The organism is Micromonospora sp. NPDC049523, from assembly GCF_040676775.1.
Taxonomy (GTDB): domain Bacteria; phylum Actinomycetota; class Actinomycetes; order Mycobacteriales; family Micromonosporaceae; genus Micromonospora_G.
Map to the genome: position 1 here is coordinate 345623 of NZ_JBFAPP010000003.1, position 55450 is coordinate 401072.

Genomic DNA, 55450 nt, shown 5'->3' on the forward strand with positions numbered 1-55450 from the left:
TGTCGATCAGCTCCTCCAGGCTGGGGGCCAGCTCCACCGGGCCGCTCCGGGTCCAGGTCCAGGTGCCGAACTCGCTCTGTACCAGCTCGTTGCTGGTCATCGAGGCGATCACCAACTCGCGCAGCATGAGCGCGTTGCCCTGGGAGTACTTGTACAGCCGGTCGGCGGAGATGCCGTCGAGTTGGCCGCCGAGCATCTCGTTGAGCAGCTTGTGCGCCTCGGGCAGGCCCATCGGGCTCAGCTCCGAGTGCTCGACCAGGTCGTCCCTCCACAGTGCCCGGATCGACAGCGGGATCTCCTCGCCGCTGCGTACGGTGCAGAGCACCTTGGCGTTCTCGGCGTGTGCGATCAGGTAGACCAGCGCGGCCGAGGACTGGTCGAGCAGATGGGCGTCGTCGATGGCGAGCACGATGGTCCGGCCGGCGGCCTGCTGGTGCAGCGCGTCGAGCGCCCAGCGCAGCACGCCCGCGGCGGAGAGGCCGACCGGTTGGTCGGCCGGCAGCACCTGGGCCAGGCCGCCGAACGGCAGCCCACCGGTGGCGACGTTCCCGGACGCGTGCCAGACTGCGAACCGGTCCGGTGGCAGCCGTTTGACGGCCTCCCGCAGGAGTCTGCTCTTGCCGATCCCGGCGTCACCACTGAAAATGAGGCCGCGACCGCGTGAACTGGTCGCGGCGGCGGTCAGTCGGTCGATCTCAGCCGCGCGGCCGACGAAGTTCCACAGAGGGATCGCCATCCACGCAGCATATCGATCCGACTCATTCCAGGTGCTACCCGCGACGCGCCGGAGATGAGTATGGCTACGGTTCCCGATGAGTAACAACGCTGCTCGCAGCGTGCGGGCATCGACACGTAGCGTTCTCTTTGTTCGGTGTTAATGCCGGACTCGTACCTGTCCGGCGTGATCCGTCGGACCCGCCAGTTGGTTCAGGGAGGGCGCCGCATGGAGTCCGGACCTCGGTACAGCAGCACCGGTTCCGGCCCGGCCGACACCGCCGGTACGGGTGGCGACCGACCGGACCCCGGTCCGATCCGTACGTTCGCCGGTTCCGACGGCGACCGTCCCGGTGAGGCGCCGGACCCGACGACCGTACGCGCGCAGCCCGGCCCCGCCCCGACCGGCGCCGAACGGCCCCGCGTCGACGCCGCGCTGGTCGACCCCGCGCCCGACGAACCGCTCGCCGTGGTAGCCGTCGGACCTGCCGGAGCGGGTCGCGCCGCCGTGCTCGCCGCCCTGCTCGACACCGACGAGTCCGGGCTGCGCGCACCGGAGGGCAGCTACCTGGTGGTACGGCACGGCAGGCAGGTCACCGGCGCCGCGTACGTGCCCGGTTACCGGGAAGCGCACGGGTACGCCACCGAGGCGAACACCGCCGGTCCGGCCCTGGCCCGCCCGCCCCGCCGGGTCGAACTGACCCACCCCGAGCCGTTGCTGCGCCGCTTCGACCTGGTCGACGCGCCGGACACCGGGAGTCTCGGTCTGGCCGGCACCCGGGTCCTGCTCGACGTGGTCGAGCGGTCCGGCGCGCTGCTGTTCGTGATCTCCGCCGACCAGGCGTTGGGCCTGGCCGACCTGGACCTGCTGACCCAGGTCGCGCGGGGCGAGGCGAAGGTCTTCTTCGCGGTCACCCCGGGCCCGGACGGCTGGCCGGAGGCCGACGCCGGCCTCGGCCCGCTGCGTACGGAGGACGACCTCGGCCCGGAGATCGGTTACCTGCTCGATCCGCGCGATCCCGGCCCTGTCCGGGTGATCCTCGCCGCTCATCGGGCCGCCCTGCTGGCCGCGGTGCCGGCCCTGGCCGAGGCGGACTGGTTCGCCGTCGACCCGGAGTACGGGGACACCGGCCCGCTCCGCGGCCAGCTGATCGACTGGGCGGACCGGGAGGCGATGCGACGGGTCGCCGCGAATCCCCCGGTGCCGCCGAACGCCACCCGTACCGTGCCGGTGGCCGAGGACGCGCACGAGTCGGACTGGGCCGACTGGCTCGACCGCGAGGTGCACACCCGGGCCCACCGGCTACGCCAGCACCTCGCCCTCGAACTCGCCCACATCCACCTGCGCTGCGTGCAGGAACTCGTGTTCGGTGGCGGCTGCCGGGCACTGCCCGGGGCGTTGGACCGCGAACTGCACGCCCTGTCGCTGCGCGCGGTCGCCGAATCCGACCTGGGCGTGGAGGAGATCCTGACCGAAACCCTCACCCGGGTCTTCGGCGAGCCGCCGGACGAGGCGGTACGTCGACGGGTGGCGGTCGCCGTACGGTGGGGGTTCGCCGAGGAGCGCGGCGGACGCGAACTGGCCCGGGTGCTGCTCGTCACGAGCACCGGTGGGGTGGCCACGGTCACCGGTGCGCGGGCGGTGTCGGCGCTGGCGGCGTACCCCGGTGAACTGGGCGGGGTGGTGCTGCCGCCGATCGGCGCCGGCCTGTCCGGCGGCTGCTACCAGCACTGGCGCAACCCGGCGAACGCCGACATACCCAAGGGCCGGTCCTGGCTCCAGCGGGCGCTGCGGGAGGTCGAGCTGGAGCTGGCCCGCGAGCTGACCAGACGGTTCGAGGCGGTCCAGCTCTCCCTGGGTACGGTGCTGAACGACGCCGTCGACCACGGCATCCTGCTCGCCTAGGCATGCGCCCGCGCCAACTGCCGGAGATCTTCCCGGGCCAACTTCCGGACATCGGCGGCGTTCCGGTTCAACAGTTCCCGTGGGGCAGTGGCACGATGGAGGGCATGGCGGCTCCCCAGATCGCACCAGTCGAGACGCCGGACACCGAGGAGGTGCCGGTTTCCGACCGGGCCTGGGTCACCATCGTCTGGGACGATCCGGTGAATCTGATGTCCTACGTCACCTGGGTGCTGCAGAAACTCTTCGGCTACAGCCACGAGAAGGCCGAGCAGCTCATGCTCGACGTACACCACAAGGGTCGCGCGGTGGTGTCCAGCGGCGCCCGTGAGCGGATGGAGCACGACGCGGCACAGTTGCACGGCTACGGACTCTGGGCGACAGTCGACCGGTCGTGAATAGTGGGCACCGGGCGAACCGGGCCGGTCGGGCGCACGAGGGCAGCGGGGAATCGGAGTGAGCATGTTCCGTCGGTACGGCGAACACTGCGTGGCCACCTTCGCCGCGGACGAGGTACGGGTGCTGCGCAAGGTCGCCGGTGAGGTGGTCGGCCTGCTGACCGACGGCTTCGATCATGACGATCCAGTGGTCGGTCGGCTCTTTCCGGACATCTACCCCGAAGACCCGACCAACTCGGCCGAGTTCCGCCGTTACACCGAGGGCGACCTGAAGACCGGCAAGATCGACCAGGCCGGGGCGATCCTGGCCGGGCTGCCGCCGGAGACCGGTGGTGAGGTACGTCTCGATCCCGAGGCGGCCGAGGCGTGGCTGCGCGCCCTCAACGACGCCCGGCTGGCGATGGGCGTACGGCTGGAGATCAAGGACGGCACCGACCTGGGTGACGAGCTCGACCAGGCGATCCTGCAGGACCCGACGTCGAGCCGGGTGTTCCAGCTCTCCGTCTACGCCTACCTCGGCTACCTCCAGGAGTCCCTGCTCAACGCCCTGGTCGACTAGACCACACGTACGCCGAAGGGCCCCGGGTGCGAACCCGGGGCCCTTCGCCGTGACCGTGGCTCAGCCGAAGGTGAGGGTGGCCAGTTCGTCGTCGTCCAGGGTCAGCGCGGTGGCGGCCACCGAGTCGAGGATCGACTCCGGCCGGCTCGCGCCGGGGATCGGGATGACCACCGGCGACTGGGCCAGGTGCCAGGCCAGGCAGATCTGCTGCGGGCTGACGCCCCGGGCGGCGGCGACGTCGGCGAACGGCTGGAACCGGCTGCCCAGTTCGCTCGCCTGGGCGATCCCGCCCAGCGGGGACCAGGGCAGGAACGCGATCCCCAGCTCGTCGCAGAGCAGCAGCTCCGGCTCGGAACTGCGGAACGCGGGCGAGAACTGGTTCTGCACCGAGACCAGTCGACCGCCGAGGATCTCCTGCGCCTGCCGGATCTGGTCCGGGTTGGCGTTGGAGATGCCGGCCATCTGGATCTTGCCCTCGTCGAGCAGGTCACGTACGGCACCGATCGAGTCGGCGTACGGGACCGAGGGGTCGGGGCGGTGGTGCTGGTAGAGGCCGATCGAGTCGACGCCCAGCCGCTTGAGCGACGCCTCACAGGCCGCCCGGATGTGCTCCGGCCGGCCGTCGGTCAGCCAGGTGCCGTCGCCGGGACGGAACATCCCGCCCTTCGTGGCGACCAGTACGTCCGAGGTGTCGCCGCCGTAGCTGCCCAGGGCGCGGGCGATCAGCGACTCGTTGTGGCCGACCTCGTCGGCGTACTGGTGGTAGGCGTCGGCGGTGTCGATCAGGGTGACACCGGCGTCGAGCGCGGCGTGGATGGTCCGGATCGACCGGTCCTCGTCCTCCGGGCGGCCCTCGATCGACATCGGCATGCCACCGAGGCCGATCGCGCTCACCTCGACGGCGCCGATACGGCGGTTCTTCATTACGGAGCCCTCCTTGGATCACATCTCGACTTAACAGCTTCCCTCCCCGTGACCGGCTTAACCCGCCTGGGGGTGCACGGGTGAGGTGGCCCCCGCCGGGGCGCCGAAACAGGCGGTAAGCTGGTGCCGTGCTGAGCATCGACCGGGCGATCCGCGACGCGATCGTCGCGCATGCCCGTCGGGACCACCCCGACGAGGCCTGCGGTGTGGTCGCCGGGCCGGTCGGCAGCGACCGGCCGACCCGTCATATCCCGATGGACAACGCCGCCCGTTCGATGACCTTCTACGAGTTCGACTCGATGGAGCACCTGCGGGTGTGGCGGGAGATGGACGACCGGGACGAGGAGCCGGTGGTGATCTACCACTCGCACACCGCGACCGAGGCCTACCCGTCCCGCACCGACGTCTCCTTCGCCGGTGAACCGGGCGCGCACTACCTGCTGGTCTCCACCCGTGACCCGGACGACGAGGAGATCCGCTCGTTCCGCATCGTGGACGGCGTGGTCACCGAGGAGCCGGTCGAGATCGTCGAGGCCGCGGTGGATCCGCACGCCGTGCAGTCCTACATGTTCGGGCAGAGCCCGACGACGGTCGACTACGAGTGTTCCGGCCGCTGACCCGCTCGCGGGTGGCGCCCTGTCCGTAGTCCCTTTTTCCCCCGAAACCGTCGCATCTTTAGGAGTAACACCATGGCCATCGAGGTTCGCATCCCCACCATCCTGCGCAGCTACACCGGCGGCGCGAAGATCGTCGAAGGCGCCGGGGACACCCTCGCCGAGCTGCTGTCCAACCTGGACTCGAACCACGCCGGCCTGCGCGGCCGGCTGGTCACCGACGAGGGCGCGCTGCACCGGTTCGTCAACGTCTACGTCAACGACGAGGACGTACGTTTCCTCGGCGCCCTGGACGCGAAGGTCTCCGACGGTGACACCGTGACCATCCTGCCGGCCGTGGCCGGCGGCGCGTTCGGCTTCGCGGCGGCCGCGGCGATCATCTCGCACAGCGCGGCGGCTGGTCGCCGCGCACCGGTCACCACTCGCTGAGGCGGCCGCCGTGGCGCGGTACGACAACCTGCTCGACGCCTGCGGCGGCACGCCGCTGGTGGGTCTGCCGCGCCTCTCGCCGACGGTGCCCGAAGGGGCACCGCCGGTGCGGCTGTGGGCCAAGCTCGAGGACCGCAACCCGACCGGCAGCATCAAGGACCGGCCGGCCCTGCACATGGTCCGGGCGGCCGAGGAAGCCGGCCGGCTCCGGCCGGGCGACACGATCCTGGAACCGACCAGTGGCAATACCGGCATCTCGCTGGCCATGGTGGCGAAGCTGCACGGCTACCGGCTGGTCTGCGTGATGCCGGAGAACGTCTCCACCGAACGGGTGCAACTGCTCCGGATGTACGGCGCGGAGATCATTTTCTCGCCGGCCGCGGGCGGCTCCAACCAGGCGGTGGCGACGGCGAAGCAGATCGCGGCCGAGCACCCGGACTGGGTGATGCTGTTCCAGTACGGCAACGAGGCCAACGCGCGGGCGCACTACGAGACCACCGGCCCCGAACTGCTCCAGGACCTGCCGACGATCACGCACTTCGTGGCCGGGCTGGGTACCACCGGCACCCTGATGGGCACCGGCCGCTACCTGCGGGAGAAGGTCGAGGAGATCGAGATCGTCGCCGCCGAGCCCCGGTACGGCGAACTGGTCTACGGGCTGCGCAACATCGACGAGGGCTACGTGCCCGAGTTGTACGACGCGACCGTACTGAGTCGGCGGTTCTCCGTCGGCACCCGCGACGCGGTGCTGCGTACCCGGCAACTGGTCGAGGTGGAGGGCATCTTCGCCGGATTCTCCACCGGTGCGATCCTGCACGCCGCGCTGGCGGTGGCGCACGAGGCCGTACGCGCCGGTCGTCGGGCCGACGTCGCGTTCGTGGTCGCCGACGGCGGCTGGAAGTACCTCTCCACCGGCGCCTACGGCGGCACGCTCAGCGATGCCGAGGAAGCCCTGGAGGGTCAACTCTGGGCCTGAGACCCTCGCCGCGTTACAGCGCGGTGAGGGTCAGTGCCAGGTTGACCGCGAGCGGCAGCGTGGCCAGACTCAGCATGATCCAGGGCAGTCGAGGGTGCCGGACGGAGAGGAACGCGACCATGGTCAGCGCGACGCCGCCCAGCCCGACGCCGGCCATCGTCGACTCGTACCAGTCCGGTGCCGCTCCCGCCACGATCGCGACCAGTCCCCGCAGCCCGGTGGCGAGCCCGATCAGACCCAGCGCGGTGGCCCAGCCGCAGACGCCGAGGATCTGCCGGCTGGTGCCTCGGGGCCCCGCCCGCCGGGTGCAGATCGGATGGTCCGCCGTCGGCGCCGCCCAGGGCACCAGGGGCGGCTGCGGCGCCAGGGTCGCGCCGTCGTCCGGTGCGGCGTACGCGGGGCGTACCTGTGCCGCGGCCCGTGCCACGGGCGGTGCGGCGGCGTACGCCGTCTCCGGCGGGTCGGTGGCCGCCGGATGACCGGTGGGCGTCGCCGGCCGGATCGCGCCGGTCGCCACCAGCGGTACGGTGCCCAGAGCGACCGCCGCCGTGGCCGTCTCCCGCTGCGGGGCGCCAGTCGTCATGTCAGCCTCGGTGGGCACGGTGCACCGTCCTGGTCCAGATCGTCGCCCGCCACCGTCGGCGGGACTTGTCACCTGATGCAACGCTCAGGCGTGACAGGGCGTAACGGCGAGGTACGTGAAGTCGTTCGGCCCAAGTGGGAGGCGGAGGGTGGAGCGGGTGTCACCTTGGCGACAACAAGCACCAGTTTTTTCTTTGCTCCCGGTGTCGAAGCGTAGGCTGCGCACCGTGACAGAGGCGCCGGCAAAGATCGTCTACTCATTGGTCGGCGGGCTGTCCGTGACCATCGGTAACTTCAGGACGACCGGATGCGACTGACTGTTCTGGGCTGTGCCGGGAGCTTCCCGGGTCCCGAGGCGGCCTGTTCGGCCTACCTGATCGAGGCTGACGGATTCCGCCTGCTGGTCGACTTCGGTTCCGGGTCCCTGACCGCCCTGCAGCGCTACGCCGGGCTGCACGCGGTCGACGCGATCCTCCTCACCCACCTGCACTGCGACCACATCCTCGACGCGGTCACCTACGTCGTCGTGCGCCGGTACGCCCCCGACGGGCCGTACCCGCCACTGCCGGTGTACGCACCGGCCGGCGCGCCGGACCGGCTCGCCGCCGCGTACAGCCAGGAGGAGACCGGCGTCGACGACGTCTACACCTTCTACGGCCTACAGCCGGGCAGCTTCCCGATCGGCCCGTTCACGGTCACCGTCGACCGGGTCAACCACCCCGTCGAAACCTACGGCGTACGCCTGGAGCACAACGGCCGGTCGCTCGCGTACTCCTCCGACACCGCGCCCTGCGAGGCGCTGCTGCGGCTGGCCCAGGGCGCCGACCTGTTCCTCTGCGAGGCGAGCTACCTCGACGGCGTGGACAACCCTCCGGACCTGCACCTGACCGGGCGCGAGGCCGGCGAGATCGCCACCAAGTCGGAGGTCGGACGGCTGGTGCTGACCCACCTGGTCAGCGCCTGGGGGAGCGAGGCGCTGACCCACGAGGCCGCCGCGTCGGCCTTCGCCGGGCCGGTGGAAATCGCCCGACCAGGTGCCCGCTACGACATCTGACAACGGGTCGGACATCGACGGCGACATCTTGTGCGGCACTGTTTGCCAACCGGTCAGCTAGCCGTCGCCCGCCGCACCAGCACGGGTTCCACGGTGAGCGCATGCGCATCGCGATCGTCACGGAGTCCTTCCCGCCGGATGTCAATGGTGTGGCGCATTCCGTCGTCCGCGTCGCCGAGCACCTGGTCCACCGGGGGCACACCCCGATCGTGATCGCTCCGGCGCCGTCGTCAGCCACCCGTGGTGTACCCGGCGACCACCCGTACCCGGTGATTCGGGTGCCGAGCGTGGCCGTGCCCCGCTACCGCAGCTTCCGGCTCGGGCTGCCGTCCGCCCGACTCGCCGACGCGCTGAACCAGCACGCCCCGGACGTCGTCCACCTGGCCAGCCCGTTCGTGCTCGGTGCCCGGGGCATGGCCGTGGCCGGTCAACTCGACCTGCCGACCCTGGCGGTCTACCAGACCGACCTGGCCGCGTACGCCCGCCATTACCGGCTCGGCTGGGGCGAGGCCGCCGCCTGGCGCTGGCTGCGCAACATCCACAACGCCGCCGACCGTACCCTCGCCCCGTCCACCCGGTCCGCCGCGGACCTGGTCACGCACGGCGTACAGCGGGTGTGGTTGTGGCGCCGAGGTGTCGACAGCGTCCGCTTCGACCCGGCGCTGCGCAGCGACGAGGTACGCGCGACGCTCGCCCCGAACGGCGAACTGCTGGTCGGCTACGTCGGCCGGCTCGCGGTGGAGAAGCGGGTGGAACTGCTCGCGGCCGCCTCCCGGCTGCCCGGCGTACGGCTGGTCGTCGTCGGGGACGGTCCGGCCCGGCGGGACCTGGAACGGGCCCTGCCCGACGCACTCTTCCTCGGCGCCCGGCAGGGGTCGGAACTCGCCCGGCTCTACGCGAGCCTGGACATCTTCGTGCACAGCGGCCCGTACGAGACCTTCGGGCAGACCGTCCAGGAGGCGCTGGCCAGCGGCCTGCCGGTGGTCGCGCCGGCCGCCGGCGGCCCGCTCGACCTGGTCGAGACCGGAGTGACCGGAACCCTGGTGGCGCCGGAGGACGGTGCCGCGCTCGCCGACGCGGTCGCCGACCTGGCCGGTGACGCCGAGCGCCGCCGGGCGTACGGCCTCGCGGCCCGGACCTGGGTGGCCAACCGCACCTGGGCGGCGGTCGGTGACGAACTGATCGGGCACTACCGGGCGGTGCTGTCCGGCGCCGGAGTCGCGGCCCCACGCCGGATCGCCGCGTGACGGCGCTGCGCATCGTCCGGCTGGCGAACTTCGTCACGCCCCGCTCCGGCGGGCTGCGCACCGCGCTGCGCTGCCTCGGCGCCGGCTACCGGGCGGCCGGACACGAACCCGTGCTGATCGTTCCCGGCGAGCGCGCCGCGGACGAGATGATCGGCCCGGACCGGGTCGTCACCCTGCCCGGACCGGTGCTGCCCGGCACCGGCGGCTACCGGGTGCTCGCCGGCCGCCGCCGGTTGCGCCGGCTGCTGGAGGAACTGGAGCCGGACCGGCTGGAGGTCTCGGACCGCTCGACCCTGCGCTGGACCGGCGCCTGGGCGAGGGCCAACGGGATCCCGTCGCTGATGGTGTCGCACGAGAGCCTGACCGGGCTGCTCGGTGTCTGGGGTGCCCCGGCGGCGATCGGGCAGCGGCTGGCCGACCGGCTCAACGGGCGCAGCGCGGCCACGTACGACCGGGTGGTCTGCACCACCGACTGGGCGGCGGCGGAGTTCCGCCGGATCGGCGCACCGAACCTGACCCAGGTGCCGCTCGGGGTCGACCTCGACGCCTTCCACCCCGACCGGCACAACCCGGCCCTACGTGCCGAGTACGCCGCCGACGGCGAGGTGCTGCTGGTGCACTGCAGCCGGCTGTCGCCGGAGAAGCGGCCCGACCTGGCGATCGACGCGCTGGCGGCGCTGCGGGCCGGTGGCGTGCCGGCGACGCTGGTGGTGGTCGGTGACGGGCCCCGCCGGACCGCGCTCGGTCAACGGGCCGCCGGGCTGCCGGTGCACTTCACCGGCTTCCTGCCCGACCGCGACCGGGTCGCCGGCCTGCTGGCCAGTGCGGACGTGGTGGTGGCGCCGGGGCCGGTGGAGACGTTCGGGCTCGCCGGTCTGGAGGCGCTCGCCTGCGGTACGCCGGTAGTGGTGAACGCCGCCAGCGCGTTGCCGGAGGTGGTCGGGGCGGCAGGGCTCGGTGCCGACGGCACCGGTGAGGCGTTCGCCGAGGCGATCGTGACCCTGCTGGGCCGGCCGGAGCCGGAACGCCGGGCCACCGCCCGCGCCCGCGCGGAGCAGTTCGGCTGGGCCGCATCGGTCGAGGGATTTCTCCGCGCCCACGACGCCCCGGTCGGACTCGCCGTCCCGGCCTGACCCGTGCCGCCGGCCCGGCCAGCCCGCCGGGCTCACGAGTCTGTTCCGGCGGACCGGGGTGCCCCAGGGCGGCGGGCTGCGGTGTAACACATAGGCTGCCCCCATGGCACGACCTGATGGGCGGCAGCCCGATGAACTCCGGCCGGTGACACTGACCCGGCAGTGGAGCGTGCACCCGGAAGGGTCCGTGCTCGTCGAGTTCGGCCAGACCCGGGTGCTCTGCACGGCGAGCGTCACCGAGGGGGTGCCCCGCTGGCGCAAGGGCTCCGGTCTCGGCTGGGTCACCGCCGAATACTCGATGCTGCCCCGGGCCACCACCACCCGCTCCGACCGGGAGAGCGTCAAGGGCCGCATCGGCGGCCGGACGCAGGAGATCTCCCGGCTGATCGGCCGCAGCCTGCGGGCCTGCATCGACCTGAAGGCGCTGGGCGAGAACTCGATAGTGCTCGACTGTGACGTACTGCAGGCCGACGGGGGGACCCGTACCGCCTCGGTCACCGGCGCGTACGTCGCCCTGCACGACGCGGTCGGCTGGCTGGCCGCACGCAAGGCACTGGCCGGTAAGCCGGCCACGGTGATGCACCGTTCGGTCGCCGCGGTCAGCGTCGGCATCGTCGACGGTGAGCCCCGGCTCGACCTGAACTACCTGGAGGACGTGGCGGCCGAGGTGGACATGAACATCGTCTGCACCGGCTCCGGGGACTTCGTCGAGGTGCAGGGGACCGGTGAGGCCAATGTCTTCGCCCGCGACCAGCTCGACGCCCTGCTCGACCTCGGGGTGCTCGGCTGCGCGGAGCTGGCCGACGCCCAACGCAAGGCCCTGGCCGGCTGAGAGTGGAACGAGGAGAGCAGATGACCCGGGTGCTGCTGGCGACCCGCAACAAGAAGAAGCTGGTCGAACTGCAGCGCATCCTGGACGGGGCGCTCGGTCCACAACGGATCGAGCTGGTCGGCCTGGCCGACCTGCCCACGTACCAGGAGGTGCCGGAGACCGGGCTCACGTTCGGCGAGAACGCCCTGCTGAAGGCGCGCGAGGGGGTCAAGCACACCGGCCTGCCGACGGTGGCCGACGACTCCGGCCTGGCCGTGGACGCGCTCAACGGCATGCCCGGCGTGTTCAGCGCCCGCTGGTCCGGTCGGCACGGCGACGACCGGGCCAACCTGGAACTGCTGCTCGGGCAGACCGGTGACGTACCGGACGAGCACCGGGGCGCCGCCTTCGTCTGCGCGGTGGCGCTGGTGCTGCCCGGCGGCAAGGAACACCTGGTCGACGGCAGGCAGACCGGACGGCTGCTGCGCGCTCCGCGGGGCGAGGGCGGCTTCGGCTACGACCCGATCTTCCTCGGTGACGGCCAGGACCGTACGAACGCCGAACTCTCCCCGACCGAGAAGGACGCGGTCAGCCACCGGGGCAAGGCGCTGCGCGCCCTGGCGAAGGTGATCGCCAAGGTGCTGCTACCCGGCTGACCCCACCGGCATCGACAAGTGCCCCTTCCCGCGCGAGAAGCGACGGGAAGGGGCACTTTCGTGTGCCAGCGGGCCGACGGTCACGCCAGCGGGCCGATCGCGGACTCGATCGCGGTGCGCAGGTCCGGGCCGGAAACCACCGCGCGGGCGGACTCCAGGGCCGGGGCCAGGAAGATGTCCGGGCCGGGTTCCCCGGCGAACCGGGCCACCGCGTTCACCGCGGCCCGACCGGCCGGTGACGGGGTCAGCGGGGCGCGCAGTTGCAGTCCGCGTACGGCGGCCAGCAGTTCCACCGCGAGCAGGCTGGTCAGGTTGTCCAGCACCGTACGGAGTTTGCGGGTGGCCGCCCAGCCCATCGAGACGTGGTCCTCCTGCATGCCGCTGGTGGGCAGCGAGTCCACCGAGGCCGGGGCGGCGAGCCGGCGGTTCTCCGCCACGATCCCGGCCGCGGTGTACTGGGCGATCATCAGCCCGGAGTTGACCCCGGCGTCCGGGGTGAGGAACGCCGGCAGGTCCCGGTTGCGGGTGATGTCGAGCAGCCGGTCCACCCGGCGTTCCGAGATCGCGCCCACCTCGGCGGCGGCGATGGCGAGGAAGTCGGCGGCGAAGCCGAGCGGGGCGCCGTGGAAGTTACCGGTCGACTCGACCCGACCGTCCGGCAGCACCACCGGGTTGTCCACCACGGAGAGGAGTTCCCGACCGGCGACCGAGGTGACGAAACCGAGGGTGTCCCGGGCGGCGCCGGCCACCTGCGGGGCGCAGCGCATCGAGTACGCGTCCTGGACGGCGTGTACCAGGTCGTTGCGGTGCGAGTCCATGATGCCGGAGCCCTGGAGCAGTCGGTGGATGTTCGCCGCCGAGACGGCCTGCCCCGGATGCGGGCGGATGCTGTGCAACTCGGGCTGGAACGGCCGGTCGGTGCCGAGCATCGCCTCGATCGCCAGGGCGGCGGTGACGTCGGCCATCGCGAACAGGTGTTCCGCGTCGCCGGTCGCGAGCAGCAGCATGCCGAGCATGCCGTCGGTGCCGTTGATCAGCGCCAGCCCCTCCTTCGCGGCCAGCTCGATCGGGGCCAGCCCGGCCCGGTGCAGGGCCACCGATGCGTCCTCGCGGGTGCCGCCGCCCTTGCCGAGGATCCAGCCCTCGCCGAGCAGCGCCAGCGCGCAGTGCGCCAGCGGGGCCAGGTCACCGGAGGCGCCGAGCGAGCCGTGTTCGGGCACCCACGGGGTGATGTCGTGGTTGAGCAGGTCGACCAGGGACTGCGCGACCAGTGGCCGTACCCCGGAGTGGCCGAGCGCGAGGGAGCGTACGCGCAGCAGCATCATGGCCCGGACCACCTCGCGGGGCATCGGGGCACCGATCCCGGCGGCGTGGGAACGGATCAGCGCGTGCTGCAACTCGGCCCGGCGCTCGGGCGCGACGAACGTGTTGGCGAGCGCGCCGAAGCCGGTGGAAACCCCGTAGACCGGGCGGCCGTCCTGTTCGATCCGGTCCACGATCGCCCGGCTGGTCTCCATCGCCGCGATGGTGGCGGGGGCGAGCACGACCGTGGCCGAGCCGCGGGCGACGGCGACGACGTCGGCGGGGGTGACGCCTGCGGGGGTGACGGTGACTACTGACATTGGGGTACTCCGTTGTGCAGGACCTGGCGGATCAGCGGTACCCCTGGCCGGTAGGCCAGGTGCAGATACGAGGGCGCGTCGAGGATGGTCAGGTCGGCCCGCGCGCCCCGGCGCAGCACGCCGACGTCGTCGCGGCGCAGCGCCCGCGCCCCTCCGGCGGTCGCGGCCCAGACCGCCTCCGCCGGGGTCATCCCCATTTCGCGTACGGCGAGAGCGATGCAGAACGGCATCGACGAGGTGTACGACGAGCCGGGGTTGCAGTCCGTGGCGAGCGCGACCGTGACCCGTGCGTCCAGCAGGCGCCGCGCGTCCGGGTACGGCGACCGGGTGGAGAACTCCGCCCCCGGCAGCAGGGTCGCGACGGTGGTGGTTTCCGAACCGGAGGTCCAGTCGACGGTGGTGGAGGCGAGCGCGTCCACGTCGGCGTCGGTCAGGTGGGTGCAGTGGTCGGCGCTGGCGGCGCCGAGTTCCACGGCGAGCTGTACCCCCGGGCCGGGGCCGAGCTGGTTGGCGTGCAGTCGTAGACCGAGACCGGCGGCCTGGCCGACGGTGAGGATCGCGCGGGCGTGGTCGGCGTCGAACGCGCCCCGTTCGCAGAACACGTCGATCCAGCGGGCGTACGGCAGGGCGGCGCGCAGCATCGGCCCGCAGACCAGGCTGACGTAGTCGTCGGGCCGGTCGGCGTACTCGGGTGGGACTACGTGCGCGCCGAGGAAGGTGGTCTCGGTGCTGAACTCACCGGCGATCCGCAGCGAGCGGGCCTCGTCAGTGACGCTGAGCCCGTACCCGCTCTTGATCTCGATCGTGGTGGTGCCCTGGCGCAGCGCCTCGATCCGCAGCCGGGAGACGTTGGCCCGCAGCGTGTCGTCGCTGGCGGCGCGGGTTGCCCCGACCGTGGTCCGGATCCCGCCGCCGGTGTACGGCTGACCGGCCATCCGGGCCGCGAACTCCGGTGCCCGGTCACCGGCGAAGACCAGGTGCGAGTGGCTGTCCACGAATCCGGGCAGCACCGCCGCACCGTCGGCGTCGATCCGCCCGTCGGCGGCCGGGGCGTACTTCGCCGGGCCGAGCCAGGCGATCCGGCCGTCCTCGACCAGCAGCGCCGCCCGGCGCCGGATGCCGAGCGGCCCGGCCTCGCCGTACGGCTCGTTGGTGACCAGCTCACCGATGTTGTCGACCAGCAGGCTCGGCCCCGGGTGGACGCTCACCGCCACACCTGCGCGATCGACCGGCGAAGCTCCGCGGGCACGTCGATCGACACATGCCGGCCGTCGCGGACCACCACCCGACCGTCGACCAGCACGTCGGTGACGTCGGCGGCGGTGGCCGCGAAGAAAACCCCGGCCGGCGGCACCGCGGCGGTCCGTACGCTGTCCAGCCGGACCGTGACCAGGTCGGCCCGGAAGCCGGCGGCGATCGTGCCGGCGTCGGCCCAGCCCAGCGCGGTGTGCCCGGCGGCGGTGGCGGCGTGGGTGAGTTCGGCCGGGCCGAAGTGCCCGCGCCGCTCGGTACGCAGCCGCTCGTCGAGTTCGACCGCACGCGCCTCCTCGAACAGGTCGATCACGGCGTGGCTGTCCGAACCGAGGCTCAGCGGGCTGCCGGCGTCGGCGAGGGCGCGGGCCGGTCCGATCCCGTCGGCCAGGTCCCGTTCGGTGGTCGGGCAGAGGCAGGTGCCGGTGCCGGTCTCGCCGAGCAGGGCCACCCCGTCCTCGCTCAGGTGGGTGGCGTGCACCGCGGTCGCGGTCGGCCCGAGTACGCCCATGTCGGCCAGGAGCTGGACCGGGGTGCAGCCGTGGGTGGCGAGGCAGGCGTCGTTCTCGGCCCGCTGCTCGGACAGGTGGAAGTGCAGCGGCCCGCCGCTGTTGCGGTAGGCGAAGCTGGACAGCGCACCGAGCGGGACCGCCCGTACCGAGTGCAGCGCGGCACCGAGCCGCAGATGCGGCGCGGACGGCAGTTTGCCGTGCCGGTCCGACCAGGCGTCCACGTCCCGGTCGCCGAACCGCCGTTGCACCCCGTGCAGCGGCTCACCGTCCACGGTGGAGGTCAGGTAGAGCGTGTCCAGCAGGGTGAGCCGGACACCGGCCTGGGCGGCGGCCTCGACCAGCGCGGCACCCATCACGTTCGGTTCGGCGTACGGGCTGCCGTCGGGCTGGTGGTGCAGGTAGTGGAACTCGCCCACGCAGGTGATCCCGGCCAGCGCCATCTCGGCGTACGTGGCTCTGGCCAGGGCGAGGTAGGTGTCCGGGTCGAGTCGTCCGGCGACCTCGTACATCCGGTCCCGCCAGCTCCAGAACGTACCGCCGCCGGTGTGGGTGTGACCGCGTAACGCCCGGTGGAACGCGTGCGAGTGGGTGTTCGCCAGCCCCGGCAGGGTGACCCCCGGCAGCCGGTGCACGCCTGGCGGCACCTGCACCCCGGCGGTCACACCGCTGAACCTGCCGTCGTCGACCTCGATCAGCACGTCGGGCGTCGGCGCCTCGTCGCCGGGCAGCCAGGCGTACTCGGCGTGGAACCGTCGTGTGCTCATGCGTCCTCCACCGGTTCGAAGTCCGTGTCGCCCCCGCCGCCGCTGCCCCCGCCGCCGCTGCCCCCGCCGCCGCTGCTTCGGGCGGCGGTCGGTTCCGCAGCGGGTCCGCAGGCCAGGGCGGCCAGCACGTCGGCGAGCCGGGTCACCCCGGCGGCGCAGTCGTCGTCACCGGCGGTCTCGGCCGGCGAGTGCGACACCCCGGTGGGGTTGCGGACGAACAGCATCGCCGTGGGCAGCAGCGGGGCGAGCACCCCGGCGTCGTGCCCGGCGGCGGTCGGCAGCACCGGTACGCCGTCGTCCAGCACCCGCCGGAACAGCTCGATCAGGCCGCCGTCGAACTCGACCAGCGGGGTGACCGACTCGGCTGTCAGCCGTACGCCGGTCCCGTCCCGGACCGCCCGCTCGGACGCCTTCTGCCCGACGGCCTCGACCAGGGCATCGAGCGTGGCGACCTCGGCCGCGCGGGCGTCCAACCAGCCGCGGACCAGCGACGGCACCGCGTTGGTGGCGTTCGGTTCGACCTCGACCCGCCCGACGGTGGCCTGCGCGCCGCAGCGCCGGGCCTCCTTGTTCGCGGCGAGGACCGTGAACGCGTACGTCAGCATCGGGTCGCGCCGGTCGCTCATCCTGGTCGTGCCGGCATGGTTCGCCTCGCCGGTGAAGTCCATCCGCCAGCGCCCGTGCGGCCAGATCCCGCTGGCCACACCGACCGGTGCGCCCAGGTCGACCAGGGCCCGGCCCTGTTCGATGTGCAACTCGACGAAGGCGCCGATCCGGCCGAGCAGGTCCGGTCGGGCACCCGCCGGCCGGGCACCGAGCGCCTCGGCCAGGGTGGTCCCGTCCCGGTCGGTGAGCGCCGCCGCCCGTTCCACCGGCAGTTCGCCGGTGAGCAGCCGGGACCCGAGGCACGGTACGCCGAACCGCCCGCCTTCCTCCTCGGCGAACGCGACCACCCCGATCGGCCGGTGCGGCACCCGCCCCTGTACGCGCAGCCGGTCGAGCGCGAGGAAGGCGCTGACGATGCCGAGCGGACCGTCGTAGCCGCCGCCGTGCGGTACCGAGTCGAAGTGGCTGCCGACCAGCACCGCGTCGCCCCGACCGGGGTCGCCCCACCAGGCGAACAGGTTGCCGTTGCCGTCCTGCTCGACCGGCAGGCCCCGGTCGGCGGCCTGCCGCCGGAACCAGTCCCGTAACCACAGTTCCGCCTCACCGAACGCGTACCGCAGGTAGCCGCCGCTGACCGGATCACGGCCGATCGGCGCGATCTCGTCCCACAGCGCCCGGAACGCCGTTACCCCGTCGGATCCCTCGGTCACCGTCGTCGACAACGCGTACCCCTCCCTACGCCCGGTCCATCGGCACCGGCAGCCCGGTACGGGTGGCCACCTCGGCGGCGCTGGGGTAACCCGCGTCGACGTGGCGGAGCACCCCCATCGCCGGGTCGTTGGTGAGTACGCGTTCGATCTTCTGGCCGGCGAGCGCGGTGCCGTCGGCGACGCAGACCTGCCCGGCGTGGATCGACCGGCCGATGCCCACCCCGCCACCGTGGTGGATGGACACCCATGATGCCCCGCTGGCGGTGTTGACCAGCGCATTCAGCAGCGGCCAGTCGGCGATCGCATCCGATCCGTCGGCCATCGCCTCGGTCTCCCGGTACGGCGAGGCGACCGACCCGGCGTCCAGGTGGTCCCGCCCGATCACCACCGGGGCCGACAACTCGCCGGAGGCGACCATCTCGTTGAACCGGACCCCGGCCCGGTCCCGCTCGCCGTAACCGAGCCAGCAGATCCGCGCCGGCAGCCCCTGGAACGCGACCCGTTCCCCAGCGAGCCGGATCCACCGGGCCAGTGACTCGTTCTCCGGGAACAGTTCCAGTACGGCCCGGTCGGTGGCGGCGATGTCGGCCGGGTCGCCGGAGAGCGCCGCCCAGCGGAACGGCCCCCGGCCCTCGGTGAACAGCGGCCGGATGTACGCCGGCACAAAACCGGGGAAGTCGAAGGCGCGCTCGTACCCGGCGAGTTGGGCCTCGCCGCGGATCGAGTTGCCGTAGTCGAAGACCTCGGCACCGGCGTCCAGGAAGCCGACCATCGCGGCCACGTGCCGGGCCATCGAGGCCCGCGCCCGGTCGGTGAACTCGGCTGGCTTGGCGGCGGCGTACTCGGCCGCGTCGGCGAGTTCGACACCCACCGGCAGGTAGGAGAGCGGGTCGTGGGCGCTGGTCTGGTCGGTCACGATGTCGACCTCGACGCCGCGTACGAGCAGTTCGGGGAAGACCACGGCCGCGTTGCCGACCACACCGACCGACAGCGCCCTGCGTTCCCGCTTGGCCGCCAGCACCGCCTCGACCGCCTCGTCCAGGTTGTCCGCGATCTGGTCGAGGTAGCGGTCCCGGACCCGGCGGGCGAGCCGTTCCGGGTCGACGTCGACGATCAGGCAGGCGCCGCCGTTCATGGTGACCGCCAGCGGCTGGGCGCCGCCCATGCCGCCGCAGCCCGCGGTGAGGGTGAGGGTGCCGGCGAGGGTGTTGTCGAACCGCTTGGCGGCGACCGCGGCGAAGGTCTCGTAGGTGCCCTGCAAAATACCTTGCGTACCGATGTAGATCCACGAGCCAGCGGTCATCTGCCCATACATGGTCAGACCGAGGTGTTCCAGGCGACGGAACTCGGGCCAGGTGGCCCAGTCACCGACCAGGTTCGAGTTGGCCAGCAGCACCCGGGGCGCCCACTCGTGCGTACGCAACACCCCGACCGGGCGGCCGGACTGCACCAGCATCGTCTCGTCGTCGCGCAGCTCGGTCAGGGTCCGGATCAGCGCGTGGTACGAGGGCCAGTCACGGGCGGCGCGGCCGGTGCCGCCGTACACGACCAGGTCCTCGGGGCGCTCGGCCACCTCCGGGTCGAGGTTGTTCATCAGCATCCGCATGGCCGCTTCCTGGGCCCAACCAACTGCGGTACGGGTACTGCCGCGCGCGGCGCGAACGGGCTGGTACATCGGGGTCTCCTGGCGCAACGGTGGGGGAGTGGGGACTCAGGTGAGGAACACCTGGCGGCGGGCGGCGGACTGTTCGAACTCCTCCAACCGGCGCTGGGTGTGGCTGGGTGCGGCGTCGCAGATCGCCTGGAGCAGCACCATGGCCAGCGTCATCGGGGCGGTGTGCAGGTCGAACACGAGTTGGGCGCCGACCGCGGCGGGCAGCACGATGTCGGCGTACTCGGCGGCCGGGCTGACCGCCGAGTCGGTGATCACCACGATGGAGAGCCCGGCGTGCCGCGCCTCGCGGAGCGCGTCGAGGGACTCGCGCGGGTAGCGCGGCAGCACGATGGCGAGCAGTGCGCTGGCGCCGGCCGTACGGGCCTGGTCGAGCCGGTCGGCGAGCAGGCTGCCGCCGGTGTCGAGTACGCGTACGTCCGGGTGCACCTTGGCGGCGAAGTACGCGAAGTACGCGGCCAGCGGGGCGGCGGCGCGCAGCCCGAGCACCGGCAGCGGGCGGCTGTTGGCGAGCAGTGCCCCGGCAGCGGTCACCTTGTCCGGGTCGGCGAGCTGTTCGGCGAGCTGGTGCAGGTTCTCCACCTCGGCGCTGACCGCCCGCTGCAGTTCGTTGCCCGCCGGTACGCCGGACGCCGGTCGGCCCCGCTCGACGGCGGTGATCTCACGCAGCCGTCGGCGCAGGGCGGGGTAGCCGTCGTAGCCGAGCGCGATCGCGAAACGGGTGACCGACGGCTGGCTGACCTGGGCGAGTTCGGCGATCTCGGCCGCCGACAGGTACGCCGCCGAGGCGGCGTGCTGGACCAGGCTGTGCGCGATCCGTCGTTGCGTCGGGGTCAGCCGGATGCCGTGGAACAGGTCGAGGACCTGGTCCGTCGGCGGCGTGACCGCGACCCCGATGTTCGACTCGGGCGCAGCGGCAGGTAGCTCGGGCGCAGCGGCAGGTCGCTCGGGAACAGCGACCATTACCGCATCTCGGACAAGTGAATCGTCATTCACGGAAGCACTCTATGCATGAAATCATTCACCTGGCAATGAGGTGCGGCCCAACGTGGCGGCGCGTGTCCCGCCCGGAGAGACGTGATACAACCAACATCGTGAATGGGACCAGGTTCCGGCGCACCATCGCCCGTACCCCGCTCGCGCCCGTCGCGGCCTTCCCGAAACGGTTGCTCCGGGTGGCCCGGCACGACGCCCGCGTGCTCGGCGTCTCCGCCCGCTGGCTGCTCACCTCCCGCGAACACCACAACTACACCTACGACCTGACCCGGCTCAGCCGCGAGCACCTCGCCTGGTTCGTCAGCGTCATCACCGACACGCCGGTCAAGCAGATCCGGGACTACCTGGCCGAGATTGAGTCCGACCACCCGCTGCGGCAGCACATCGAGCGGACCACCGCCTCCTCCGCGCGCCGGGGCCTGGCCGACCGGCACGTGCGCTACGCCCGCCGGATCGGCTGGTACGCGATCGTCCGGGCGACCCGGCCCGCACACGTCGTCGAGACCGGCGTGGACAAGGGGCTCGGCACCTGCGTACTCGCCGCGGCACTGCTGCGTAACACCGCCGAGGGTCATCCCGGCCGGGTCACCTCGCTCGACATCAACCCCGAGGCCGGCTACCTCGCCCGGGCCGAACCCTGGTCCGAGGTCGTCGACCTGGTCATCGGCGACTCGATCGCCTCGATCCGGGAACTGGACCGGCCGGTCGACCTGTTCCTGCACGACAGCGACCACAGCGCCGGGCACGAGCGCAACGAGTTCGAGGCGGTCGAGCCGAAGCTGGCACCGGGCGCCCGGCTGCTCACCGACAACGTCACCGTCACCAACGTGCTCGCCGAGCACGCCGAGCGGACCGGCCGGCGGTTCCTCGCCTACCGGGAGACACCGGCCCGGCACTGGTTCCCCGGCGACGGCATCGGAGTCGCCTGGTAGTCCGAGGCGCCCGGCGGTCGCCGACGTCATGCGATCCTGGCCGAATGCGAGTCGCCTCGATTCACACGTACCCGGTGAAGGGCTGCCGTCGGATGGACCGGGACACGGCCCGGGTCGAGCCGTGGGGCCTGGACGGCGACCGGCGCTGGCTGATCGTGGACGAACGCGGGATCGGCCTCACCCAGCGCCAGCACCGGGAACTGGTGACGCTGCGGGCGGTGTCGCGGCCGGGAGGGCTGAGCCTGGCCGCGCCGGGACTGGCTCCGCTCGACCTGGCCGAACCGACCGGCGGCGAGCCGATCCAGGTCCGGGTGTTCTCTGGTCGTCCTCCCTCGCCGGTACGCGCCGCCGGCCAGCATGCCGACGACTGGCTCAAGCGGCTGCTGGGACGCGAGGTCCGGCTGGTCTGGCTCGGTGACCCGAACGCCAACCTGGTCCCCTGGCAGGTCCCGGCGGGCTCCGGCGCCGAGGTGAGCTTCGCCGACGGCACCCCGCTGCTGCTGACCAACACCGCGTCGCTGGACGCGTTCAACAACTGGCTGCTGGAGTCGGGCAGCGTCGAGGGGCCGCTGCCGATGAGCCAGTTCCGCCCCAACCTGGTGATCCGCGGCGCCGAGCCGTGGGCCGAGGGGGAGTGGGTCGGCCGGCGGATCCGGATCGGCGGGGCGGTGTTCCACGGCGCCAACGAATGCGGCCGCTGCCTGGTCGCGACCATCGACCAGGAGACCGGGGAGCGGGGGCAGGAACCACTGCGGATGCTCGCCGCGCGGCGGAACATCGGCCAGAAGCTCCTCTTCGGCCTCCAGATGACGGTCGAGGCCGAGCGCGGCCCGCACGAAGGCCGCACCGTCAACGTGGGCGACACGGTAGAACTGCTCGGCTGACCGGTCGGACCGGGCCGGGCGTAGCCCGGACGCGGCTGTTGCGCCGGTGGAGGTGGTGCGGCAACATCGGACGCCGTGACTGCACCCGGTACGGCCTCAGAGAATGGCACACCGGCCGGCGACAGCGGTACGCGCCGGTCGAATCGACGGATCCGGCACTGGTTGACCGGTGCCGGTGTCGCCGCCCTGGCCGCCGTACTCGGCATCACCCTCGCCGTACGCTCCGGGGCCGCACCGGCCTGCGCGGCGCCACCCACCGGCAACACCGTCCACAAGGGAAAGGCCAGCTTCTACGACTCGCAGGGATCCGGCGGCAACTGCTCCTTCCCGAGCGCCCCGGCCGACCGGCTCTACGTCGCACTCGGCCCGAGCGAGTACGCCAAAGCGGCGGCCTGCGGCGGTTACCTCGACGTGACCGGTCCGAAGGGCAAGGTCCGGGTCGTGGTCATGGACCAGTGCGCCGGCTGCGCACCCGGCCACATCGACCTCTCCGACGAGGCGTTCGCCCGGATCGCCGATCGGTCACAGGGCGTCGTGCCGGTGACGTACCGGGCGGTGGTCGACCCACCGGTCAAGGGAGGGCTCACCTTCCGGATGAAGGACGGTGCCTCGCAGTGGTGGTTCGCGGTGCAGGTGGGCAACCACGGCAACCCGCTCCGCTCGGTCGAGGCGAAGGGACCCAGCGGCGGCTTCCGCGCGGCGGCCCGCCAGGACTACAACTACTGGATCATCGACGGTGGGCTCGGCGCCGGCCCGTACAGCATCAGGGTCACCGACGTGTACGGGCACCAGACGACCGCCACCAACATCCGGATGGCCCCGGAGCAGCTCCAACGCAGCACGGTTTCGCTCTCCGGCGCCGGTACGCCGGCCGGCACCGCCCGTACACCCAGCTCTTCGCCCCCGGCCCAACCGTCCCCGACCGTGAGCGCCACCCCGGCCCCGCCGTCACCGACCTCGGCGGCCCCCACCACCCCGGCGGCGACCGTCGAAGCCCTCGTCAACACCGACCCCGTCAACACCTCCTCCTGCTGACCGCCCGCCGCCGCACGGACGTCGTGGGGTGCCGTATCCGATCTGTCCCACCGGACTTCGGGGCGGCGGAGGGGGCGGATAGGTTCGGGCCATGAGCGATCTGGCCTTCCTCGACTCGACCCGTTCCTCGTACGACTTCGTGGCCGCCGGCTATTCCGCCCGCTTCGCCGACGAGCTGGCCGAGCAGCCGGTGCTGCGGAGCCAGCTGACGCTCTTCGCCGAGCTGGCGTCGGGCCGGGCCGGTGAGGTGGTGTCCGGGCCGACCGCCGACGTGGGGTGCGGGCCGGGGCATGTGACGGCGTTCCTGCGCGAGCAGGGGCTCGACGTGTTCGGGGTCGACCTGTCGCCGGGGATGGTGGAACAGGCCCGGGCCAACTATCCGGAGCTGCGCTTCGAGGTCGGCTCGATGACCGGTCTCGACCATCCCGACCAGAGCCTGTCGGGCCTGAACGCCTGGTACTCGACCATCCACATCCCCGACCAGGAGTTGCCGGGCGTGCTGGCCGAGTTCCACCGGGTGCTGGTCCCAGGAGCACCGCTGATGCTGTTGTTCCAGATGGGCGACGCTCCGAAGCACTTCGCCGAGGCGTGGGGCTACGACGTCGACCTGGTCCTCTACTACCGTCGCCCGGAAGCCGTCACGGAGATGCTGACCGAGGCCGGATTCCAGGTCATGCTCACGACGATCTGGGAGCCGACCCAGGTGCAGCCGAAAAAGCAGGCGGCATTTCTGATAGCCCGCAAATCAGACTGAACCGCCCCCGGCCCCCGGCCCCGCCCGCGATCCAGGGCAAGCGGCGTTCGTCGACGACGACTTGCCCCGGATCGGCGGGCGCTGCGGGCTAGGGGAGCCGGGCGGGGGGCAGGAGCCCCGGGCCCGGGGTGAGGGGCAAGGTCCGCACCACGGAGGTACGGGCCGCGTCCGTGCTTTCTGGACCGCAGAGCGCGGTGTCGATGAGCTGGAAGAGTGCCACGCTGATCGGGTCACCGGGGTACTGGTAGTGGCTGACGTTCTGGGCCACGCTCACCTGTCGTCTGCCGTCGGGGGAGTGCAGCGAAAGCGTGTTGTAGCCGAGCACCTGACCGTCGTGTCCGTACGCGTCGCCGCAGGCCAGGGGGAGCGACAACAGGCCGAGCCCGTAGCCCAGTCCGGTACCGGTCGGCAGGAAGCGCAGCAGGTCGGCCTGTTGGGCGGGGCGCAGCAGTCGGCCGCCGAGCAGGGCGCGGTAGAAGGTGTCCAGGTCGGCGGTGGTCGAGATCAGCTCACCGGCCATCTGGCCCCAGGACATGTTGTAGACGGTGAAGTCCCGCAGCTCTCCCTCGTACCAGGGCACGTAGCCCCGGCTGTGTGGGCCGGCGATGCGCGGGTCGGTGCCGGGGAAGTAGGTGTCACGCAGGCCCAGCGGCCGCAGGATCCGCCGGCTGACCTCCTCGGCGGCGGGGCGGCCGGTCACCCGCTCCACGATCAGCCCGGCCAGGATGTAGTTGGTGTTCGAGTAGAAGAAGGCCGCGCCGGGCGGGTTCGTCGCCGGCATGTCCAGCCCGACCCGGGCCAGCTCGCGGGGCGTGAAGGTGGTGTTCCGATGCTGCTCGATCAGCTCCGGCGTGGCGAGCAGGACATGGTCGTAGCTGCCGATCCCACTGCGGTGGCCGAGCAGCATCCGTACGGTCACGGTGTCGTCCGGCATCAGGCCGGGCAGGTAGCGCCGGACCGGTGCGTCCAGCGAGATCCTGCCCTCGCCCACGAGTTGCAGCACGGTGGCGGAGACGAAGGTCTTGGTGACGCTGCCGACCCGGTGACGGAAGTCGGGGCGTACCGGTCGGCCGGTGTTGATGTCGGCGATGCCGCTGGCGCCGCGCCAGGTGGCCCGGCCGTCGCGTGCCTCGGCGAAGACACCGATCATGCCGGCGGTGGTGATCCCGGCGAGGCCCGCGTCGAGTGCCGCGACCGGCAGGCCGCCGTGCCCCGGTCGTTCGGCGGGTGCGGGTCGGGCGGCGGCGGGACTCGCCAGCCCGCCGACCAGTACGGCCGTGACCAGCGTGCCGAGCCAGAACGAGGACAGCTTGCGTGGTGGTTTCCGCATGTTTCCTCCCGGATGGACGATCCGGGACCGACCGTAGTAGCGCTTTGCAACTCTTATGGGCCGACTGCGTCGACTGTCCCGTTCACCCGGGCGAGCTGGTGCGGCATGTTCCAGCCGTCGGCCAGCCGGGACGGGTGTACGTTCCCGCCGCCGCCGAAGAACTCGCAGAACTTCATGATCAGTGGATCCCAGCCGATCGGGTCGACGTGGTGCGTACCGGGGATGACCAGGCTCTCCTCGACGTGGGCGCGGAGCACCTCGACCTGGAAGGCGGTGCAGTCGGGGGTGGGGCCGAAGGGGTACGCCTCGATGACCCGGCATTCGAGCTGGATCGGACACTGCGCGACCCGAGGTGGCGCGACCAGTTCCGACGGCTGTTCGGTCAGCCCGGCCAGGGCGAACTTGTCTGGCTCGTACCGGTAGCCCTGCGCCAGCTTGTGCTCCGGCACGTCGGGTCGGCCGGTGGTGAGCGCGATCCGGTCGACCGCGTCGACCATCGACGACGACGGCAGGTTGAGTACGCACTCGCGCTCGCGGAGCAGGTTCGCCGTCGTCCGTCCGCTGTTGCCGAGGCCGAGCATGGCGGACCGGCCCAGCCACCAGGCCGACGACATCGGTGCCAGGTTGGTGCTGCCGTCGGGGTTGCGGGAGCTGATCAGCACCACGGGGGTGCCGAAGTAGAGCACCTTGAGCCCGGGAACAACGTGCATGGTCTGGCCTTTCGCGGAGTCGATGGACCTGGTCCGCGCGTCGCCGCGCTGGCCATGAACCACTCTCCGCGCCCGTGCCGCCGGCTGCTGGCGGCGATCGGACCTGGCGTTCCGCCTGGTCAGACCAGCGGCAGCCACATCAGGATCTCGTCCCGGTCGTCGCCCGGGGCGAGTCGCAGCGCGCCGGGCAGCCGCCCGACCTCGCGGTATCCGCAGCGCTCGTAGAACCGTTCCAGGTTCAGGCCGCCCCGGACGGTCACCTGGAGTGCCTCCAGGCCCAGCTTGCGGCCGAGCCGTTCGGCCTCGCCCATCAGCGCCGCGCCGTAGCCGGTGCCTTGCCGGTCGGGGTGCACCATCACCCGCTTGAGTACGCGCCAGTGCTCTTTCAGCGCGAACCGGTTGGACGCGAAGATCAGGAAGGCGACCGGTGCGCCGCTGTCCGCGTAGCCGACCAGCAGCCGGTCCGGTCCGGCGTCGATGCCGGCGAACGCGTCGTCCGCCACCGGCCGGACCTGTTCCTCGGTGACCGGAGCGACAAAACCGACGGCACCTCCGGCATTGGTCACCTCCGTCCAGAGCGTGACGAGCTGTTGCCGGAGCGCTGCGGTCAGCTCGGGATCGAGCACGAAGCGGAGGGTCACCGGGCCATCTTCGCCGGTTCGGTGCCGCGTTCCAGGCCGGCGCCCGACCATGGTGACGACGGTAACAGTCGCAATCTGCTGACAGAATTTGAAATCTGTCAGTTGTCGTTCCATACTTGAGTCCGAACCGAGTGGACCCCCTCGAAGAGGAGAAACCAGTCATGGAAACTCGCAAACTCGGCAGTACCGGACCGACCGTCTCCGCACTGGGCCTCGGCACCATGGGCATGTCCGACCTCTACGGACCGGCCGACGAGACGGAGAGCATCAGCACCATCCACGCCGCCCTCGACGCCGGCGTCTCCCTGCTCGACACCGGCGACTTCTACGGCATGGGTCACAACGAGATGCTGATCGGACGGGCGCTGCACGAACGCAACCGTGACGACGTCGCCATCAGCGTCAAGTTCGGCGGCCTGCGCGACCCCGACCTCGGCTGGCGGGGCATCGACGGGCGACCCGAGGCGGTACGCAACTTCCTCGCGTACTCGCTGCGCCGGCTCGGCACCGACCACGTCGACGTCTACCGGCTCACCCGGGTCGACCCGAACGTGCCGATCGAGGAGACCATCGGCGCCATCGCCGAGCAGGTCGAGAAGGGACACGTACGCCACATCGGGCTTTCCGAGGTCGGCGCCGACACCATCCGGCGGGCCCACGCCGTGCACCCGATCAGCGACCTCCAGATCGAGTACTCGCTGATCTCACGGGGCATCGAGGCGGAGATCCTGCCGACCGTACGCGAACTCGGCATCGGCGTGACCGCGTACGGGGTGCTCGCCCGTGGCCTGCTCAGTGGCCGCTGGACCGCCGACCGGGAACTGACCCCCGGCGACTTCCGCAACACCGTACCCCGGTTCAGCGGCGACAACCTGACGGCCAATTTGCGCCTGGTCGAGTCGCTGCGGGAGGTCGCCGAGGCCCGGGGAGCCACCGTCGCGCAGGTCGCCATCGCCTGGGTGCTCGCCCAGGGCGCCGACATCGTGCCCCTGGTCGGCGCCCGCCAGCGGGACCGGCTGACCGAGTCGCTCGGCGCGCTGGACCTGAAACTGGCCGCCGACGACCTGGCCGCGATCGAGCGGGCCGTACCGGCCGGATCGGCCTCCGGAACCCGTTACGCCACCCCCTACATGACCCACCTCGACAGCGAACGGTGAGATGGTGCCCATGGCCGACACCACTCTGACCTCCGGGCAGATCCTCGAAGCGGCGGAGGACGTCCTCCGCCGCTTCGGCCCCGCCAAGACGACCGTGGTCGACGTCGCCCGCGTCCTGGGCGTCAGCCACGGCAGCGTCTACCGGCATTTCGCCAGCAAGGCGGCGTTGCGCGAGGCGGTCGCCGAACGCTGGCTCGACCGGGCGCACGCCCCGCTGCCCGCGCTGACCACCGCCGACCTGCCCGCACCGCAGCGGCTGCGCGCCTGGCTCACCACGCTCGCCGCCGAGAAGCGTGGCAAGGCGTTGGATGACCCGGAGCTGTTCGCCACCTACATGGTGCTGGTGAACGAGAGCTCCGCGGTGGTGGAGGAACACGTCGAGGACCTGATCCGGCAACTCGCCCGGATCATCGGGGACGGGGTGGCCGACGGCGACTTCACCGTGGCCGACGTGGACCGTACGGCGCGTGCGGTGCTTGCCGCGACCGCTCGTTGGCACCATCCCGCGCACGCGGCCGAATGGGGCGAGCCGGGGATCGCGGAGGCGCTGGAAGCGGTCTGTGACCTGCTGCTCGACGGGCTGCGTACGCGGGCCTGACGATCGACGGGTACGACGAAGGGGTGGACTACGCCGCTTCGGGGCCGGTCCGGCTCGGTCACGGAGCCGCACCTGTCCTGCCCGTCGCCTCGCCGCACTTGACCTCGTCGCGCCTGACCTGGACCGCCCACGCGAGCTGTGCGCACCCGTCCGGGGTGCACTGCCGGCAAGTTCCCGGCTGCCACGGGTGCGGACCCGGCTGGTGCTGACGCAACGTCAGGTCGACCGCCATCCGAATCGCCGCCGTGGTGAGGGGTTCGTCCATCCGGCTCATCCGGCAGACGCCTCCCGCACGATCGCGGTGACGCCGTACGTAGTCGCCGAAGCACGGCAGGTGCCCGGTCCGATCCGGGTCGGTGCACGTTGACCTATCGCAAACGATCTTGCACTTGTGGTGGTTGGCAAATCGGGATGAGTGCCTTGATTCGGGCGCCACAAGTGCAAGATCGATGACAAACTTTGGTGCGGGAGGGGGGACTCGAACCCCCACGCCCGAAGGCACAGGAACCTAAATCCTGCGTGGCTGCCATTACACCACTCCCGCTGGCGGTACGAGTCTAGAGCCTCGACGGCGGCAGCGCGCACGTACGTCCGGCGTACGGGATCGGCCGACCGGACCGTCGCGGGTGGGCGACGGTCCGGGGTGGAACGGGTGCCTCAGTCCAGGCCGAGGTCGCGGCGGAGCTTCGCCACGTGGCCGGTCGCCTTCACGTTGTAGAGGGCCCGCTCGATCAGCCCGTCGGCGTCGATCACGAAGGTGGAGCGGATCACGCCGGTAACGGTCTTGCCGTAGAGCTGCTTCTCGCCGTAGGCGCCGTACGCGGTCAGCGCCGCCTTGTCGGCGTCGGAGACGAGCGGGAACGTGATCGCGTCGCGTTCGCGGAACTTGGCCAGCTTGGCTGGCTGGTCGGGGGAGATGCCGACCACCTCGTAGCCAGCGGCCTGGAGCGAGGCGAGCGAGTCGCGGAAGTCGCAGGCCTGCTTGGTGCAGCCCGGTGTCATCGCCGCCGGGTACGCGTAGAGCACGACCTTCCGACCCCGTAGCTCCTTGAGGGCGAGCGTCTTGCCGTCGTCGGTCGGCAGGGTGAATTCTGGCGCCAAATCGCCCGGCGCGAGGCGAGAACCCGTCATGGGGCGTGACATTACCCCCGCCAGCAGGCACGATCTTGATCGGTGTCAGTAGTTGTTGCAAAATGTTGGCAACAAGGGCGCCTTGGCAAATACGCTGAGATCCCGTTGGCGCGGACCCTCCCACGCCGCGGGTGGGGAGGAACTAGTGCAGTCCGTCGCGATGCACATCTCGAACGGGATCATCGATGGTCCCGTGGCCGCGATCTTCGCGGCGTTCGCGCTGGTGGTGCTCACGTTCTGCGTGATCCGCGCCCGGCGTGACCTCGACGACCGGCTGGCGCCGATGGCCGGCCTGGTGGCCGCGTTCATCTTCGCCGTACAGATGCTGAACTTCCCGATCTTCACCGCCGGGGTCAGCGGACACCTGCTCGGCGGAGCGCTCGCCGCGATCCTGGTCGGGCCGTGGGTCGGCGCGCTCTGCGTGTCGGTGGTGCTGGTCGTACAGGCGCTGGTCTTCAGCGACGGCGGCGTGGCGATGATCGGGCTGAACATCACCAACATGGCGATCCTCGGTACGGCCGCCGGCTACCTGCTGATCGCCCTGCTGCTCCGAGTGCTGCCGCGTACGCCGGCCGGGCTGGCGGTGACCGGGTTCGTCGCCGCCCTGGTCAGCGTCGTGGTCGCCTCACAGGGCTTCATCCTGCAGTACTGGCTCGGCGGCACCACCGACCTCGGCGACTCGCTGGGTGGGCTGGCCGCCACCATGGCCGGCGCGCACCTGCTGATCGGCATCGGCGAGGGCCTGATCACCGCCACCACCGTGGTTACCGTCGCCAAGGTACGACCCGACCTCGTCTACGCCCTGCGCGGCCTGCGGCCCGTGCCGGTGCTGGCCGACCCGATCCCCGGAGGTGCGCGATGAAGCAGCGGAACTGGGCCTTCCTCGTCGGCGGGCTGCTGGTCGCCCTGCTGCTCGCCGGGGTGGTCAGCAACTTCGCCTCGTCCCACCCGGACGGCCTGGACTCCTCGCTGCGTGAGGGCTGCACCTTCGACGCCGACGACAACATCACCGGCGGTAGCTGCCCGGCCCAGCAGACCAAGGACCACGAGCTGGCCGACAGCCCGCTGGCCGACTATGGCGTACGGGGCGTGCAGAACTCGTACCTGTCCACCGGCCTGTCCGGGGCGGCCGGCGTGCTGCTCACCTTCGCCCTCGGCGGTGGCCTGTTCTGGCTCACCCGCCGCCGGGGCACCGCCACAAGCGAACCGGTCGACACCGCCGACGCAACCGCCGCGACCGCTGTCCCGGCCGGCTCGGAAGCGGCGAAGTAGATGGGCGCCGGGCACGCGCACGTGCTCTACCGGGAGGGCAACTCGCCCGTGCACCGGCTCGCCCCCGAGGTGAAGATCGCGGCGATGGTTGCCTTCAGCATCGCCGTGGTCGCCACCCCGAGGCACGCCTTCTGGGCGTTCGGCGGGTACGCCGTACTGGTGGTCGTGGTGGCGGCGCTGGCCCGGATCAACCCCGGTTGGCTGCTCAAACGTTCGCTGATCGAGCTGCCGTTCGTCTTCTTCGCCTTCGTCCTGCCGTTCCTCGGCACCGGCGAGCGGGTGAGCTGGCTCGGCCTGAGCCTGTCCGTCGACGGCCTGTACGGCGGCTGGAACATCCTCGCCAAGGGCACGCTCGGCGTACTCGCCTCGCTCCTGCTGGCCGGGACCACCACCGTACGGGACCTGATCCTCGGCCTGGACCGGCTGCACTGCCCGCAGGTGCTCACCCAGATCGCCACCTTCATGCTGCGTTACCTCGACGTGCTGGCCGGTGAGGCCCGGCGGATGCGGGTCGCCCGGCTCTCCCGTGGCGACGACCCGCGTTTCCTGTGGCAGTTGCGGGGCTTCGCGGCCGGCATCGGCGCGCTCTTCCTGCGCGCGTTCGAACGCGGCGAGCGGGTCTACCTGGCGATGCTCGCCCGTGGATACGACGGCAGGATGCCGGCGGTGTGGCAGTCCACCGGAGCGGCGACCGCCGGCCACTGGGTCGCGGGCGCGGCCGTACCGCTCGCCGCCGCCGGCATCGCCGTGACCGCCCTGGTCACCGGATGAGCCGCAGCTACGCCACCGGTACGAGGCTGTCATGATCGGTGCTGTGGAAACCGCCCCCTCGCTGGACGTACGCGGCGTGCGCTTCGCCTACCCCGACGGTCACGTCGCCCTGCACGGGGTGGACCTGACCGTGCCCAAGGGCGACAGGGTGGCCCTGCTCGGGCCGAACGGCGCCGGCAAGACCACGCTGGTGCTGCACCTGAACGGGATCCTCGCCGCGACACAGGGCACGGTCACCGTCGGCGGGCTGGCGGTGGACCGGGACCGGGCCACCCTGGGCGAGATCCGCCGCCGGGTCGGCATCGTCTTCCAGGACCCCGACGACCAGCTCTTCCTGCCCACCGTCGCGGAGGACGTGGCGTTCGGCCCGGCCAACCTCGGGCTGCGCGGAGCCGAACTGGCCGCCCGGGTCGACGAGGCCCTGACCGCGGTCGGGATGAGCGAGCACCGGGACCGGGCGCCGCACCACCTGTCGTTCGGGCAGCGCCGCCGGGTCGCGGTGGCCACCGTGCTCGCCATGCACCCGGAGATCCTGGTGCTCGACGAACCGTCGTCGAACCTCGATCCGGCCGCCCGCCGGGAACTGGCCGAGATCCTGCGCGGGTTGCCGGTGACGCTGCTGATGGTCACCCACGACCTGCCGTACGCGCTGGAGCTCTGCGATCGGGCGGTGATCCTCGACGGTGGCCGGATCGTCGCCGACGGCGGTACGGCCGAGGTGCTCGCCGACGCCGACCTGCTGGCCCGGCACCGGCTCGAACTGCCCTACGGATTCGACCCGGTGGCGGCTTCCGCCCGAGGCTGACCGCCCGGCCGCGCATCCGCCGCAGCGGCGCCGGAGGTGTCGCGTTCCACCGCGCGCAGGCGCAGCACACCGGCCAGCGTCCCGCCGACGCCGATCACGATCACTGCCGCGACCAGCAGCCGCGCCGACGTCGCCGGCCAGGGCACCGGGGCCACCGACCGGCCGAAGACCGCCGCGTTCGCGACCCCGGCGAACAGCGCCAGGCACGCCCCGGACAGGGCCAGGGCGAAGTCGGCGGCCGGGCGCCGGGCCAACGCGTACGCCCCGGCGGCGAGCGCACCGAGCCCGGTGAGCAGCGGCCAGATCTGCCCGGCGAGCAGGCCCTGCAGCACCCCGCCCAGCCCGTCCGCCCCGGCGTCCAGCTCGCGGGCCACCGCGAAGGCGACCGCACCCGCCCCGGCCAGCACGAAGCCCCCGGCCAGTGTCGCCGTCCCCAGGCGGCCGGTACGCGTACCGGCGGGGAGGAGGCCGAGCGTGCCGAGGGCGAGCGCGCCGACCAGGCTCACCAGCCACCACGGTCCGGGGCTCGGCGGCGGCAACCAGTCCAGGGTGCCGCGCAGCTCGATCGGTGTGACGCCGTCACGCAACGGCACCGTCCAGTCCCGGATCCGGTGCGTCCGGTCCGGGTCGGCGCGTACCTGCTCGGGTGGGGTCTCCTCCAGCCAGTGGGTGCGCCGGTCGTGCCAGCGGGCCACCGGTTCGGTGCCGATCCGCTGCCAGGACGGCGGCAGGGTCGGGTCGGTGCCGGCCGGCGGTTCGGTGTCCCCGTCCAGCGTCCGGTTCAGGTACGTCGCGGGCGAGTTCCGGTTCTCGTACACCCCGTCCGGGCGGACCTCGAGGTAGGGCTCACCGGCATAACCGAGCACCTCCACGGTCCGGCCGGTCCGGTTGGTCAGCTCCAGCCGGGCGCCCGCCTCGACCGCCCGTACGGTGAGGCCGGGCAGGGCCGGGGCGAACGTGGTGACCGTGGTCCGGTAGTCGGTGCCGTCCGGGGCGTCCGCACCGTGGGCGAGCGCGGGGCTGCCCACCGCGAGCGCGCCGAGCAGGCCGGCGGCGCACACGGTGAGCAGTCGACGGATCACTTCGTGGCCGCTGCCACGGCCGCGTTGATGGCGTCCGCGTTCGGGTTCACGCCCTTGCCGTTGACCAGTACGGTCGGCGTGCTGTTGATGTTCGCCCGACTTCCCGCCTCGGTCACATGCGCGGTCCACGGCTTGAACGTACCGTCACGTACGCAGGAGCCGAAGGTGCCCCCGTCCAGCCCGACCGAGGTCCCGATGCTGATCAGCTCGTCGTCGCTCAGTCCGGCACTGCCCTCGGCCGGCTGCCGGTTGAACAGCGCTTCGGCGTACTCCCGGTATTTGCCCTCGTTGGCCGCGCAGCCGGAGGCGGCGGACGACCGGGTCGAGTAGTTGGTCGAGGAGGCCCGGTCGAGGTACGCGACCGGATGGAACTGGAGCTTGACCTTGTTCTCGCTGACCATCTGGTCGAGCATGCTGCCGGTGGACTTCTCGAACTGGCCGCAGAACGGGCAGATGAAGTCCTCGTAGATGTCGATGGTGACCGGCCCGTTGCCGACCACGATCGCGTTGCCGTCGGCGGTGGCGTTGGCCGGCGCGGTGAAATCGCTGGTCGAAGGCTGGCTGGCGAAGACGCTCCAGCCGATCAGACCGGCGATCACCAGCACCGCGACCGCGATCAGCGAGGTCCAGAGGGTGCGCCGACGACGCCGCTCCCGGGCCAGTTGCTCGCGGACCACCCGCGCGGAACTCTTCTTCTGCGCCGCCTTCTGTCCCTTCTGTGCCTTCTGCGGCCCCTGTGCCTTCTGCGGCCCCTGCTGGGCCTTGTCCGGCCTGCGTCCCGGACCGCCTTGGCGGCCCGGCCCCCGTGGGCTACTCATCCTCGTCCTCCAGACGCTGCCCGCCGGCCATCCACCGGTCGATCGACAATGGGCTGCGCGGCCAACGCAGCAGGAACGCCGCCATGATCAGGAACCCGATGTCGCGGAGGATCTCGGGCAGGTAACTCGGGGTCTGGCCGACGGCCAGCGGCCCGCCCTCGCTGAAGCAGCCGCAGTCGATCGCCAGGCCACGGGCCCAGGCCGAGGCGATCCCCGCGATGAACAGCACCAGCAGGACCGCGGAGACACCGGCGGCCAGTCGGGTGGCCAGCCCGAGGAGCAGGAGTACGCCGAGGGCGATCTCGACGAACGGCTGCGCCGCCCCGATCACCCTGGCGACGTCGAAGGAGAAGATCTGGTACGCGTTGACGGCCCGGCCGGCGGCGGCCAGGTCACCGACTTTCGTGCTGCCGGCCCAGAACCACACCGCCGCCAAGCCCAGGCGTACGGCCAGCCCGAGCCACGGTTGGACGGGATCCCAACGCGCACGTGCCGAGGTCACCATGGTCATGGCTCCTTAGTCGCCGGGTCGTCTCGGGCGGTTCCGCTTCCCAGACAAGTCCCAGCAGACCCCAGGAACCTCCCAGCCGACCACGGAAGGCCCGCAGCCGACCTCGGCGATTTCCCGACCGTCGCCCGGTTCAGCTCGCCAGCGCATCGCCGACCGCCTCGACCAGTTCGGCCCGCGCCCGTGCCACCCGGGACCGGATGGTGCCGACCGGCACCCCCTCGACCGCCGCCGCCTCGGCGTACGACAGTCCGAGCAACTGGGTGAGGACAAACGCGCCGCGCCGCTCGGCGGGCAGTCGCCGGAGCAGGTCGGCCGCCCCGAACTGCCCGGCCGGATCCGGGTACGGGTGGTCGGTGTGCGCCTGCCCGGTCAAGCGCTCGTCCAACCGGCGCCGCCGGACCACCGTACGGAGATGGTCGGCGCAGGCCCGCCGGGCGATGCCGAGCAACCACGTACGCGCACTCGACCGGCCCTCGAACGCCGGCAGCGCCCGGAACGCGCGCAGGTAGGTGTCCTGGAGCAGATCGTCCGCGCTGTCCCGATCGACCAGGGCGGCCGTGAACCGCCACACCTCGGCCTGGGTGGCCCGGACGAACGCCGCCTGCGCGGCCGGGTCCCCGTCACGGGCGCGCAACGCCCAGTGGGTCGCGTCGTCCAGCGCCAACGTCCGGTCGGCCACCCCTGCCCCCGGGGCCACCTCGGCGTCCGTGATCGCCGCCACCACCGTCGGGGCTTCGACGGTGGCGCTGGCCTGGGCGGACTCGCGCTCGACGGGGATCACGACATCCGAGGTTACGCGCGCGGCCGGAGTGCGGGGGCGGCCTTGGCGGGCTTGGGTGCGGTTGCCCACGGCCGGGAACTTTTCCGCACCGGACATCGACTATCTCCCCATGACCTGCGACGAGGTACGGGTCGCGCTGTCCGCGCGGCTCGACGGAGAAGACCCGCGGGCGCCGCTGGAGGCGCTCGACGCGCACACCGTGACCTGCCCCGGCTGCCAGGTGTGGCTGGCCCGGGCGGAGGAACTCGGCCGGGTCATGAGCCGTGCCCAGGCGGTCGAGGTGCCGGACCTGACCGCCACCGTACTCGCGGCAGTGGCCGCCGACCCGGTGAACGCCGCAGCTACCCGCCGCCGCGCCCAGGCCGCGTACGGCCGGCGCCAGATCCTCCGGGTCGCCGTCGCGGTGGCCGCCGTCGCCCAGCTCGCCATCGCCCTGCCGATCCTGCTCGCCGGCTTCGGCGTCGACGTCGACCTGCACACCAGCCGGGAGATGGCGTCGTTCGACGTGGCTCTCGCGGTCGGCTTCGCGCTCGCCGCGTACCGGCCGGAGCGGGCGCAGGCGTTCGTACCGGTCGCCTTCGTCCTCGCGGTCTGCCTCGCCGGCACCAGCGCGGTCGACATAGTGAACTCGACCACGGCCGTGGTGCACGAGATCGGCCACCTGGCCACGGTGGTGCAGGCCGGGCTGCTCTGGGCGCTCGGCCGGGTCAGCCGGCGTACCGATCCGCCGCTACAGGCGGCGGTGGTGGCGGGACGCGGGTGACACGAGGTCGCGCCGTGGTGGGTTTCTGGGCGAGCATGTCTCGCATGACTGCCGCACAAAGATCATGGGTATCGCGCGCCGGGGCGATGCTCGGCCTCCTGCTGGCGATGTTCGCCCTGCTGCTCGGGCCGGCCAGCCCGGCCAGCGCCCACGCGGTGCTGGTCAGCAGCAGCCCGGTCGCGGACACGGTGTTGTCCGACGCGCCCGCCGAGGTGGTGCTCACGTTCAGCGAGGGCGTCCGGAACGTGCCGGACAAGATCCGGGTGCTCGGACCGGACGGGGCACGGGTGGACCGGGGCGAGCCGGTCTTCGACGGGGCCGTGGTGACCATCCCGGTCGACCCTGGCGGTCCCAGAGGCACCTACCTGGTCAGCTACCGGGTGATCTCCGCCGACAGCCACCCGGTGGCCGGCGGTTACACGTACTCGGTCGGTGCGCCGTCCAGCCCGCCGACGGACACCGAGAACGACACCGTCGACCCGGCGATCACCGCCGCGGTCGCGGTCGGCAAATACCTCGGGTACGCCGGACTGGTGCTGCTCGTCGGCCCGGTGCTGGTGCTCAGCCTGCTCTGGCCGCAGCGACTCGACCGGCGTGGCCCGGCCCGGCTGGTCTGGACCGGCTTCGGCCTGGTCACCGCGGCAACCCTGATCGGGATCTGGCTCCAGGTCCCGTACACCACCGGCGGTGGCCTCTTCTCGGTCAGCGGCAGCGCCCTGAGCGACGTGCTGGCCAGTACGTTCGGCGCGGTGCTGCTGGTCCGACTCGGCATCCTGGTGGCCTCCGCGATCCTGCTCCGGCCCGTGCTGCGCGGCAACGCGGGTCGGGCCGACCACATCCTGCTGGCCGTACTCGCGGTGGCGGGGCTGTTCACCTGGCCGCTGGCCGGACACTCGGCGGCGTCACCCGTACCGGCGGTGTCGGTGCTGGTCGACGCGGTGCACGTGGGCAGCATGGCGGTCTGGCTCGGTGGTCTGCTGATGCTGGTCGCCTTCCTGCTGCGCCGGGCCGACGAGCGGGAACTCGGCGCGATCCTGCCGATCTGGTCCCGCTGGGCCGCGGTGTCCGTCTCCGCGCTGCTGCTCGCCGGGATCGTGCAGGCACTGATCGAGGTGGCCACGCCGAGCGCCCTGATCGACACCACGTACGGCCGCCTGATCATCGCGAAGGTGGTGCTGTTCGGCCTGGTGATCGGCGTTGCCGCGTACTCCCGGCGGCTGGTCCAGCGGCGGCTCGCGACCGAGCAGCCGGGGCGGATGCGCCGGGCGGTCTGGACCGAACTGGGTGTCACCGCGCTGATCCTCGCCATCTCGGCGGTGCTGGTGCAGACCCCGCCCGGACGGACCGCGGAGGCCAACGACGGCGCGGCCGGCGCGGGCTTCTTCTCCACCACGCTCACCAGCAACGTGCTCTCGCTCCAGGTGGAGGTCGACCCGGCCGGAACCGGCAGCAACTCGATCCACCTGTACGCGTACACCGCGGACAACAAGCCGCAGCCGGTGGTCGAGTGGACCGGAACCGCCGCCCTGCCGTCCAAGGGCGTGGAGCCGATCGAGATCCCGTTGCTGCCGCTGACCGACAACCACGCCACCGGTGAGATCAACCTGCCCACCGCGGGTGAGTGGCAACTGCGCTTCACCGTCCGAATTTCCGACATCGACCAGGCCACGGTGACCGCCACCGTGCCGATCAACTAGGAAGGCACTTCCATGATCCGTCCCCGGCGTACCGCGACCGCGGCCGCTCTCGTCCTCGGCGCCGCGCTCGTCGGCGTGTTCGGCGTCGCCCTGCCGGCGTCCGCGCACGTCTCGGTCAACCCGAAGGAGGCGACCCAGGGCGGCTACGGCCGGGTGGCCTTCCGGGTGCCGAACGAGAGCGACACCGCTTCCACCACGAAGGTCGAGGTGAACCTGCCGGAGAACGCACCGGTCGCGTCGGTCTCGACCATCGCGGTGCCGGGCTGGACGGTGGCATTGGAGAAGCGCAAGGTGGACCCGCCGCTGGAGGTGCACGGCAGCCAGATCACCGAGGCGGTGTCGAAGATCACCTGGACCGCTTCCGCTGGCGGGGAGGTCAAGCCGGAGCAGTTCCAGGAGTTCGGTGTCTCGCTGGGCCCGCTGCCCGAGGTCGACCAGTTGGTCTTCAAGGTGCTCCAGACCTATTCGGACGGCAACATCTCGCGCTGGATCGACGAGCCGGTGGCGGCCGGTGCCGAGGAGCCGGAGCACCCGGCGCCGGTGTTGAAGCTGGCCAAGGCCGCCGCTCCGGCAGCCGGCGGGGCGTCGCCTTCGGTCGCCGCCGTTTCCCAGGCCGACGACGACGATGACGACGAGGACAGCTCGGCCGGGGTCGGGCTGGGCATCGCCGGGCTGGTGGCCGGTCTGGCCGGTCTGGTGCTGGGCGGACTGGCGTTCGCCCGTACCCGCCGTCCGGCGACCCCGTCCGACGCCTGACGCTTGATCGCATTGATCCGCTGGCCCGCCGGAGATCCGGCGGGCCAGCGGCGTTTCGCGCAATAAGGAGTATTAAGCCCCTTTAGGTCGGTATCGTCAGGAAGATACTTCGATCAGGGGGAAAGTCGATGCGCGTCGTACGCACCATCGCCGGGGTGCTGCTGCTCACGGTCGGGCTGGCGGCGCTGCTCGTCGGCAGTGCACTGTGGACCGTGGCAGCCCAGCGGGACGCCGGTGGAGCGTTCACCGCGACGTTGCAACGGATCCAGACGCCCGGTCGCGCGATAGTCGTACCCGACCTGGACGCGCTGCTGCGCCGGGACGCCCCGTTCACCCGTACCGGACAGGCCCGGCTGCGGATCACCGCCGGGACCGAGTCCCGGCCCGCGTTCCTCGGCCTCGCCCCGACCGCCGACGTCGGCCGCTACCTGGCCACGATGCCGTACGCGCTGGTCGACCGGGTCGCCGTGACCCGGGGCCGGCTGCCGGTCCAGGTCACCGGGGTGTCCGGGATCGGGGTACCGAGCCAGGCCCTCGTGTCGACCCCCGGCGAGCAGGCATTCTGGGTACGTCAGGCAGCCAGCACCCTCGACCTCGACGCGGACGACCTCCGCGGGCAGCGGCTCAGCCTCGTTGTCATGTACCCCGACGCCGCGCCCGGTGTCGCCCTCGACCTCCGCGCCGAACTGCGGGTGGGTTGGCTCGAACCGACAACCTGGGGTCTGCTCGCCGGTGGCGCCCTGCTCGGACTGCTCGCAGTGGCCGTGCTGGTCTGGCCGAGCCGCCCCCGCGAGGTGGTCTTCGTGGTCGAACCCAGCCAACTCCCGGTGCTGACCGCCCGGCTCGGCGTACGCGCCCTCGACAGCGTCGGCCAGCCCGTTCAGGGTGGCAAGCAGTCCCGGCGTGCCGCACGGTCGCAGCCGCAGCCGCAGCCGCAGCCGCAGCCGCTGCCGTCGCAGTCGCCGTCCCCGGTCGCTCCGGCGGCGGCCCCGGCCGGCTGGCCGCTCCACTCGAACCTGCCCGCCCCGTCCCGCCCGGTCGACACCACGAGCCCCCGGTCACCGAACGGGCTACCCGCCCGCGCTACGGAGAACGGGCTACCCACCCGCGCTACCGAGAACGGGCTACCCGGCCGCGCTACCGACCCGGTGTCGGCCCGCCCGGAGACGCTGGCGGACGTACTCAGCCAGCCCGAGAGCACCCAGGGCAGCCCGGCTGAGAGCACCCAGGGCAGCCCGGTTGAGAGCACCCAGGGCAGCGCGCCCGAGAGCACCCGGAGCGGCCCGACCGCGCCACCGGTCGAGGTCGCCGCGAACGGCGGACCGGCTGGCGGTGCTCAGGCCTCCGGGCGCAGTCTCGACCACATCTGGCCGGCGAGCAGTCCGCCGCCCGCCAAACTGGTGCTGAACTGGCCGCCCCGCGCCGCCGGTACGACGGGACCATTGTCGAAGCAGCCCGCGAACACGGCCCCGGCCTATCCGGCGAAGACCTCCCCGGTCCGGTCCGCCCAGTTCCAACCAACCCTTGCCGACGCCGCCCAGCCCGAAGCGGTCAAGCCTGAGGCGGTCAAGCCTGAGGCGGTCAAGCCCGAAACAGCCGAGTCGGGAGCTGTCCAGCCCGAAGCCGTGGCATCGGAAGCTGACCGGTCTGCAACCGCCGAGGTCGGGACGGCTCGGCCCGGGGCGGTTCCACCCGCACAGGCCGACCCGCAGACGAAACCCGTCGGTACGGCACAGACCCGGCCCGACCCGGCCCCGAAGTCCGAGCCCGCTTTGGATCCGGTGCACGTGCGGGCGGAGCGGGTCACCAACCCCGTGCCGGCGTACCCGGGTAAGGGTATGGCCGAGTCGCAGGCCGCGCAGGCGTCCGGCGTACCCGTGGTGGGTGGCGGACCGGCGGCCAAGCCGGCGGCGTCGCGGGCCACCGCGACCCGGCGGACCAAGGCGGGCGGGACGGCGGAGAGCGGCGCGGTGACGACCCGGTCCAAGAAGTGCAAGCCGGTGCCGGAGACCGGTGCCCAGCCCTCGGCGACGGGGAACGCGGACGCCGACAGCGGATCGGCCGCCACTGCGGTGGTCGGCGGCGGTGGGTCGGCGGATACCGCCGAGGCCACGTCGACGAGGTGAACCGGCGTTCAGGGCGGCTTGTGGGGACCTGGGGAACCGTCCCAGCGACAGATGGCGAGTGGCCCTCCGCGCTGCCGACACGAAGGGCCACTCTCACCGGGGGATCGGTGTACTGAAGGAACGTTTTAGGTGTTGGTACTAGATTAACCCCAACAGGGATGACTAGGGGAGATCTGTCCAGTTGGTGCAACTTCTGCCACTACCGGACAGTCAGCGCGTGACCGGGACACCGCTGCGGGGAACGCTGTTGCTCGGAGCCTCCCGAACCAGATGCCGGGTCGGCAGCACCACCAGCAGCAGTACGGCCAGCAGTACGTACATGTTGCGCAGCACGAACTCGATCGGCGAGTCGGTCGGTACGGGCGCCACACCCCAGTCGTGGAACGAGACCACCCCGTAGACGACGCTGCCGTAGACCACCGCCGCCAGCACCAGCAGCGCCCGCCGTCGGCGCCGCCCCAACCCGCTCGGCTCCCATCCGGGCGGCTGCGCCAGGCCCGCGTCGGCCAGCACCAGCACCGCCGGGATGAACCAGTACACGTGGTGGGTCCAACTGATCGGGCTCGCCAGCGCCCCGACCAGCCCGGTCAGGGCCAGCCCGGTCAGCTCGTCCCCGCCCCGGGCGGCCCGGCTGGCCCGCCAGAGGCCGAAACCACCGACCACGGCGACCAGTGCCAGCCAGAGCAGCTGATCGGGCTTCTCCGGCACCGTGATCCGGCTCAACAGGCCGAACAGGGACTGGTTGCCGGTGTAGTCGGTGCGGCCGACCCGGCCGGTCGCCCACAGCTCGTGGGTCCAGAAGCGCCACGAGTCGCCGGGCGCGATCGCCGCCGCGAGCAGCGTCGCCACCGCGGCGCTCGCGCTGGCCACCGCCGCCTCGCGCCAGCGCCGGGTGGTCAGGAAATAGACGATGAAAATGCCCGGATACAGCTTGAGCGCCGTCGCCAGTCCGATGCCGACGCCGGCCCAGCGTGAGTTACGGGGTACGGCGAACAGCAGGTCGCCGAGGATCAGCACCACCAGCAGCATGTTGATCTGGCCGAAGGTGATCGTCTCCCGGGTGCTCTCCGCGGCGAAGACGAGCGGGATGGCCACCGCCGCGGCCAGCCAGCGGGGGAAGCCCCGGCGGTCGGCGATCGACATGACCAGCCACCAGGTGGTCACGATCACCGCGAGCACGGTGAAGATCGTGAAGATGGTGACCGTGGCGCCCAGCGGCAGACCGGCGAACGGCCGCATCAGCAGCGCCGTGAACGGCGGGTACGTGAAATACAACTCGCCCTGCACCCGGTCCGGCTGGGCGTAGTCGTAGAGCGGGTGGCCGTCCGCCCACCAGCGCATCGCGCTCATGTAGATCTTCAGGTCGAAGAAGTTGTGCGGCGTGCCGAGCAGGTAGACGACCGGCACCACGGCAGCGAGCGCCACCGCCACGACGAGCCAACGGGCGGTGCGGCCACCCGGATCGTCTGCGGCGGTGGTGGATGATGCGGCGGGATCGGCTGGCACGGGAAAACCCTAGCGGTCGGTTGTGGCTGCCGCGTTGAGGCGCGGGCTGCTGGGCTGCGCGTAGTCTGTGGCGGTGGCTGATCTTCTTGTCTGGATCGACTGTGAGATGACCGGGCTCGATCTCGGCAAGGATGCGCTGATCGAGGTCGCTGCTCTCGTTACCGATCCGGACCTCAACGTTCTCGGTGAAGGGGTCGACGTGGTGATCCACGCCGACGAACAGGCGCTGGCGGGGATGCCGGAGATAGTACGGGCAATGCATGAACGCTCCGGCCTGACCGAGGAGGTACGCCGCTCCGCGGTGAGCCTCGCCGAGGCCGAGGACCTGGTCATGGAGTACGTGACCAGCCTGGTCAAGGACCCCCGCAGCGCCCCGCTGTGCGGCAACTCGATCGCGACCGATCGGGGCTTCCTGGCCCGCGACATGCCCCGGCTCGACGCGCACCTGCACTACCGCATGATCGACGTCTCGTCGATCAAGGAGCTGTGCCGGCGCTGGTACCCGCGGGTCTACTTCGGCCAACCGGCGAAGGGGCTGGCGCACCGTGCGCTGTCCGACGTCCGGGAGAGCATCCGCGAGCTGGAGTACTACCGGCGTACCGTCTTCGTCCCGCTGCCCGGCCCGGACGTCGAGACCGCGAAGTCGATCGCCGCCCAGCTCTGACGGTTTCCGCCGCCCCGGTCGGGTTCGTGCCCGACCGGGTGGCAACCCGCTCGACGTGGTCCGGGTGGATGTGGCTATTATTGGTCGGCGCCCCGCCCGGTGGTTCATGATCCGGGTTGGTCGACGTGGTGGCTGTAGCTCAGTAGGCAGAGCACCGGGTTGTGGTCCCGGGTGTCGTGGGTTCAATTCCCATCAGTCACCCCACGGTCAAGCCCCCTCTTCGGAGGGGGCTTGTTTCGTTTCCTGACGAGTGTGCCAGCAAAACCAAACGCGGGCCGGACCGGTGGGAAGGGCTTCCCGTGGTCCGACCCGCGTCGCGGGGTCGATCAGGTGGTCGGGGTGACGCTCGGGTCGGCGGACGGCAGGTCGCTCGGGGCGGGGGCGGCCGGCGCCTCGTACGGGATGGCGCTGCCCTTGATGAACTCGTCCCAGCTCATGTTCCAGTCGGTCCAGCCGTTGCCGTTCTCCAGCTTGCGCTCGGTGCCCTTGACCGTGATCGGGTCACCGATCTTGGTCTGGTCGAAGAGCCACTGGGCGTTCGCCTGGGACATGTTCACGCAGCCGTGCGACACGTTCGTACGCCCCTGCTGTGCCACCGACCAGGGCGCGGCGTGGATGAACTCGCCACCCCAGGTGAGGCGCTGGGCGTACTCGATGTCGGTGCGGTAGCGGTTGGTCGGGATCGGGTCGTCCATGGTGTCGAAGACCGTCTTCTTCAGCTTCTCGATCACGACCATCGTGCCGCTAGAGGAGGGCGTGACCGGAGCACCGAGGCTGATCGGGATCGTACGGATCACCGCGCCGTCCTTCGTCACGGTCATCTTCTTGGTCTTGTTGTCGACCGTCATCACCACCGACGAACCGACCTTCGCGTCGATGGTGAGGTCGGCCCGGCCGTACCAGCCGTCGCCGAGCGGCAGCCCACCGGCCTGGATCTTGTAGTCCAGCTCGGTGTTGGCCTTCCAGTAGGTCTTCGGCCGGTAGTGCACCTCGGTCGGGCTGATCCAGCGCCAGGCGCCTTCCTGCGCCGGGGTGGCGGTCACGGTCATCCGCCGCTGGAGGTCGTCCCGGAAGTCCTGCGGGATGGCGCGGGAGAACTTCACGATCAGCGGCATGCCCACACCCACCACGGCTCCGTCGCCGAGGAAGCTGGTCACCCGGACCTGGTTCTCCGGCTTGGCCATCGTGGTGAAGGTGCTGGTGGTGGTCGCCGGCTTGCCGTCGTCGCCGGTCGCCGTCACGGTCGCGGTGTACGTCGTACCGTATTCGAGGGCGCCGTTGGGCAACCAGGTCGTACCGTCGGCGCTGGCCTTGCCCTCGACGGCCTTGCCGGTGCCGTCCTTCAGGTCGAACGTCGTGGTGGTCGCGTCCTTGCTGCTGAAGGCGATCTCGGTCGACGCGGGTACGTCCTTCGCGTCCGCCGCCGGGCTGGTGATCGTCGCGCTGGCCTTGGGGCCGTCCGGGGCCTTGTTCCCGCCCTGCCAGGCCGGTGAGTTACCGCCACCGCTGCTACAGCCCGCGGCGGTGAGCGCGAGCGCCCCGGTCAGCACGACCGTCACGAGCGTGCGCACGGTTGCCCGACGCCGCTTCGCGGTCTGCCCCATCCACTGGTCTCGACTCGCGCGCATTAGCCCCTCACAGTCCTGGTCCCCACGACCATCCTCTCCCAAAGACGCTCGCCGGCAAATTTTGGTTTCACCACGTGGCGAGAAACGCAGACAGTGGGGGTGAGTTGTCGGTATATTGCCTGGTTCGTCCGCGCAAGGCGCGGCCGGTCGGACCAGCCGCGCCTTGCGGAAAGCCGGGGGACCGGCCGTCGGTGCTGGTCAGGCGCCGGGGGTGGCCCCGGCGCTCGGCGTCGCACCGGCCGGCGCGCCACCGGCGGCAAGAGCATCGGGTACGGGCAACGCACTGCCCTTGATGAACTCGGCCCAGGTCAGGTTCCACGCGGTCCACCCGTTGCCGTCTTCGAGCTTGCGCTCGGTGCCCTTCACCGTGACCGGGTCACCGGGCTTCGTCTTCTCGAACAGCCACCGGGCGTTCGGGGTGGAAAGGTTCACACAGCCGTGCGACACGTTCGTACGCCCCTGCTGTGCCACCGACCAGGGTGCGGCGTGGATGTACTCGCCGCCCCAGGTGAGGCGCTGGGCGAAGTCGATGTCGGTGACGTAGCGGTTCGCCGGGTTCGGGTCGTCGCTGGTGTCGAAGACGGTGCTTTCCTTCTTCTCCATCACCACCATCGTGCCGCTGGACGAGGGCGTGCTCTTCTTGCCCAGGCTGACCGGCATGGTGCGGACCAGGTTGCCGTTCTCGAAGACCGTCATCTGCTTGGTCGCGTTGTCGACCTTCATCTCGAACCTGTTGCCGATCTTCGTGCTGGCCTTCCGGTCGACGTTGCCGTACCGACCGTTGCTCAGCGGGATCCCCTCCAGCGCGATCCGTACGGTCAGCTTCGTCTCCGGCTGCCAGTACTCCGGCGCCCGGTAGTAGGCCTGGGTGCCGTTGTCCACCCAGTGCCACACCCCGGGCTGGGCCGGCACGGTGTCGACGAACATCCGCCGCTGCACCGCCGCCCGGTCCTTCTTCGGGATGCCGGGCGAGAACTCCACCACCACCGGCATCGCCACGCCGTACACCTTGTCGTCGAACAGGTACAGCCCGGAGCCGATCTGGGAACTCGGCTTGGTCATCGTGGTGAAGGAGGTGGTCTTCGTCTCCACCTGGCCGGAGGTGCCGGTGGCGGTGACGGTCGCGTCGTACTTCTTGCCGTACTTCAGCGGGTTGGCCGGCACCCAGGACGAGCCGTCCTCGCGCAGGCTGCCGGCGACCTTCGCGCCCTCGGTGGTGAGCGTCACGTCGGTGATCTTCCCGCCGGTGACCGTGGTGCCGATCTCGGTGCTCACCGGCTGCTTGGCCGCCCCGGTCTCCGGGGTGACGGCAAGCACGACCGGCTCGGCCGGCGGTGTGGGGCTGGCGGTGGGCTGGATGGAGGCGCCGACGAACTCCGGCTTCTCGCTGCTGCCGCCGCACCCCGCCAGGGCCAGTGGAGTGACCATGACCAGGGCCGTGATCATCGCCCAGCCCCGCGTGACGTTGCCCATCTCCACCCCGTTCGATCGAATCCTGCGGCACATCGTGCACCATCCGCACCAGAACTCGATGCCCCGGACGGACCGGGGGCGGATTTTGGGCCCTTTGTCGGCCGCGCAGCCCGTACGGGTGGCCGGGGCTATCTGATTGGAGTCGGCTCCCAGGTGCGTGCTAGGGTTTCCACCGTTGTCAGAGAGCGCCGCTAGCTCAACTGGCAGAGCAGCGGACTCTTAATCCGCGGGTTCGGGGTTCGAGTCCCTGGCGGCGCACCACTGAGATAGGCCTTGACCAGGTTTCCACCTGGATCAAGGCCTTCTTCATTTCCCGTGCTGTGGCCGGGTGCTCGACGGGTGCTCGGGAGTCGTTGGACAGATACCACTGGTGTGGGACTGTTCGCCGCGGTTGTGGACGGGCTCGGGCAGTGGCTGCTTGCGTTCGGCGGTCAGCTTTGATTGCCGGCAACCGCGCGGTTCATCCTGCTGTCTGCGGTCTGCTCTTGTGCGGTCGAGGCCGGCACCGGCAGCGTGCGTGAGAGTGGCGGCGCCGTATGTCGTGGGTCGGGTGATCGCATCGGTGGCAGTGCCGCCTCCCTCTGGAGCGTGGAAGTGGTGGGTGAGGCGCGTCGGCGGGTCGCCCCGATCACGTACGCGCTTGTCCTAAGTAGGCGGGCGGTCTTCGGGGTCCGTGGTCAAATATCTGGCGCCTTGCCGCACTTCCTCTGTTTGTTCGAGTAGTGACTTCCTGTGCCACCTCTCGTGCGTTACGTGCGGAAGTTCGAGCTCCATGATCAAAGCTTTTCGGCCGGGTCAGCGGGGGAGGGCGAGCAGGCTCTCGGCAGTCTCGGCGATGGTGTCCGCGATCGGGCGCGTCTTCCAGCCGAGCAGGCTCTCGGCCTTGGCGGAGGTGGCGTCGAGGTTGCGCCCCAGCAGCATGCGCAGGTTGCGCATGTCCGGGTTGACCTTGGCCAGTCCGTGGGCGACCCACACCGGCATCTCCTTGGTCGGCACCTTGGCCGCTCGCTCGCCGAGCCGCTCGTGCAGGACCGCGGCGACCTCGCGCATCCAGAGGCTGTGGCCGGCGGTGGCGATGAACCGTTCGCCCGCGGCGGCGTCCTCGGTGAGCGCGAGCAGTTGCAGCGACGCCACGTCACGGACGTCCACATAGCCGGTGGCGAAGGGCAGCAGGGCAGGCATCGCGCCGTCGAGCATGCGGGCGATGGTGCCCAGCGACGGCGAATAGTCCGAGCTGAGGACCGGGCCGAGCACCCCGGTCGGGTTGACCACGGCGAGTTCGAGGCCGCCACCGTCGTTGTTCACGAAATCCCAGGCCGCGCGCTCGGCGAGGGTCTTGGACTTCTGGTAGGGCTGGAGGCCGTCCGCGTCGATGTTCGTCCAGTCCTGCTCGGTGAACGGGGTGTCGCGCGGCTCGTGGCCGTAGGCGATCGCGCCGATCGCGGAGGTCAGGACCACCCGCCGGACGCCGCCGTCGCGGGCTGCCCGGAGCACCCGCAGCGTGCCGTCGATCGCAGGGCGGACCATCTCGTCGTCGTCTTTCGGGGCGTGGGTCAGCGTAGGCGACGCGACGTGCAAAACGCCGTCGCAGCCGGCCGCCGCCTCCGTCCAGCCCTCGTCGTTTTGCAGATCGGCGCGGACGACTCGCAGGTTGTCACCGGGGTCCGCGCCGCCGTTCCGCAGCATCTCGCGTACCTGCGGCTCGCGGCTCAGATGGCGCACCGTGGTGCGGACCGTATATCCGGCGTTCAGCAACGCCAGCGTGCACCAGCTACCGATGTACCCCGAACCGCCAGTAACCAAGATCTCCGACATTTCGCCCCTTCCAGGGTGTCCGTTTCGCGTTGACGAAACGGTACCGGAGAGGTCTCCACATCGTCAACCAGAACTGGAGAGATCTCCGTTTGCCTCCCGTGCCAGGTGGCGGCGGGCGTCGAGGCCGTCGAGGATCAGCGCGAGCATGGGCTGCGTACGGTCTTCGGCGGCTCGCCAGAGGGCGCCGGTAAGTTGCAGAAAGTCACCGGGGTTGGCATCGGCCCGGATGCTGCCGTCCGCCTTGCCCGCGTCGAACAGCAGGGTGATCGCGGCGATCACCGGACCGTAGGTCTGCTCGGTGACCGCCTTCTGGACGCCCGGGGTGAGGGCGGAACCCAAGGCGTGCTTCTTGCGCATGGCATCGACCAGCACGGTCGTCCAGCTCCGCAGCGCTTCCAGTGGCGTCGCCGTGGTCAGCGACTCGGACACCGAGCCGATGAGCTGCTCGACCTCTTCCTGGTAGATGTCCAGGATGAGTGCCTCGCGCGACGGATAGTTGCGATAGAGCGTGCCCGGGCCGACGCCAGCCCGCTGCGCGATCTGATTCATCGACGCGTCGCCGTCCTCGGCGAACGCCTCGCGGGCGGCGGCCAGGATGCGGTCGCGGTTCCTGCGAGCGTCTGAGCGAACCATGCCTCTCCCTGCAACTTTAGTGGAGACCTCTCCGCAACCATAGGGGATTCGCATCTGAACGCAGCGGTGGCCGGGCCGAGGCCCAGCGTGCGGCAGTGCCGGAGGACGGGTGAGCGGGAAGGTGGTGCTCCGGGTCGGCGGGCGTCTCGGCGTACCTCGATCTCATAATTTATTAAATATTATTGACACGTCGGCGTAACGGATTGCAGGATCGGTCGAAACAACCCAGAAGTACCGGTCCGCCCCACCGCTGCGAAGGAACCCGATGTGAGACGACATCTGTTCACCGCCCTGACCGCCCTCACAGCCAGCCTGCTGGTAGTCCCCGCACCCGCCCACGCCGCGCCGGCCACCCCGACGGCTACGAAACCGGCACCCCGACAGGTGCTCAGCCCGACGCCGTACCAGGGCTGGAACACGTACTTCGGCCTCGGCGGCGACTTCTCCGAGGAGTCGGTACGGCAGGTCGCCGACTCGATCGTCAGCCGTGGCCTGGCAAAGGCCGGATACGACATCGTCTGGCTGGACGGCGGCTGGCAGGATCCGGAGCCGCGTACGGCCGCCGGTGACCTGCAGGCCGACCGGACCCGGTTCCCGAACGGGCTGAAGCCGCTGGTCGACTACATCCACGGCAAGGGTCTGAAGGCGGGCATCTACACCGACGCGGGGCCGTACATCCCGGGCAAGTGTGGGCTCGGCAGCGGGGACGGCTACTACCAGCGCGACGCGGACCAGTTCGCCGCCTGGGAGTTCGACGCGGTGAAGGTGGACTTCCTCTGCGGGATCGCCGCCGACCTGGACCCGAAGACCGTCTACACCGAGTTCGCCCAGGCGCTTCGCGACAACGCCAGCAAGCGGCCGATCATCTTCAACCTGTGCAACCCGGTGACCTCCCCGGACTGGGGCAACTACCCGCAGGAGCAGCAGTCGACGTACTCCTGGAGTTATGCCCCGGCGATCGCGCAGTCCTGGCGGACCTACACCGACGTGGGGTTTGTCGGCGACATCAAGTTCAAAGACGTGCTGCGTAACTACGACGCGAACGCGCGGCATCCCGAGGTCGCCGGACCGGGGCACTTCAACGACCCGGACTACCTGGCCCCCGGGCTCGGCATGTCCGAGGAGGAATTCCGTACGCAGATGACGCTCTGGGCGGTGGCCGCCGCCCCGCTGGTGATCGGCAGCGACATCCGCAAGATCAGTCAGGCCTCGGTCGACACGCTCACCGACCCCGACGCGCTTGCGATCAACCAGGACCCCGCCGGTGTCCAGGCGGTACGGGTAGGCCCCGCCGGTACGACCGAGACCTGGGTCAAGCGCCTGGCCAACGGTGACCGTGCCGTGGTGCTGCTCAACCGTGGTGAGAGTTCGAAGATCCTCACCGCGAAGGCCTCGTCGGTCGGCCTGCCCGGAGCCCGTCTCACCGTGAAGAACGCGTGGACCAACCAGGTCACCGAGAGCGCCGGCACCATCAGCGCGGCGGTCCCGGCGCACGGCGCCGCGCTGATGCGGGTCGGGCCGGCACGCGGCCTGCCGGGGGTGCCGCACGTGACCGCCGGCCTGCCGCAGGTCACGAAGGTCGGCAACGCCGCCACGCCGGACGGGACCGCACCCGTACTCGGTGGCGGTGACCAGGCGCGGGTCGAGGTCGCCGTACGCAACGACGGGCTGCTGCCCGTAGTCGCACCGCAGGTGGGGCTTGTCGCGCCGGCCGGTTGGACGGTCCGGGCGCTCGACCGGGCACCGATCCTGCTCGCCCCCGGCCAGGCCACCACCTTCGCCTTCACGGTGACCCTGCCGGCCACCGCCGCCGCGGGCGAGGCCGCGCTGACCGCGACCACGTCGTACGAGGTGATCGGGCACGGGAAGTCGCGCCAGACCTCGGTGTCGACGGTGGTGATCGCCCCGGCGCCGCCGACCGGCGACGTCGTGCTGTCGCACCACGCGTGGATCAGCGCCACCAGCGGTTGGATGACCCCGACCGTCGACCTGAGTGTGGGCGGCGGGTCGCCGATCAGGCTGGTCGGTCAGGTGTACCCGACCGGCCTCGGTGTCGCCTCACCCTCGACGGTCCGCTACTACCTGGGCGACCGCTGCGATCGGCTGACCGCGACCGTCGGCCTCGACGACGCCGTACGCAACGTCGGTCCCGACGGAGCCACCTCGACCTTCCAGGTGGTCGGCGACGGTCGGGTCCTGTTCGACAGTGGCGTACTGACCCGTGACGACCTCCGCCAGGTCGACGTCGACCTGACCGGCGTACGGGTGCTCGACCTGGTCGTCGGCGACGGTGGCGACGGTGGTTACAACGACCGTGCCGACTGGGCCGGCCTGAACACCAGCTGCTGAGCGCAGGCGTGATCGAGGCCCTGGCCGGGGTTTTCCCGGCCGGGGCCTCCGTGCGTCCGGCGGTCTCGCGTTCGGCTGTCCGGGGAGTGGATCTGGTAATGAGGGTGGTCTATGTTGTGCCCACCCCGGTACCGAGCACAGTGGAGGCACCATGGCCGAGCCGTCCGCGTCCCCGTCGTCGGTTCGTAGCCGCGGCACGCTTCTGCTGGTGGTCGTCGGTGCGGTCTGGTTGACACTCGCCGGGCTCGCGGCGTGGGCGGGCCTGATCGTGCGCGACCCGGACGAGCCACCGCTGCGGATCGGCCTGGCCGCGGGTCTGCCCGTCGTGCTGGTCGGATCGGCCCTGCTCGTACGCAGGTTCCGGGCCTGGGTCGAGACGCTGGACCTGACCGTACTGATCAATTTGCAGTGCTGGCGGGTGGCCGGTTTCGCGTTCCTCGCCCTGTACGCACAGGACCTGCTGCCGGCCAGTTTCGCCGTGCCGGCCGGGTACGGGGACATCGTCGTCGGGCTCGCCGCGCCGTTCGTCGCGATCCACGTACTGCGCCGGGGACGGGCGGCCCGGCCGGTTTTCCTCGGCTTCACCTTCTTCGGAATTGCGGACTTCGTCGTCGCGATCGGGATGGGCATCGTGAACGGCATCGGTGCGCGGGAGGCGCTGCCCGACGGCACGCTCACCACCCCGCCGATGGCCGAGTTGCCGTTGAGCCTCATTCCCACGTTCGCGGTGCCGTTCCTGCTCGTACTGCATCTGTTGTCGCTGGTCCGGTTCCGCGCCCACCTGGCGGGGCGGTAGCCGCGGTCACCGGACCTGGACGCGCCAGCGGCGCGGGAGCCATGGTGCGCGCCCGCGCCGCCTGCGAGGTGGTCGGAACTTCAGCTGTGGGGTGGTTCAGCCGATCGACTGACGCTCGGGCGTCGGCTCGACGGTGGGTGTCCGGCCGGAGCGCGGGAGCAGTACGAACGCCAGGACCAGGCCGATGATCGCGAAGATCACGGTCGTACCGAAGCTGGTCCGGAGGCCGTCGGTCATCGCGGCGGGGTCGGGGCCGAGGGTGTTCGCGGCGATGACCGTCGTGACGACCGCGACGCCGACGGCGCCGCCGATCTGGAACGCGGCGGTGTTGAACCCGGACGCGAGCCCGGAGTCGCTGTCGGCGATGCGGGACAGCGCGGCGGCCGAGGTGGCGACGGTGCCGGCGCCGAGCCCGAGGCCGAAGACGAACAGGGCGAAGAAGACGTCCTGGAAGTACTGCCCGTCGGCCGACACCCGCGACAGCAGGAAGCTGCCCACCCCGAGCAGCACCAGGCTGCCGACGGTGACCGGTCGGAAGCCCCTCCGGGTGACGATCGCCTGTGCGATGTACGCCCCGACGAACGCCATGATCGGCATCACGGCCTGCCTGAGCCCGAACTCCAGTGGCGAGTAGCCCAGCACCGCCTGGGCGTACATGGAGATGGTGACCGACATGCCGAACGCGGCCATGCCGATGGCCACCGTTACCAGGTTGCCGCCGACGAGCGTACGGCTGCGGAAGATGCGCAGCGGCACCAGCGGTGCGGCGGAACGGCTCTCGATGATCGCGAAGAGGGCGATCAGTACGGCCGCGCCCACGAACAGGCCGATCGTCCGTGCGCTGGTCCAGCCGACGGCCGGGGCCTCGACCACCGCGTAGACGAGCAGTACCAGCGCTACCGTGCTGGTCGCCGCGCCCGCCACGTCGTAGATGCGCCGTTGCTGGCGGTCCCTGCTCTCCTGGAGCAGGACCGGGCTCAGCACCAGCATCACCAGGCCCACCGGGACGTTGATGTAGAAGACCCACTCCCAGCCCAGGCTCTCGGTGAGCGATCCGCCGATGAGCAGGCCGACGGTGGCACCGATGCCGGCGATGCCGGACCAGGCGGCGAGCGCCTTGTTGCGTTCGGAACCCTCGGGGAACGTGGTGGTCAGGATCGACAACGCGGTCGGGGCGACCAGCGCCGCCGCCACACCGTGCAGGGCACGGGAGGCCAGCAGCACCTCCGAGTTCCAGGCCAGGCCGGACATCAGCGAGATGAGTACGTACAGGCCCGTACCGAGCATGAAGGTACGGCGGCGGCCCAGCAGGTCGGCGATGCGCCCGCCGAGCAGTAGCAGGCCGCCGAAGGTGAGCAGGTTCGCGCTGAGCACCCACTGCGCGCTGACGGCCGACATGCCCAGGTCCCGACTGATCGAGGGGAGGGCGAGGATCACCGCCTGCGTGTCGAGGATGACCAGGAAGTTGGCGGTGCACAGCAGCACCAGTGCCTTCCACCGGCGCGGATCGAGTTCCTGGGCGATGCCTTTCCCGAGGTCCATCTGCTCTCTCCTTCGACCGGTGAACGACGGTGACCGCCGAGTGCGGACGAACCGCACCCGTGACGGCCTTTCGACTCCCTGCTGATTGGGCGCCCGATAACGTCGGGGCACCCGGTGGTACGGCGGACAGAATGGCCGTGGAATGGTCGGTGAATGGCCCCGGGTCGCCCCGTCGGGGCAATTGTTCGTCGGTTGCCTTTACCGTTCGGGCCGAATGGTTTCTGCGCATTGACAAGATAGCAAGCCGCAACGGCCGTTCATTCTTCCAGCATGCTCACTATTCGAACTACGCGTTACGGGCATTTCGCGATACTGCCCGCGAAACCGGACAACCGGCCCGCTCGGCTCCGACAGCTCGGTGCCCCGAAGGTGCGAAGGCTAGGCTGGTCCTCATGCCGCCCACCTCCTCCGCGAACAGGCTCGGGGAGTTCCTCCGGGCGCATCGCGCTCGGCTCGAACCGGCGGACGCCGGGCTGCTCGGGGGTGGGGACCGTAGGGTCGCGGGGCTCCGGCGCGAGGAGGTCGCCGTGCTGGCCGGGGTGAGCGTCGACTACTACGCCCGGCTCGAACAGGGGCGGGAACGCAATCCTTCCGGGCAGGTCCTGGACGCGATCGGGCGGGCGCTCAAGCTCGACGGCGACACCCGCGGTCACCTTTTCCGGCTCGCCGGGGTGACTCCCCGCCCGACATCGGGCACCTCCCGCGACCTGGTCCACCCGGCACTACTGCAATTGCTGGATTCTTTTCCCACGGCGGCCGCGTATGTGTTGGGTCCGGCGTTCGACGTACTCGCGACCAACGCCATTGCTGCCGCTTTGCTCTCGCCCTTCGACGGCATGACGAACATGGTCCGGGTGCTGTTCCGGCATCCGCAGGCGCGAACCGTTTTCGTCGAATGGCCGATGCTCGCGGAGCGGGTCGTCCATGCGCTGCGACTCAACGCCGGTTACTACCCGGACGACCCGGAGATCCGTGAACTCGTGGACGAACTTCTGCACACCTCGCCGGAGTTCCGCTCGTACTGGCAGGACCAGACCGTCGGCGGGCTCGCCCGCGCGTTCAAGGTCTTCGTCCACCCGGAGGTCGGTCGGATCGAGCTGACGTACCAGACGTTCGACGTCCGCGACGCTCCCGGCCAGCAGCTGCTCGTCGGTACGCCGCAGCCCGGCACCCGCAGCGCCGACGCCATCGCCTATCTGGGCTCCGTGACCGCCGGAGCCTGAGCGCGCCGGACCCTGACCACGATCGGGGCTCGGCGGGCGCTCGACGGCCGATCGGGCGGCTGCTGGAAAGGCGGGTCAGACCTCGTTGTTCCACATCCGGAACACGGTGCACTTCCGCCTGCTGTCGAGGGTGACGACCCAGAGGTTGTCGAAGGTCCCGAGCTTGGCGTAGACGCCGGTTCCCTTGATGGCGAAGGTGTCGCCGTTGATCGTCAGCAGCGACCAGTCGAAGGTCCAGCCGCCCTCCTGCCACGGCGCGCGGGTCTGCCAGCCGTCGACGATCTTCTGACGGCCGACCCACGCCGTCTCGTACGGCCACTCGTACGATTCGGCGTCCTCGGTGAAGAGCGCCTCGATATCGGCGGGATCGCCGGTGGTCCACGCCTTCACATAACCGTCGACCCAGCTCTTCACCTGTCGTTCGGTGATGGTCCTGGTCTTCGCCATGATCGTCGCCTTTCTCGGAGCCCAGGTCGATGGTCGGCATCCCGCCGTCAGGGCCGCGCGGCCCGGCCCGCTCCAGCCTGTGTCGCCCGTGGTCGCGTCGGAAGGGCGGGTCTTCCTGGGTGCGTCACACCCAGGAAGTCATGTCCTTCTTCCCGGCCGCCCGGGGCGGCACGCTTGGCCCCGCGGTGATCCCGCCGCAAGCCCCGCCTCTTCCGGGAGTACCCCATGAACAGCCCGACGACCGCCGATCACAAGATCGTTCTCATCACCGGAGCCAGCAGCGGCATCGGCGCGGCGACCGCCCGCCGGCTGGCCGCCGACGGCCACCACGTCGTGCTCGGGGCCCGGCGGGTGGACCGTCTGGAAGCCCTCGTCGCCGAACTGCGTGCCGCGGGCGGCCGGGCCGAACACCGGGAACTCGACGTGACCGACCTCGACAGCGTGCGCGCCTTCGTCGACGCCGCCCACGAGCGGCACGGCCGGATCGACGTACTCGTCAACAACGCGGGCGTGATGCCCCTGTCGAGGATCGACGCGCTGCGTGTCGACGACTGGAATCTGATGATCGACGTGAACCTGCGCGGCACCCTGCACGGGATCGCGGCCGTCCTGCCGTACCTGCGGGGTCAGGGTGGCGGCCACGTCGTTAACGTCGCCTCCGTGTCGGCGTACCGGGTCGACCCCACG

The 55450-nt window shown here is 71.1% G+C and carries 53 protein-coding genes, 3 tRNA genes and 1 pseudogene (2 of these 57 cut by a window edge); 32 read left to right on the top strand and 25 right to left on the bottom strand.

Features of this window, described 5'->3' with window-relative positions:
* On the bottom strand, nt 1–736 hold the 5' portion of the coding sequence (locus AB0J90_RS06170; protein ID WP_363592705.1) for a LuxR C-terminal-related transcriptional regulator. 1958 nt of this gene lie to the left of the window's left edge; the window shows 736 of its 2694 coding nt (coding positions 1–736); it begins with the start codon at nt 734–736; its stop codon lies off the left edge, out of view.
* Between the two features lie 207 nt (nt 737–943).
* Here AB0J90_RS06170 and AB0J90_RS06175 point away from each other — a divergent pair, with 207 nt between their 5' ends.
* The 3 genes from AB0J90_RS06175 (at nt 944) to AB0J90_RS06185 (ending at nt 3574) form a co-directional block, all read left to right on the top strand.
* Entirely contained in the window at nt 944–2620 is a 1677-nt protein-coding gene (locus tag AB0J90_RS06175; protein WP_363592707.1) for a hypothetical protein, read from the top strand.
* Nucleotides 2621–2724: 104 nt separating this feature from the next.
* Nucleotides 2725–3015 (top strand): ATP-dependent Clp protease adapter ClpS, encoded by a 291-nt coding sequence (clpS, locus tag AB0J90_RS06180; RefSeq protein ID WP_326563011.1) that lies wholly within the window; start codon nt 2725–2727, stop codon nt 3013–3015.
* Nucleotides 3016–3079: 64 nt separating this feature from the next.
* Nucleotides 3080–3574 carry a DUF2017 domain-containing protein gene (locus tag AB0J90_RS06185; RefSeq protein WP_326563010.1) on the top strand — a complete coding sequence of 165 codons (495 nt, stop codon included), beginning with the start codon at nt 3080–3082 and terminating at the stop codon, nt 3572–3574.
* 60 nt (nt 3575–3634) lie between these two features.
* On the opposite strand, the gene AB0J90_RS06190 is transcribed toward AB0J90_RS06185, so the two are convergent.
* On the bottom strand, nt 3635–4498 hold the full coding sequence (locus AB0J90_RS06190) for an aldo/keto reductase (protein WP_363592709.1): 864 nt from the start codon (nt 4496–4498) through the stop codon (nt 3635–3637).
* A gap of 128 nt (nt 4499–4626) precedes the next feature.
* Here AB0J90_RS06190 and AB0J90_RS06195 point away from each other — a divergent pair, with 128 nt between their 5' ends.
* From AB0J90_RS06195 to AB0J90_RS06205, 3 genes are all read left to right on the top strand, one after another.
* The gene (locus AB0J90_RS06195) at nt 4627–5115 is read left to right on the top strand and encodes a M67 family metallopeptidase (protein ID WP_363592711.1); all 489 of its coding nucleotides are present in this window, start codon (nt 4627–4629) and stop codon (nt 5113–5115) included.
* 72 nt (nt 5116–5187) lie between these two features.
* Complete coding sequence (locus AB0J90_RS06200) at nt 5188–5541, top strand: MoaD/ThiS family protein (protein WP_363592713.1); 354 nt, start codon at nt 5188–5190, stop codon at nt 5539–5541.
* Nucleotides 5542–5551: 10 nt separating this feature from the next.
* Entirely contained in the window at nt 5552–6517 is a 966-nt protein-coding gene (locus AB0J90_RS06205; RefSeq protein WP_363592715.1) for a pyridoxal-phosphate dependent enzyme, read from the top strand.
* A 13-nt stretch (nt 6518–6530) separates the two neighbouring features.
* Here the strand turns inward: AB0J90_RS06205 and AB0J90_RS06210 are convergent, their stop codons facing one another.
* Entirely contained in the window at nt 6531–7100 is a 570-nt protein-coding gene (locus AB0J90_RS06210) for a hypothetical protein (RefSeq protein WP_363592717.1), read from the bottom strand.
* Between the two features lie 306 nt (nt 7101–7406).
* Here AB0J90_RS06210 and AB0J90_RS06215 point away from each other — a divergent pair, with 306 nt between their 5' ends.
* From AB0J90_RS06215 to rdgB, 5 genes are all read left to right on the top strand, one after another.
* Nucleotides 7407–8153 carry an MBL fold metallo-hydrolase gene (locus AB0J90_RS06215; RefSeq protein ID WP_363592719.1) on the top strand — a complete coding sequence of 249 codons (747 nt, stop codon included), beginning with the start codon at nt 7407–7409 and terminating at the stop codon, nt 8151–8153.
* A 101-nt stretch (nt 8154–8254) separates the two neighbouring features.
* Nucleotides 8255–9400, top strand: coding sequence for a glycosyltransferase family 1 protein (locus AB0J90_RS06220; RefSeq protein WP_363592721.1), 1146 nt, complete (start codon nt 8255–8257; stop codon nt 9398–9400).
* A gap of 5 nt (nt 9401–9405) precedes the next feature.
* Nucleotides 9406–10533 carry a glycosyltransferase gene (locus AB0J90_RS06225; protein ID WP_363592959.1) on the top strand — a complete coding sequence of 376 codons (1128 nt, stop codon included), beginning with the start codon at nt 9406–9408 and terminating at the stop codon, nt 10531–10533.
* Between the two features lie 103 nt (nt 10534–10636).
* Complete coding sequence (rph, locus tag AB0J90_RS06230) at nt 10637–11365, top strand: ribonuclease PH (RefSeq protein WP_363592723.1); 729 nt, start codon at nt 10637–10639, stop codon at nt 11363–11365.
* Between the two features lie 20 nt (nt 11366–11385).
* Nucleotides 11386–12000: an RdgB/HAM1 family non-canonical purine NTP pyrophosphatase gene (gene rdgB / locus AB0J90_RS06235; protein WP_363592725.1), complete on the top strand. Its 615-nt coding sequence runs from the start codon at nt 11386–11388 to the stop codon at nt 11998–12000.
* A gap of 80 nt (nt 12001–12080) precedes the next feature.
* Here rdgB and hutH read toward each other — a convergent pair whose 3' ends face one another.
* The 6 genes and pseudogenes from hutH to AB0J90_RS06265 form a co-directional block, all read right to left on the bottom strand.
* Nucleotides 12081–13622, bottom strand: coding sequence for a histidine ammonia-lyase (hutH, locus tag AB0J90_RS06240; protein WP_363592727.1), 1542 nt, complete (start codon nt 13620–13622; stop codon nt 12081–12083).
* On the bottom strand, nt 13613–14830 hold the full coding sequence (hutI, locus tag AB0J90_RS06245) for an imidazolonepropionase (protein ID WP_363592729.1): 1218 nt from the start codon (nt 14828–14830) through the stop codon (nt 13613–13615). Before hutI ends, hutH begins: the two co-directional genes overlap by 10 nt.
* Nucleotides 14827–16149 carry a formimidoylglutamate deiminase gene (locus AB0J90_RS06250; RefSeq protein ID WP_363592731.1) on the bottom strand — a complete coding sequence of 441 codons (1323 nt, stop codon included), beginning with the start codon at nt 16147–16149 and terminating at the stop codon, nt 14827–14829. The genes hutI and AB0J90_RS06250 overlap by 4 nt, the downstream gene beginning before the upstream one ends.
* 110 nt (nt 16150–16259) lie before the next feature.
* Nucleotides 16260–17477, bottom strand: a pseudogene (locus tag AB0J90_RS06255) (allantoate amidohydrolase); the annotation flags it as partial.
* 13 nt (nt 17478–17490) lie between these two features.
* A complete protein-coding gene (gene hutU / locus AB0J90_RS06260) occupies nt 17491–19140 on the bottom strand; it encodes a urocanate hydratase (protein WP_363592733.1) in 1650 nt (549 codons plus the stop codon).
* Nucleotides 19141–19176: 36 nt separating this feature from the next.
* Nucleotides 19177–20034 (bottom strand): MurR/RpiR family transcriptional regulator, encoded by an 858-nt coding sequence (locus tag AB0J90_RS06265; protein WP_363592961.1) that lies wholly within the window; start codon nt 20032–20034, stop codon nt 19177–19179.
* 197 nt (nt 20035–20231) lie between these two features.
* Here AB0J90_RS06265 and AB0J90_RS06270 point away from each other — a divergent pair, with 197 nt between their 5' ends.
* The 4 genes from AB0J90_RS06270 to AB0J90_RS06285 all read left to right on the top strand — a co-directional run bounded on the left by AB0J90_RS06270 (nt 20232) and on the right by AB0J90_RS06285 (nt 23738).
* The gene (locus AB0J90_RS06270) at nt 20232–21065 is read left to right on the top strand and encodes a class I SAM-dependent methyltransferase (RefSeq protein WP_363592735.1); all 834 of its coding nucleotides are present in this window, start codon (nt 20232–20234) and stop codon (nt 21063–21065) included.
* A gap of 44 nt (nt 21066–21109) precedes the next feature.
* Complete coding sequence (locus AB0J90_RS06275) at nt 21110–21949, top strand: MOSC N-terminal beta barrel domain-containing protein (protein WP_363592737.1); 840 nt, start codon at nt 21110–21112, stop codon at nt 21947–21949.
* A 162-nt stretch (nt 21950–22111) separates the two neighbouring features.
* A complete protein-coding gene (locus AB0J90_RS06280) occupies nt 22112–22984 on the top strand; it encodes an expansin EXLX1 family cellulose-binding protein (RefSeq protein WP_363592739.1) in 873 nt (290 codons plus the stop codon).
* Nucleotides 22985–23075: 91 nt separating this feature from the next.
* The gene (locus AB0J90_RS06285) at nt 23076–23738 is read left to right on the top strand and encodes a class I SAM-dependent methyltransferase (protein WP_363592741.1); all 663 of its coding nucleotides are present in this window, start codon (nt 23076–23078) and stop codon (nt 23736–23738) included.
* Nucleotides 23739–23826: 88 nt separating this feature from the next.
* Here the strand turns inward: AB0J90_RS06285 and AB0J90_RS06290 are convergent, their stop codons facing one another.
* The 3 genes from AB0J90_RS06290 to AB0J90_RS06300 form a co-directional block, all read right to left on the bottom strand.
* Nucleotides 23827–25068, bottom strand: coding sequence for a serine hydrolase domain-containing protein (locus AB0J90_RS06290; RefSeq protein ID WP_363592743.1), 1242 nt, complete (start codon nt 25066–25068; stop codon nt 23827–23829).
* 53 nt (nt 25069–25121) lie between these two features.
* Nucleotides 25122–25778 (bottom strand): flavin reductase family protein, encoded by a 657-nt coding sequence (locus tag AB0J90_RS06295; RefSeq protein WP_363592745.1) that lies wholly within the window; start codon nt 25776–25778, stop codon nt 25122–25124.
* 119 nt (nt 25779–25897) lie between these two features.
* Complete coding sequence (locus AB0J90_RS06300) at nt 25898–26419, bottom strand: GNAT family N-acetyltransferase (RefSeq protein WP_363592747.1); 522 nt, start codon at nt 26417–26419, stop codon at nt 25898–25900.
* Between the two features lie 161 nt (nt 26420–26580).
* On the opposite strand from AB0J90_RS06300, the gene AB0J90_RS06305 reads away from it, so the two are divergent.
* Both AB0J90_RS06305 and AB0J90_RS06310 read left to right on the top strand, forming a co-directional pair.
* Nucleotides 26581–27576, top strand: a complete 996-nt coding sequence (locus AB0J90_RS06305) for an aldo/keto reductase (protein WP_363592749.1) — start codon at nt 26581–26583, stop codon at nt 27574–27576.
* Nucleotides 27577–27586: 10 nt separating this feature from the next.
* Nucleotides 27587–28174, top strand: a complete 588-nt coding sequence (locus AB0J90_RS06310) for a TetR family transcriptional regulator (RefSeq protein WP_363592751.1) — start codon at nt 27587–27589, stop codon at nt 28172–28174.
* Between the two features lie 460 nt (nt 28175–28634).
* Here AB0J90_RS06310 and AB0J90_RS06315 read toward each other — a convergent pair.
* Both AB0J90_RS06315 and bcp read right to left on the bottom strand, forming a co-directional pair.
* Nucleotides 28635–28718 (bottom strand) — tRNA-Leu (locus AB0J90_RS06315).
* Between the two features lie 113 nt (nt 28719–28831).
* Nucleotides 28832–29305 (bottom strand): thioredoxin-dependent thiol peroxidase, encoded by a 474-nt coding sequence (gene bcp, locus AB0J90_RS06320; RefSeq protein WP_363592753.1) that lies wholly within the window; start codon nt 29303–29305, stop codon nt 28832–28834.
* Nucleotides 29306–29450: 145 nt separating this feature from the next.
* Here bcp and AB0J90_RS06325 point away from each other — a divergent pair, with 145 nt between their 5' ends.
* Genes AB0J90_RS06325 through AB0J90_RS06340 form a run of 4 tightly spaced genes read left to right on the top strand, consistent with a single transcriptional unit; the run spans nt 29451 to nt 32153 of the window.
* The gene (locus AB0J90_RS06325; protein ID WP_363592755.1) at nt 29451–30167 is read left to right on the top strand and encodes an energy-coupling factor ABC transporter permease; all 717 of its coding nucleotides are present in this window, start codon (nt 29451–29453) and stop codon (nt 30165–30167) included.
* Entirely contained in the window at nt 30164–30577 is a 414-nt protein-coding gene (locus AB0J90_RS06330; RefSeq protein ID WP_363592758.1) for a PDGLE domain-containing protein, read from the top strand. The genes AB0J90_RS06325 and AB0J90_RS06330 overlap by 4 nt, the downstream gene beginning before the upstream one ends.
* Nucleotides 30578–31348: a cobalt ECF transporter T component CbiQ gene (cbiQ, locus tag AB0J90_RS06335; protein WP_363592760.1), complete on the top strand. Its 771-nt coding sequence runs from the start codon at nt 30578–30580 to the stop codon at nt 31346–31348.
* 31 nt (nt 31349–31379) lie between these two features.
* The gene (locus AB0J90_RS06340; RefSeq protein ID WP_363592762.1) at nt 31380–32153 is read left to right on the top strand and encodes an ABC transporter ATP-binding protein; all 774 of its coding nucleotides are present in this window, start codon (nt 31380–31382) and stop codon (nt 32151–32153) included.
* Here AB0J90_RS06340 and AB0J90_RS06345 read toward each other — a convergent pair.
* The 4 genes from AB0J90_RS06345 to AB0J90_RS06360 all read right to left on the bottom strand — a co-directional run bounded on the left by AB0J90_RS06345 (nt 32114) and on the right by AB0J90_RS06360 (nt 35261).
* Nucleotides 32114–33235 (bottom strand): hypothetical protein, encoded by a 1122-nt coding sequence (locus AB0J90_RS06345; RefSeq protein WP_363592764.1) that lies wholly within the window; start codon nt 33233–33235, stop codon nt 32114–32116. The genes AB0J90_RS06340 and AB0J90_RS06345 overlap by 40 nt on opposite strands.
* Entirely contained in the window at nt 33232–34053 is an 822-nt protein-coding gene (locus AB0J90_RS06350; protein WP_363592766.1) for a thioredoxin domain-containing protein, read from the bottom strand. Before AB0J90_RS06350 ends, AB0J90_RS06345 begins: the two co-directional genes overlap by 4 nt.
* The gene (locus AB0J90_RS06355) at nt 34046–34564 is read right to left on the bottom strand and encodes a MauE/DoxX family redox-associated membrane protein (protein WP_363592768.1); all 519 of its coding nucleotides are present in this window, start codon (nt 34562–34564) and stop codon (nt 34046–34048) included. The genes AB0J90_RS06350 and AB0J90_RS06355 overlap by 8 nt, the downstream gene beginning before the upstream one ends.
* Nucleotides 34565–34694: 130 nt before the next feature.
* Nucleotides 34695–35261: a sigma-70 family RNA polymerase sigma factor gene (locus AB0J90_RS06360; RefSeq protein ID WP_363592963.1), complete on the bottom strand. Its 567-nt coding sequence runs from the start codon at nt 35259–35261 to the stop codon at nt 34695–34697.
* Nucleotides 35262–35454: 193 nt separating this feature from the next.
* Here AB0J90_RS06360 and AB0J90_RS06365 point away from each other — a divergent pair, with 193 nt between their 5' ends.
* From AB0J90_RS06365 to AB0J90_RS06380, 4 genes are all read left to right on the top strand, one after another.
* Nucleotides 35455–36108, top strand: a complete 654-nt coding sequence (locus tag AB0J90_RS06365; protein ID WP_363592769.1) for a zf-HC2 domain-containing protein — start codon at nt 35455–35457, stop codon at nt 36106–36108.
* A gap of 35 nt (nt 36109–36143) precedes the next feature.
* Nucleotides 36144–37805, top strand: coding sequence for a copper resistance protein CopC (locus AB0J90_RS06370; protein ID WP_363592770.1), 1662 nt, complete (start codon nt 36144–36146; stop codon nt 37803–37805).
* 12 nt (nt 37806–37817) lie between these two features.
* Nucleotides 37818–38561 (top strand): YcnI family protein, encoded by a 744-nt coding sequence (locus tag AB0J90_RS06375; RefSeq protein WP_363592772.1) that lies wholly within the window; start codon nt 37818–37820, stop codon nt 38559–38561.
* 128 nt (nt 38562–38689) lie between these two features.
* A complete protein-coding gene (locus AB0J90_RS06380) occupies nt 38690–40687 on the top strand; it encodes a hypothetical protein (RefSeq protein ID WP_363592774.1) in 1998 nt (665 codons plus the stop codon).
* Nucleotides 40688–40897: 210 nt separating this feature from the next.
* On the opposite strand, the gene AB0J90_RS06385 is transcribed toward AB0J90_RS06380, so the two are convergent.
* A complete protein-coding gene (locus tag AB0J90_RS06385) occupies nt 40898–42193 on the bottom strand; it encodes a glycosyltransferase family 87 protein (RefSeq protein WP_363592776.1) in 1296 nt (431 codons plus the stop codon).
* Nucleotides 42194–42260: 67 nt separating this feature from the next.
* Here AB0J90_RS06385 and orn point away from each other — a divergent pair, with 67 nt between their 5' ends.
* Nucleotides 42261–42857 carry an oligoribonuclease gene (gene orn, locus AB0J90_RS06390; protein ID WP_363592778.1) on the top strand — a complete coding sequence of 199 codons (597 nt, stop codon included), beginning with the start codon at nt 42261–42263 and terminating at the stop codon, nt 42855–42857.
* A gap of 128 nt (nt 42858–42985) precedes the next feature.
* Nucleotides 42986–43061: transfer RNA gene (locus AB0J90_RS06395), tRNA-His, on the top strand.
* Between the two features lie 122 nt (nt 43062–43183).
* Here AB0J90_RS06395 and AB0J90_RS06400 read toward each other — a convergent pair.
* Nucleotides 43184–44485 carry an Ig-like domain-containing protein gene (locus AB0J90_RS06400; RefSeq protein ID WP_363592780.1) on the bottom strand — a complete coding sequence of 434 codons (1302 nt, stop codon included), beginning with the start codon at nt 44483–44485 and terminating at the stop codon, nt 43184–43186.
* 198 nt (nt 44486–44683) lie between these two features.
* A complete protein-coding gene (locus AB0J90_RS06405; RefSeq protein WP_363592782.1) occupies nt 44684–45958 on the bottom strand; it encodes an Ig-like domain-containing protein in 1275 nt (424 codons plus the stop codon).
* Nucleotides 45959–46143: 185 nt separating this feature from the next.
* Between AB0J90_RS06405 and AB0J90_RS06410 the strand changes: the two genes are divergently transcribed.
* Nucleotides 46144–46219: transfer RNA gene (locus AB0J90_RS06410), tRNA-Lys, on the top strand.
* Nucleotides 46220–46753: 534 nt separating this feature from the next.
* Here AB0J90_RS06410 and AB0J90_RS06415 read toward each other — a convergent pair.
* Nucleotides 46754–47773, bottom strand: coding sequence for an aldehyde reductase (locus AB0J90_RS06415; RefSeq protein WP_363592784.1), 1020 nt, complete (start codon nt 47771–47773; stop codon nt 46754–46756).
* Nucleotides 47774–47836: 63 nt separating this feature from the next.
* The gene (locus tag AB0J90_RS06420; protein WP_363592786.1) at nt 47837–48406 is read right to left on the bottom strand and encodes a TetR/AcrR family transcriptional regulator; all 570 of its coding nucleotides are present in this window, start codon (nt 48404–48406) and stop codon (nt 47837–47839) included.
* A 267-nt stretch (nt 48407–48673) separates the two neighbouring features.
* On the opposite strand from AB0J90_RS06420, the gene AB0J90_RS06425 reads away from it, so the two are divergent.
* Both AB0J90_RS06425 and AB0J90_RS06430 read left to right on the top strand, forming a co-directional pair.
* Nucleotides 48674–50755, top strand: coding sequence for an NPCBM/NEW2 domain-containing protein (locus AB0J90_RS06425; RefSeq protein ID WP_363592788.1), 2082 nt, complete (start codon nt 48674–48676; stop codon nt 50753–50755).
* A gap of 151 nt (nt 50756–50906) precedes the next feature.
* On the top strand, nt 50907–51551 hold the full coding sequence (locus AB0J90_RS06430; protein ID WP_363592790.1) for a hypothetical protein: 645 nt from the start codon (nt 50907–50909) through the stop codon (nt 51549–51551).
* A 96-nt stretch (nt 51552–51647) separates the two neighbouring features.
* Here the strand turns inward: AB0J90_RS06430 and AB0J90_RS06435 are convergent, their stop codons facing one another.
* A complete protein-coding gene (locus tag AB0J90_RS06435; RefSeq protein ID WP_363592792.1) occupies nt 51648–53093 on the bottom strand; it encodes an MFS transporter in 1446 nt (481 codons plus the stop codon).
* 392 nt (nt 53094–53485) lie between these two features.
* On the opposite strand from AB0J90_RS06435, the gene AB0J90_RS06440 reads away from it, so the two are divergent.
* Complete coding sequence (locus AB0J90_RS06440; RefSeq protein WP_363592794.1) at nt 53486–54316, top strand: helix-turn-helix transcriptional regulator; 831 nt, start codon at nt 53486–53488, stop codon at nt 54314–54316.
* 75 nt (nt 54317–54391) lie between these two features.
* On the opposite strand, the gene AB0J90_RS06445 is transcribed toward AB0J90_RS06440, so the two are convergent.
* Nucleotides 54392–54763 (bottom strand): nuclear transport factor 2 family protein, encoded by a 372-nt coding sequence (locus AB0J90_RS06445; RefSeq protein WP_363592796.1) that lies wholly within the window; start codon nt 54761–54763, stop codon nt 54392–54394.
* Between the two features lie 225 nt (nt 54764–54988).
* On the opposite strand from AB0J90_RS06445, the gene AB0J90_RS06450 reads away from it, so the two are divergent.
* Nucleotides 54989–55450, top strand: partial view of an SDR family oxidoreductase gene (locus AB0J90_RS06450; protein WP_363592798.1) — the 5' portion only. 282 nt of this gene lie beyond the right edge of the window; only the first 462 of its 744 coding nucleotides appear in the window; its start codon is at nt 54989–54991; its stop codon lies off the right edge, out of view.

Excerpts from the sequence above, each read along its gene's own strand:
- AB0J90_RS06175 (WP_363592707.1), top strand. The coding sequence starts at position 944 with ATGGAGTCCGGACCTCGGTACAGCAGCACCGGTTCCGGCCCGGCCGAC.
- clpS (WP_326563011.1), top strand. The coding sequence starts at position 2,725 with ATGGCGGCTCCCCAGATCGCACCAGTCGAGACGCCGGACACCGAGGAG.
- AB0J90_RS06185 (WP_326563010.1), top strand. The coding sequence starts at position 3,080 with ATGTTCCGTCGGTACGGCGAACACTGCGTGGCCACCTTCGCCGCGGAC.
- AB0J90_RS06190 (WP_363592709.1), bottom strand. The coding sequence starts at position 4,498 with ATGAAGAACCGCCGTATCGGCGCCGTCGAGGTGAGCGCGATCGGCCTC.
- AB0J90_RS06200 (WP_363592713.1), top strand. The coding sequence starts at position 5,188 with ATGGCCATCGAGGTTCGCATCCCCACCATCCTGCGCAGCTACACCGGC.
- AB0J90_RS06210 (WP_363592717.1), bottom strand. The coding sequence starts at position 7,100 with ATGACGACTGGCGCCCCGCAGCGGGAGACGGCCACGGCGGCGGTCGCT.
- AB0J90_RS06215 (WP_363592719.1), top strand. The coding sequence starts at position 7,407 with ATGCGACTGACTGTTCTGGGCTGTGCCGGGAGCTTCCCGGGTCCCGAG.
- AB0J90_RS06220 (WP_363592721.1), top strand. The coding sequence starts at position 8,255 with ATGCGCATCGCGATCGTCACGGAGTCCTTCCCGCCGGATGTCAATGGT.
- rph (WP_363592723.1), top strand. The coding sequence starts at position 10,637 with ATGGCACGACCTGATGGGCGGCAGCCCGATGAACTCCGGCCGGTGACA.
- rdgB (WP_363592725.1), top strand. The coding sequence starts at position 11,386 with ATGACCCGGGTGCTGCTGGCGACCCGCAACAAGAAGAAGCTGGTCGAA.
- hutH (WP_363592727.1), bottom strand. The coding sequence starts at position 13,622 with ATGTCAGTAGTCACCGTCACCCCCGCAGGCGTCACCCCCGCCGACGTC.
- AB0J90_RS06250 (WP_363592731.1), bottom strand. The coding sequence starts at position 16,149 with ATGAGCACACGACGGTTCCACGCCGAGTACGCCTGGCTGCCCGGCGAC.
- hutU (WP_363592733.1), bottom strand. The coding sequence starts at position 19,140 with ATGTACCAGCCCGTTCGCGCCGCGCGCGGCAGTACCCGTACCGCAGTT.
- AB0J90_RS06275 (WP_363592737.1), top strand. The coding sequence starts at position 21,110 with ATGCGAGTCGCCTCGATTCACACGTACCCGGTGAAGGGCTGCCGTCGG.
- AB0J90_RS06285 (WP_363592741.1), top strand. The coding sequence starts at position 23,076 with ATGAGCGATCTGGCCTTCCTCGACTCGACCCGTTCCTCGTACGACTTC.
- AB0J90_RS06290 (WP_363592743.1), bottom strand. The coding sequence starts at position 25,068 with ATGCGGAAACCACCACGCAAGCTGTCCTCGTTCTGGCTCGGCACGCTG.
- AB0J90_RS06295 (WP_363592745.1), bottom strand. The coding sequence starts at position 25,778 with ATGCACGTTGTTCCCGGGCTCAAGGTGCTCTACTTCGGCACCCCCGTG.
- AB0J90_RS06305 (WP_363592749.1), top strand. The coding sequence starts at position 26,581 with ATGGAAACTCGCAAACTCGGCAGTACCGGACCGACCGTCTCCGCACTG.
- AB0J90_RS06310 (WP_363592751.1), top strand. The coding sequence starts at position 27,587 with ATGGCCGACACCACTCTGACCTCCGGGCAGATCCTCGAAGCGGCGGAG.
- bcp (WP_363592753.1), bottom strand. The coding sequence starts at position 29,305 with ATGACGGGTTCTCGCCTCGCGCCGGGCGATTTGGCGCCAGAATTCACC.
- AB0J90_RS06330 (WP_363592758.1), top strand. The coding sequence starts at position 30,164 with ATGAAGCAGCGGAACTGGGCCTTCCTCGTCGGCGGGCTGCTGGTCGCC.
- cbiQ (WP_363592760.1), top strand. The coding sequence starts at position 30,578 with ATGGGCGCCGGGCACGCGCACGTGCTCTACCGGGAGGGCAACTCGCCC.
- AB0J90_RS06340 (WP_363592762.1), top strand. The coding sequence starts at position 31,380 with ATGATCGGTGCTGTGGAAACCGCCCCCTCGCTGGACGTACGCGGCGTG.
- AB0J90_RS06350 (WP_363592766.1), bottom strand. The coding sequence starts at position 34,053 with ATGAGTAGCCCACGGGGGCCGGGCCGCCAAGGCGGTCCGGGACGCAGG.
- AB0J90_RS06355 (WP_363592768.1), bottom strand. The coding sequence starts at position 34,564 with ATGACCATGGTGACCTCGGCACGTGCGCGTTGGGATCCCGTCCAACCG.
- AB0J90_RS06365 (WP_363592769.1), top strand. The coding sequence starts at position 35,455 with ATGACCTGCGACGAGGTACGGGTCGCGCTGTCCGCGCGGCTCGACGGA.
- AB0J90_RS06370 (WP_363592770.1), top strand. The coding sequence starts at position 36,144 with ATGTCTCGCATGACTGCCGCACAAAGATCATGGGTATCGCGCGCCGGG.
- AB0J90_RS06375 (WP_363592772.1), top strand. The coding sequence starts at position 37,818 with ATGATCCGTCCCCGGCGTACCGCGACCGCGGCCGCTCTCGTCCTCGGC.
- AB0J90_RS06380 (WP_363592774.1), top strand. The coding sequence starts at position 38,690 with ATGCGCGTCGTACGCACCATCGCCGGGGTGCTGCTGCTCACGGTCGGG.
- AB0J90_RS06400 (WP_363592780.1), bottom strand. The coding sequence starts at position 44,485 with ATGCGCGCGAGTCGAGACCAGTGGATGGGGCAGACCGCGAAGCGGCGT.
- AB0J90_RS06405 (WP_363592782.1), bottom strand. The coding sequence starts at position 45,958 with ATGGGCAACGTCACGCGGGGCTGGGCGATGATCACGGCCCTGGTCATG.
- AB0J90_RS06415 (WP_363592784.1), bottom strand. The coding sequence starts at position 47,773 with ATGTCGGAGATCTTGGTTACTGGCGGTTCGGGGTACATCGGTAGCTGG.
- AB0J90_RS06420 (WP_363592786.1), bottom strand. The coding sequence starts at position 48,406 with ATGGTTCGCTCAGACGCTCGCAGGAACCGCGACCGCATCCTGGCCGCC.
- AB0J90_RS06430 (WP_363592790.1), top strand. The coding sequence starts at position 50,907 with ATGGCCGAGCCGTCCGCGTCCCCGTCGTCGGTTCGTAGCCGCGGCACG.
- AB0J90_RS06435 (WP_363592792.1), bottom strand. The coding sequence starts at position 53,093 with ATGGACCTCGGGAAAGGCATCGCCCAGGAACTCGATCCGCGCCGGTGG.
- AB0J90_RS06440 (WP_363592794.1), top strand. The coding sequence starts at position 53,486 with ATGCCGCCCACCTCCTCCGCGAACAGGCTCGGGGAGTTCCTCCGGGCG.
- AB0J90_RS06445 (WP_363592796.1), bottom strand. The coding sequence starts at position 54,763 with ATGGCGAAGACCAGGACCATCACCGAACGACAGGTGAAGAGCTGGGTC.